The following is a 57,671-nucleotide window of genomic DNA, read 5'->3' as shown; positions in this document are numbered from 1 at the left end:
GAAGGATTAATGTTGGCTGGAAATTTGCTGTAAAGGATAAATGGTCACCAAGCAAAAAGGCCGCACAGACCGCAAAGGAAATATTAATGACTTTATCTTTAGGCGGCATTGTTCTGACCAATTTAAACATAGCCAGGATGTTCGCGATTGTGGCAACGATTCCTGCACTGCCTTCCTTGCTTAATCCCACCTTACGGCCAATAGCTTCCAGCGGGCCGCCGGCATATTTTTGAAGAAGATAAACCATCGGAAATGCACCGGCAAGCATGATCCCAATATAGCCGGCAGTCTCAAGCGCCCGGAACTGATCCTCCGAATCCGCCATAATTGGATGGAAGCCCCATCCACCAAAAACAGTTGAGAATAATCCAGTAAAAATTTCTACGATGGAAAAGACCAAAACCAGCTTAATTCCCGCATCTAAAATACGTCCAAACCACATGAACCCATTGATCATTAAATCCGGCAGGAAATACAATCCAAGCGCAATCAATACGACAAAGATTAAAAGCGGACTTAAATTCAATAAGATTTGTCCCAAACCGAGCGCGAACTGATATTTTGCTTCGCCGGATGTGGAAATGAAGTCCCTGAAACTTGAGCTGGAAACGGCAATAATTACACTTGAAATGAAAGCGCCGATTGGAATGGTCAGAACGCCTGACATCACGCCAAGAGCCATATATTTATGGTCTCTCTTATCAAGCATCGCGAGGCCCATCGGTATGGAGAAAACAATGGTTGCACCAGCCATAAAACCGACAATCATCGCCATGATCCAGCCTTCCTGTGTTTGCTTCAACACTTCAGCTAACTGGTAGCCGCCCATATCGGTTGCTAATATGGCTGTTGCAGCTATGGCAGGATCTGCCCCGATTGCAGCGAAAAATGGACCGCAGACCTTATCGATAAACCACGATAAATATGGAATGGAAGCCATAATTCCGGCAGCCGGAACAAAGATATGTCCGACAGCATGAAGCCCCTCCATAAACTGCTTTCCTAATCCCTCATCACTGTTGCGGATGGCAGCAAAGGCTCCAGCTACAGCACAAGCCATGATAATGTAGATAACAATTTTACCTACCAATTCCATCATAAATCCCTCCCTGAAACGTTTTTATATGTTAACGGAATCGTGCAGCTTCTTTACAAGAAAAATAGGATAAAATAGCAGCTTGATAGTATAAGAATAAGTAAAAAGACAAAAAGGTGCCGTACGTCAGCTTTTTGCAGACGCATGGCACCTTTGCCCGTTCTATCCACTTGTAAAAGATATTAAGCGTTATATTTTACTATGATACGCTTTGCTACATTTTCCAGTGTAACCTGTTTGTTCATGCTGATCTTCCGCATTTTCCTAAAGGCATCTTCTTCAGGCATGTTAAACTTTTGCATTAAAATGCCTTTTGCTTTTTCAACAATTTTTCTTTCATTTAACTTCTGATTCATGGATTCCACTTGTTCCCGGATTGCATTTGCATTCTCTGCCTGCCTTAGCGCAATCTCAACCGCAGGAATCAGGCTGGCTTCATTAACAGGCTTAACAAGGTAGCCGAGTATATTTGCCTGTTTGGCTTTATCAATATATTCCCGCTGACTGTATGCTGTAAGGATCAGGATGGGTGTATTGATTTTATTGGAAATAATTTCACTTGCTTTTAGTCCATTCAGATTGGGCATCTTGATATCCATCAGAATTAAATCAGGCTTTAATGAAAAAGCAAGCTCGACCGCCCTTTCACCATCCCCTGCCTCAGCAACTACTTCATAGCCAGCATCCTTTAGCATCAAGCTTAAGTCCATGCGGACAATTGATTCATCCTCCACAACCATAATTCTTTTCTTCACAGCTATTCCCCCTTCCTTTCAAAGGGAAATTGCACAGCTGCAACGGTCCCTTCTTCAGCCCGTTCGATTAAAAAATGACCGGATAAATCGTGCTCAATCATCATTTTCACAATATCCAAGCCTAGAGAAGGTTTTGCTTCCGGGGAATATCCTTCACCGTTATCAATGACTTCAACCTTAATTTCATCATTGGAATATTCGAAACAGACCTCGACTATCCCTTCATGCATATGTTTAAATGCGTGCTTTACACAATTCTGTATAAGTTCATTGATGACCAGAGACAGGGATACAGCTTTTTCAGAGTCGATTAAAAGCTTAGGTCCCCTGTACTGAATATGTATCTTTTTCTGCTCGTGTTTTGCTTCATGGACCAGCATATTGCCTATTTTCTCTATTAAGCTGTAAATATCCACTTCATCCACACTTGAGCTCGAAAGAATAATTTCATACACCGAAGCAATACTTGAGATGCGGTTCAGACTTTCCACGAAATGCACCTTGCTTTCTTCCGGCACACCCCTTCTCATCTGAAGCCTCAAAAGGCTGGCAACAGTCTGCAGGTTATTTTTAACACGGTGATGGATTTCCCGTATCGCCACAGATTTAACAGCAATCTCCCGTTCCTTTTCCCTGAGCTCTGTCAGATCTTTAAGGATGATGAAGGTTCCATCTGACTTCCCGGCAAGATCAAGACTTATTTTCTTAACACGGAATACCTTATTCATCATTTTCATTTCTTTTACAAGGAGCTCTTCCGGCTCGTTAAGAATTTCTTGAATACATGGAAAACAATCAATCAGCGGAACACCTGGCCTGCAATTTTCCTTGCCAATTTCGTGTATGAGATTAGTTGCTGAAGGATTGTTATAAACAACCTTATTTTCATGGTCAATAAAGAATAGTGATTCCTCGATTACCTCTGGGATGATCGGACGATTTTCTGCCATTCCAATGAGTATACCGCTCAAGGTTTCCGTCGCCTCTGATAACGCTTCCAATTTGAGCTGCCGCTGAAGCTTCTCACTGATGTCCTTTTCCATAATAAGTGCCCCGATGACACGGTCATCTAATCCTTTAATCGGCACCACGCTTTGTTCCACCGTCTTGCCTTCCTGTGTCAAGGCGCGATTGAGAAACATATTTTTACCTGTCCTCAGAGTATATAAAACAGCGGGTTCAAAAGCTTCATAGGCAAACTTGCCTGCGACCGGCTTCTGGTAAACAGATTTAGCAGTAGTTGGGGCAGCTTCAGCTACTACTATAGCATGTTTGCCTTCTTTAGTAGGGCAATCAACAAAAACGTTTGCCTGGTTCAGATCGGCGATTAATGAAAGATTGGCAGAGACCTCTTTAATCCTTTCAACATCCATTTTTGAAAGACTTGTATGCAGGGTGCATAACGCTTCGACTGAGAAGTTTGGCATAGGCTGAGATCTCCCAATAAGTTTTTAAAACTGTCAGAATATATAAAAATATTAAAGGGAATGCCGAAGAATGTCAACATCGTTTTCGATTGTTCAATAGGAAATTTGGTACAGATATGGAATTCCACTGGAGAATGGAAAAGGCAGCTGGAAAAAATGGAATCCTGCTGCCTTCCTATCCTATTTAAGCTGTGCTAATTTTACACCGCTGGCTTTATGCTTTAATATTGCCTCTATTAAATCAGCCAGATGGGCACCCGCCTCAACCGGGGGAACGCCTCCCTCATGAATATTGCTGATAACAGTGCGATCTGCTTCGACAGTATCCTCATTGGGCTGGTATATCAGATAGGCACTGATGCTTTTAGCGGTTGCCAATCCTGGCCTTTCTCCTATAAGTGAAATGGCGCAATCACAATTGACAATAGAAGCTACATCATCCTGAATCCAAACTCTGCTCCGCTTAATAAATACAGGATCTCCAATGGTAATCTTTTTCGATTTTAAACCTTGCACCAGCGCGGGCAGCAGATCCCTTATATTTGCCTCAACACCCGTTGAACTCAGGCCATCCGATACAATGATTTGAACCTGTTTATTTTTCGGAAGATTTTCTTCAGCCCATTTTCTGGATGTTTCATTGAGTCGCCTCCCGCTGTCGAGGTCCATTAAGTATTGGTCCATCGTTTCAGATTTGGAAAAGAGCACAGGCAGCTTTAATTCCTTCAGCAAATCCTCAGAAACGTCTTTAAACACTGCGTCCTGGGCTGCTGCGTGATCTATCCTGAATTCCAGGTAATTCTTTGTTTTCATTCGTGTTCCGGTATGTCCTATCCCAATTCTGGCTGGAGTAATCGATTGCACCTTTTCGATTTCTTCCCGATTGTCTGGCTGTTCTACACCCACTTGGTTAATCTTTTCGTAATTTATATTGCGGACCTTTGTTTCTGCAGGATCTTTTACAATAGGATTATTTTTTATTTGCCCTTCTTTTTGGAGCTCTTCCATTACCTGCTTTACGATTGACTGAATATCCATTTCTGATGCCCCCTTCCTACTTAAAAATAGATAGATCTCCTGCACGTTCGGTTAGTTTGCCATTTTCCATAATTCCCATTTTCTCAAGCCATTTTTCGAATTCACGAAGGGGACGGAGCCCAAGCATTTCTCTTAAGCTTGCATCATCATGATAGCTGGTATCCTGATAGCTTAGCATAACGTCGTCTCCGCCAGGCACGCCCATATAAAAATTCGCACCGGCAAGAGCAGTCAGCATGCCTGCGATTTCCTGATCATTTTGATCTGCCTGCATATGGTTGGTATATGTAGGGGCTATCCCCATCGGAAGTCCATGCATTTTCCCCATAAACAGGTCCTCGAGATCTGCACGAATTACCTGTTTGCCATCATAAATGGTCTCCGGCCCGATAAAGCCAGATACATTATTAACCATGAACGGCTTCCAATGCCGGGCGTATCCATAGGTACGCGCTTCGAGTGTCTGCATATCTATGCCAAGATGGGCATCCAGCGATACTTCCGAGCCCTGGCCAGTTTCGAAGTATAGCTGATTCGGCCCAGTAGATGTGCCCTGTGTAGCCATCAGCTGAAACGCTTCATCAAGAATTTCCTTTGAAACTCCAAAATCATCATTCGCCGCCTGTGTCCCCGCAAGGCTTTGGAACATAAGAGCTATAGGGGCTCCTTTTTTGAGGGCATGCATTTGAGTTGTAATATGGGCAAGAACACAGTTCTGCGTTGGGATTTCCCACTTTTGAATAAATTCATGAGTCATATGTAAAATTCTCGAGACCGATTCCACAGAGTCATTGTTGGGGTTCACACCTATGACGGCATCCCCAGATCCATAGGAAAGCCCCTCTTTCATAGATGCAAGAATGCCATTAGGGTTGTCAATGGGATGATTTGGCTGGCAGCGGAATGCCAGGCGTCCAGGCTCGCCAATCGTTGTGTTGCAATGGGCAGTTGGCCTGATTTTCTGTGAAGCCATGACAAGATCAATGCTAGACATCAGCTTTGCCGCAGCCGAAATCATTTCGCTCGTCAGACCCCTGCTGATTCTGAATAATTCCGAGGTACTGGTATGGTGGGACAAAATATAATTTCTTAATTCACCGACCGACCAGTTTGCAATCTCTTTGTAAATAAAGAGATTAAGATCATCATAGATTATGCGGGTTACTTCATCTGTTTCATATGCAATAACCGGATTCTCATAGATTTCCTTTAGTGTTATTTCACTTAACACCACTTTGGCTGCCATTCGTTCAAGAGAAGATCCAGCAGCAATGCCTGCCATTTTATCCCCAGATTTCTCCTCACTGGCTTTTGCCAAAACATCTGCAATTGAACGGAATTGATAGGTTTCATTTTTTAATGTACATGTAAACATAAATAGCCTCCCTTCGAGTATATGGAACGGTATGCGACAGCCCTGATTTTTACGTAAGCGGTTACATTAGCTCCATACAAAAAGGCGCCTTAACAGAATAAGCCATAAAACAGCTTACCTATTAAGGCGCCCTCACCTGGTATTTTCACTTATCGATAATTATATCAATTAATTAACTGAAAAGATAGACTTTTTTAAATACAAATAAATGTCTTATGAAAACATCCCCTCGACCACTCTTCCCTCCCGCCCTTTCGTCGTTACTCCCTGGGATAAGGAATTCAGAATTGCTTCCTCCGCGGCTTCTGCAGCACCCTGAAAAAGCTTGTTCATAAGCGGATGGTCGTCTCTGATAAAACAGGCATTTTCCATCATATTGATGCTATCGTGAGAAACTTTATTGGCTGTTGAAAAAGCAATGACGATATCCCCGCTGCCATTGCTGAAATGACTGCCTGTCCGGCCGAGGCCAATTCCACATCTTTTGGCAAGCCTTTTCAGCTGCCTGTCACTGACGGGTGTGTCCGTGGCCAGAATAATCATAATCGAGCCATCAGGCGTGTCCTTTGTTTCCTGCCGAATTTCTGAAAGGCCGTATTTGCTGAATGGGAATTCATCTTTATTGCCAAAATTGCTGACCACCAGGCACCCGATTATGTACTCTTTTGAACTGTGTTCTTCGCTTATAACTCGTGATGACGCCCCTACTCCGCCCTTATATCCGAAACACACCATGCCTTTCCCTGCGCCGACCGCGCCTTCCTCAGCTTTTTCCGGATTGGCATTTTCAATGGCTGCTATTGCATGTTCCGGTTTAACAGGAAGTGTCCGAATAGAATTTAGGAAACCATCATTGCATTCACCCACGACGATATTGACCGTTCCAGTTGTGTCTCCAATTTCAGGAGTGGTTCGCAGCATGTATTCCAGTGTTCCATGTGTAACCGCTGGAACTCCAAATGTGTTTGTCAGCATGATTGGAGATTCAATCAGGCCTAATTCTTCAACCTGTACCAGACCGGTCGTTTTTCCAAAGCCATTGATGACATAGCTCGCGGCCGTGACTTTTTCACGGAATAAATTTCCTTCATGGGGCATTACTGCGGTAACGCCAGTACAGACATATTGGTCATTATCATTGATAGGATAGTCCAAAGTAATATGGCCTACCATGACCCCTTCTACATCTGTAATGCAATTTTTTTCGCCAGTCTGGAGTTTCCCAATCATTACTCCTCTTTCTCTAATCTTCATTTTGCTCCTCCTTAAAGTGGCATTCATTAGAATTTCCATTTGTTTTCATTTATAATAGAAAAATATTTAGATTACCTAATCATTTTACATCGTTCTTGGGAGGATTTATATGGCTCATACTATAGCAAAAAAACAGCATGCAGGCTCTGAGAAGATTTGGTCCAGAGATTTTGTGCTCATATTGATGTCCAATTTTTTTATTTTTCTCGGATTTCAAATGACATTGCCCACGATCCCTCTTTTTGTAGAAAAATTGGGAGGGAATGACCAGCTGATCGGGATTGTAGTCGGCATCTTCACATTCTCTGCTCTGCTATTGCGTCCTTATGCAGGGCATACGCTTGAGACGAAGGGAAGGCGTTTTGTCTATTTAACGGGCCTTGCGATTTTCGTTCTTTCGGTTGGTTCATTTGGATTTGTTAATAGTTTAATTTTCTTATTTGTCTTAAGGATTGTCCAAGGATTTGGCTGGGGTTTTTCAACTACAGCCTCCGGAACGATTGCCACCGATTTGATACCTGCTAAGCGGCGAGGGGAAGGGATGGGCTACTTCGGTCTTTCCGGTAACATAGCCCTGGCTTTCGGCCCCACCCTGGGATTGGCGCTTGCCGGAATTATATCTTTCAAGCTCTTATTTTTAATTTGTGCCCTGCTTGGATTAGCCGCGCTTGTATTATCATCGAGAATCAGGTACAAGCAGGCTGAAAAACAAAGTGTTCCCTTGAAACGGTGGGATATCTATGAAAAAAGTGCCTTAAGGCCATCATTTCTTTTATTTTTCATTACCGTTACCTTCGGCGGCATCGCTTCGTTTCTCCCTATATACTCTGCACAAAAAGGCATAGGCGGAATACACTGGTATTTCCTGCTGTTTGCGATTGCCTTAATGCTATCCCGGACTTTTGCCGGCAGATTATATGATCAACGGGGACATCAGGCTGTGTTTTTACCTGGTGCGGTACTGATTTTAGCAGCCATGTTCCTGCTGGCATGGCTGCCGAACAGTATGATCATGTATATAGCGGCCATTCTTTATGGTCTGGGATTCGGATCAGTCCAGCCGGCCCTTCAGGCCTGGTCTGTAAAAGAAGCGCCTCCCAATCGACGGGGGATGGCTAATGCAACGTTCTTCTCCTTTTTTGATCTTGGAGTCGGGATAGGTGCAATGGTCTTTGGCCAAATCGCCCATTTGTTCGGATACAGCAGCATTTATATGACCGCGGCGGGTTCGGTAGGAATCTCCATACTATTATATATTTGGATCCTGATTACAAAACGGGGTTAACGAGAAAGACGATTTTCCTTGAGATGCGGAAAATCGTCTTTTTTATGGCAGCTTCTCGGAGATTGTCTGTTCAGCCAATTACAGGGCGTCAATTTATTAAATGGGAGCAAGTTTCGGACTGCTTCCTTAGATTTCTCCTGTTCCTGTCCGAATGAGCACCGGTTTCGGACTCTCTCAGACTGATTTCTCCTGTTCCTGTCCGAATGAGCACCGGTTTCGGACTCCTTCGCTTAGATTTCTCCTGTTCCTGTCCGAATGAGCACCGGGTTCAAACTCCTGCGCTTTGGTTTTTTTCCTTCCTGATCCGAATGAATACAGCCTGTTAACACCTATAAAGCTTTCACCATTCCGCCATCGACCAAAATGGAGCTTCCAGTCACATAGCTGCTGGCATCGGAAGCAAGGAAAGTCACGACATTTGCAAATTCTTCCGGTGTTCCATATCTGCGCAGCGGGATATTGCTTTTGGCTTTTTCTGCAACTTCTTCTTTGGAGATGTTTTGCCGGTCTGCGTTATGCTGATCCAGATAATCAACCCTGTCTGTCGCAATCCTTCCCGGAGCTACCGTGTTGATTAAGATATTATAAGCTGCCAATTCCTCTGAAAGTGTTTTAGTCATTCCGACAATGCCCAATCGGAATGTATTGGACAGCAGAAGTCCTGGTATCGGCTGCTTAATGCTAGAGGAAGCAATGTTAATAATCCTGCCGCCATTTTTCTTTAATTCGGGAAGAGCTTCCCGGATCAGTCTTACATGGCTTAATAGATTCAATTGAAACGCTTTTTCCCAGTCTTCATCTGTTAGGGATTCAAACGTTCCCCCGGGAGGCCCGCCGGCATTATTGATCAAAATATCGATTCCGCCAAGTGTTTCAGCTGTTTTATTGACTAACTTTTTTATATCTTCCGGAATGGTAACATCTGCACGGTAATACTCAACATCAACATTATATTGATCACGGAATTCTTTTTGAACAGCTTGCAGTTTTGCTTCATCCCTGCTTGTAATCATCACATTGGCGCCTTCCTGTGCAAGCTGTGCCGCAATTGCTTTTCCCAGCCCCTGGCTTGAAGCCACCACTAGCGCTTTTTTATTTTTCAGGTTTAAATCCATCACTATTTCCTCCTATTGTTTCACGCAAAGTGCCATCCATTCATCCACTTTAAAGGATTGCACCCTCCCGTCATGAATTTCGATTTGAAAGTAATCAGCTGCAGCCTGATCAGCCTGCAAAATATAATCTTCGACTGTCCTAATCTGTTCTTCACTTTCGGCTGTCCGCCTTACCCAGGACGGAAACTCAAACGTTTTCTTCCTGCTCTTCGAGTTCGTTTCAAGCAGCCTGGAAAAAGCAAATAGCTTTCTCCACTCTCCTGCCGACAAACACCGGCAATGACTGTCATCCCGCAATTTCTCAACAGTGTTTATAAAGCCAGCAAGCTCTTTTTCTTCAGGTGATACGTTATCAATCATCAGGAAATGGCCGCCTGGCTTTAATACCCTTCCAGCTTCCGCAATGAACTTTTCCGGATGGGGAAAATGATGGGGAGCGATCCGGCAGGTGACGGCATCAAAGTAATTATCCAGAAATGGCAAAGCTTCAGCATCCGCGAGGACATACCAGATATTTTTAAAGCTTTCCAGATGGCGTGCGGTATTGGCCAGCATTTCTTTTGTCAAATCAGCTGCGAAGACCTGGGAAACAAAAGGTGCCAGACTTTTGGCCACATGCCCGCCTCCTGTTGCGATATCCAGCACCACCCAATCTTTCTGCGGATTCAGAGTTTGAACGAGCCGGGTAAGTTCGGCCGCATCTCCATGAATTTTGCTTGTCACATATTTCTCTGCATTTTTACCGAATGTATTCTGTACCTTTTTCTTTACCTCTTCCTTTCCCACATAAATCACCCTCATCAAAAATAGGATCAGTACTACTATTTATGTTCTCTATAAATCCCTATATTCCTGTCAGTTTAATAGAAAAAGAGCCTGCCATTTGTTAAATGGCAGGCTTCCAATTATCTTGATGGTACAAGAATAAGCTTTCCTTTTGTTTGCCTCGACTGCATTCGCTCATGTACCTTTGCAGCATCCTCAAGAGGATGGATTTCCCCAATTGTCAGCTTCAGCTTTCCTTCAGCTGCATATGTCAATAAATCCTTCATACTCGGCTGCAGCAGTTCGGGTTTTCTCATGATCTGCGGAAGGAAAAATCCGATGACGGATTGGTTTCGTCCCATTAAGGATGAAGGATAATACCGGCTTTGCTCCCCACTAGCGACACCATAAATGACAAGGCGGCCAAAGGTGGCAAGGCATTTCAGAGTTTTATTAAAAATTTCCCCGCCTGCCATTTCGAGTGCTACATTGACACCTTTTCCGCCTGTTGCTTCCAGTACTTCATTTTCCCAGCCTTCATTTGTGTAGTTTACGAGAACATCCGCACCCATTTCACTCGCAAGCTGAAGTTTTTCATCAGTGCTGGCTGTGGCAATGACGGTCCCTGCACCGAATAATTTTGCGAGCTGAACAGCAAGTGTCCCCACCCCTCCTGCTGCTGCATGGACAAGTACGCTTTCTCCCGCTTCAAGCCTGCCCATTGTTTTCAAAATATGATAAGCGCTCAGACCTTGCAGGGGCAGGGCCGCAGCCAGCTTGAAATCCAATCCTTCCGGCAGCGGAATCAGCCCTCTTTCATCTGCTGTTACATACTCCGAGTAGCCGCCTGATTCTATTAGCGTAACCACTCTTGTGCCAACTGGAATTTTCGCATCTTCACCAGCTGCAGCGACAACACCCGCCACTTCCGCACCTGGAATGAACGGCAGAGGAGTCGGCACGACGTATTGCCCTTCTCTTCTTGCCGTATCTGCATAGTTCACCCCAATGGCATGAACCTCGATTAATACTTCACGTCCTGTAGGCTCAGGCCGTTCAAAGTCGATTAAGTTAAGGACTTCAGGTCCCCCATACTCTTTGAATTGGATGGCTTTCATTTTAAAACACTCCTTTTCTATATATCTAGCAGCAATACTCGCCTTTATCATATACAAGCTCAGCTATCCTTCTGTTTCTCGCACTTTCCTTCCCAAAGGAACTGAATCTGCCGCATTCACGGATGACTAATCCGATCAATTGATCTCTTTTGCTATCAGAAGCCAATTCTGACACTAGCTGACGCGATAGTTTTTCTGCATCCCATATCGCACCTTCGATAAACGTTCTTGTCAGAAGAATCTTCAATTCCTCTTTTTCTTCTCCAATTTCTTGGATAGCTTTATAAGTACGATAGACAGCCGATTCTGAAGCATAAAGGGCAATGGCCAGGTCGGCCAGTTTCATAAGTGCTTCCTGTTCATGAACAAGTGAACTGCCAAAAGCTTCGTAAGCGAGCCCGGAGTTTAACAGGAATAGGTTTCTCATCGTATCAATTGCCGCTCTTTCTTTCTCAAAGATGGCCTGGCCGATTGGTTCAGGTTTGCTCAACTGAACAACAGCCTCCTCCACTCTTGCAGCTAAATCGATTTCACCCTTCATTGCTTTCCGGAGAAGGTGTGTAGGTATTAAGAGTCTATTAATCTCATTTGTTCCCTCAAAAATACGGTTAATGCGGGAATCACGATACATTTGTTCCACTCCGTATTCCTTGATGAATCCTGCTCCGCCATGAAGCTGCAGTGCATCATCTGCCGTATAGTCGAGTGTTTCCGAGCCAAACACCTTGCAGATCGCACATTCTGTGGCATATTCGCTCATTCTTTTGCCGATAAGTTTTAAATCAGATGAATCATATAAGTCTCCTAATGATTCTTCCAGCAATTTGGCTGTACGATACTGCAGCGATTCAGCAGCGTAAATTCTCCCTGCCATTTTTGCGATTTTTTCCTTGGTAGCCGGAAAATCAGCGATGGATTTTCCAAATTGCTTTCTTTCCGCTGTGAATTGAAGAGCTTTCTTCAATCCGGTTTTGGATGCCCCCATGCAGGCAGAACCTAAATTGAAGCGGCCCAGATTCAGGACGTTAAGTGCAATAATATGGCCTTTGCCCACTTCTCCAAGCAGATTTTCGGCTGGCACAGGACAATCTTCAAAAATGACCGATCTTGTTGATGACCCTTTGATGCCCATCTTATTTTCTTCCGGGCCAAGGGAAAGCCCTGGTGTATCACACTCAACGATAAACGCGGTAAAATGCTTGCCATCCACTTTACCGTAAACAATAAACGTATCTGAAAATACAGCGTTAGTAATATAAATTTTGGTGCCATTTAAGATATAATGTGTTCCTTCTTCATTCAGAACAGCTGTTGTCTGGGATGAAAGGGCATCTGAACCTGCATTCGGTTCTGTCAGGCAGTAAGCCCCAATGTACTCCCCAGAAGCAAGCTTCGGCAAATATTTTTCTTTTTGCTCAGGTGTTCCGAAGTAAGTGATAGGCAGTGTTGCAATACAGGTATGGTTGGAGTGTGCCACCCCATAACCGCCTGTTGAGGCAATGTTTTCACCGACAATCCCCTTGCTGATTTTATCCAGGCCAAGACCGCCGTATTTCTCGGGGATGCTATGTGCAAGCAAGCCAAGATCTCCCGCCTTCCTCAGCAAATCTGTTACCAGCTCAAAGTCCTGGTTTTCAATCCGCTCCTTTTCAGGCTGTACCATTTTTTCAGCAAATTGTTTTGCCGTTCTGCCGATCAGGATATGCTCATCTGTAAAATCCTCTGGTGTAAAAAGTGTTTCAGGATTAAGCTTTGTGAACAAAAAACTGGCACCGCGGTTGGCTGTGTTTACTTTTTCCATTTACGGATTCACTCTCCTTTTAAAGCGGTCTGATGGATGACCGCCCTGCCATTTTTCAGAATGGGAACTATCGCTTTCATGTCAGTCTGTGAAGCGAACTCTAAGTCTTCTGCAAGGCCGTACCTGGCAAAAAGCCTGCCTACCCTGGATGATGACAGGATATCAAAAGCGCTTCCTGATGCACTCCGGTAAAAATGCAAAGCAGCTTTTGCAGAATCGGTCATATCCCATTGATCACAAGCGGTTAAGCAATCAATAAAATGCCCTGCACCGTAAAAGTCCTCCAAACTGAGTTCTCCCGAATTTCCTGAGCATACAACAATGACTGTCTCACTTTCTCCCTTTATTGACTCTGAAACAGCACGATTGTTTAATAGTGAACTGATATAGACTTTTGAGGCGCAGGCTGATTTTCTTAAAGCTACCGTTCCATTTGTTGTTGACAGGATCAGCGTCTTGCCCTTTACCATTTCACGGAGGCGGCTCGGAATGGGATAAACGAATCCATCAATCGGTTTACCGTGAGTCTCGCCTGCAAGAACAAAGGTTTCCGGCTCCAAGCCTGCAGCAGCATTCATTCCTTCCGCAACATCCAATACAGGGATGACTTCCGCAGCCCCTTCTGAAAGAGCTGAAGTAATTGTCGTGGTCGCGAGAAGAATATCCAAAACGACGGCTACTTTACTTCCTTCTCTTAATTTCTCTTCTGAAATATCCTCTTTCCTTAAAATCACATGTACTTTCTTCATCTCAGTTTTTCTCGTTTGCAGCCTGTACCGCATGTTTCAGGAGCACTTTAACGAATGTATGGAATTGTGAAAAACGGACATCGCCTGTTTGGCCATTCTTGTAGCGGTAATAGATTTGCTGGCAAATGACGGCGAGTTTGAAATAGGCAAAGGTCAAATAAAAATTCATGCTGCTGAGATCCCGGCCAGTTCTTTTAGCATATGCCTCCATAAATTCTCTGCGTGAGTAAAAGCCGTTTTGAACAGTTACTGGAGGTTTGCCTAAGCCAAACTTGAGCAGATCTGGATCATCTCCCTGAATCCAATAGCTCATCGCTGCACCAAGGTCTGCCAGCGGATCGCCAACAGTTGCCATCTCCCAGTCAAACAGACCAACCATTTCTGTCAAATTTTCATTGAACATCGCATTGTTCAGTTTGTAATCATAATGGATGATGGAAGGTTCCGGACTTATCGGGATATGATTGATCAGCCATTTTTTCAGTGTATCCGCTTCAGAAACTTCATCCGTCTTGGCCCGTTCATACCGTCCAATCCAGCCATGCACCTGTCTTTCCATAAATCCATCAGGATTGCTGATTTCAGCTAAACCTGTCCTTTTATAGTTAATGGAATGAAGTTCGGCAAGTTTATCGACCATAATTTGAGACAGCCTTCTGCAAACTCCTTCATCTGCATCCAATCCTTCAGGGAATGAGGTATCTAAAACAACTCCATGCCTCCTTTCCATAATGAAAAAAGCTGCACCGGCAATTTCTTTATTATCTGTGAAAAGGAGCGGCTTCGGGGCTGCATTTAAAAAGGGGTGGATCTCAGAAATCACCCTGAATTCCCTCTCCATGTCATGAGCTTTCGGTGCGACAGGTCCAAGCGGAGGCCTGCGGAGCACTGCTTCCCACTCTCCCATTTTCAGCTGATATGTCAGATTGGAGTGCCCTGCTGAAAACTGCAGAATCTCGAGTGGTTCATTTGGAAGATTCCCAATCTCGCTCCGCAGGAATTTTTCCAGTGCAGCGGTGTTCAATTGCTCCCCTTTTCTCACAGGAATGGTATCCTGGCTCATTTGCTGAGGCATGTGTCTCCTCCTTTTTATAAGAAAATTCCGTTTTTTAAATTTATGTTTCTATTAAATTTTGGGTAAGCCCTTCCCGGAGAAGATCAGGTATGACAGCACTTTCCTGTTTGCCGAAATTGAAATAGACAATGATGGCGCTCCCTTTGGCAATGAGATCACCTGACTGGGTACAGACAATTTCATGATCCAGCTGAAAGCTCTTGGAGCCAATCCTTGATACCCAGGTTTTAACGGTAAGGATTTGGTTAAAATACCCCTGGCTTAAAAAGTCGCACTTAGTGGAGGCCAGGATAAAGCTCCATTTCTTCACATCCATACTGTAGCCAAGCGTCTCGAAATATTTCACTCGTGCTTCTTCAAGGTAAATAAAATAACTTGTATTGTTGATATGGCCAAGTGCATCAGTTTCGCTAAACCTCACTGTTACCTGCATTTCATGCATGGCGCCACCCCTTAACTCTTAATCTTGTTTGAAGGATACTCGTACCATCCCCTGCCTGTTTTTCTGCCCAATTCACCCTTTTCCACCTTTTCAGCAACACAGGCAAACGGTTTATCGGCTGGATCTCCGGTCTCCCGATAACGCTGATCCATTACATAATAAGCGACATCCAGTCCGGACAAATCCATGAGCTCAAAAGGGCCAATTGGATGGTTCAATGCTTTCCTGCAGATAATATCGATATCTTTATAGTCTGCAATTCCCTGTTCATATAGAGCCACTGCCTCTTTTTGGAGAGCACCGAGAATGCGGTTTGCGATGAATCCGGAAATTTCCTTTTTCAGAAGGACGGCTGTCCTGTTGATTCTTTTACAGACATCCATAGCTATTTGTGCAGTTTCTTCAGACGTCTGTTCACTCATAACTACTTCCACACAATCCATTACGAGAGGCGGGAAGAAGAAATGCATATTGACGGCTTTTTCCGGCCGCTCCGTTTCACCAGCTATTAAACTATTCACGATGGTTGAACTATTGGTCGCAAAAATGGCATGTGGAGGAGCATGATGCTCCAGTTTCCTGAAGACCTCTTTTTTTACATCAAGCTTTTCGGTTACTGCTTCAATGATCAAGTCGGAGTTCCTTACACTTTCTTCAAGGCTGGCGGAAAAGCGCAGCCTATTAAATGCAGAAGCTTTAGCATCTTCAGCTAGTTTGCCCTTGGAGACCCATTTAGACATAATGGTTTGAAGCTTTGCTTCAGCATCCTGCAATGCGTTTTCGTTCAGATCCTGGATGATCGTTTCATAACCTCCCAGCGCACACAGCATTCCGATCTGGTGGCCCATCTGTCCGGCACCGATAACGGTAATTTGCTTAACATCATTTGCATTCATCTTTTGCCCTCCTTATACTGACCAGTTGGTATGTCTTAAAAATTATGTTTTAATAGATTGTTATACCTTATTTATACTGCCCGTTGATTTCCGCTGCAGTCACTTGCTTTCCGCGGGGAGGAACGGGAGCCTCCTCGGCTTCGCCTGTGGGGTCTCCCGCTCCCTCTCCTCCCGCAGGAGTCAAGTGTCTTCCGCTACAATCAACTCAGTATCTTAAAATATAGTTCCCGTCCTATGCTGTCACCTACTAAATAATAGAGACAAAGAAGAATCTTTATTTTCCCTACTTTAAAAGAATTTCGATTTACATCTCAATCCCCTTTAAGATCATTTCCGTAAATATCTCCGCCACTTCCCGGTCAGATATAGATCCATCCGAGTTGAACCACTGATAGCTCCAGTTGGTGACGCCCAGGATGCCAAAGGCAATAATCGGAGAGTTGAGATTCGCCCGGAACTCTCCTTTCTCCTTGCCTTCATCTATTAATTTTTCGATATTCAGTCTGAACTGATCTCTTTTAGGAATAATTTCCGATAAGCTTTCCTCACTGAGGTTGCGCATTTCCCTAAAAAAGACTTTCGCGCTGGCTCCCTGTGTTTTAATATTGCTGATCAGCATTTGAACAATCGCAAAGAGTTTGTCTTTGCTGGATTTTGAATCATCCCCGAGAATTTCGTGCTGAAAGGCCAGCATGTCATCAATGTAGCGAAGATGGATGTCCATCAGAAGCTCTTCTTTGCTGGAAAAATAGTAATAAAACGTCCCTTTCGTCACACCGAGGCTGTCGACTATATCCTGAATCGATGTCTCGCTGAATCCTTTCTGATCAAATAGCCGGATGCTCTTTTCAGTAATTTTTTCTTTCAATGTTAGTCCCCGCTTCTGTTAGTAAATATCGACAGAATTATAACATATAAATCAGTGGTTCCGAACCTCATCCCGCAAAGCCCGCCGAAGGATTTTCCCGACATTTGTCTTTGGGAGCTCCTGGCGGAATTCAACGGCCGATGGAATTTTATAGGCAGCCAGGTTCTGCTTGCAGTATGAAATGATATTTTCTTCGGTCGAAGTTTTGCCAGCTTTCAGGACGACGAAAGCTTTTACTGTTTCACCCCGGTAAGCATCCGGGATACCAATGACTACGGCCTCCTGAACTGCAGGATGCTCATAGAGCACTTCCTCAATATCGCGAGGATAAATATTATACCCGCTTGCAATAATCAGGTCTTTCTTACGGTCGACAATATATAAGAAACCGTCCTCATCCATTCTCGCAATATCACCGGTGTAGAGCCATCCATCACGTAATGTGACGGCCGTCTCCTCCGGCATATTCCAATATCCTTTCATGATCTGGGGTCCTTTAATGATGACTTCACCGAGTTCTCCATTCGGAACTTCTTCTGTTCCGGTGGCCAAATCGACTACCTTATAATCAGTTGAAGGAAAACCGATTCCGACGCTTCCGGGCTTTCGTTCTGAAAAAGGCGGATTGCAGTGGGTTACTGGGGAAGCTTCGGATAAGCCATAGCCTTCGAGTATTTTTGCTCCTGTCTTTCTTTCAAAATCGCGCAGCAGTTCGACAGGCATTGGCGCGCTTCCGCTATTGCACGTTTCAATGCTATCAATCCCATATCCCTCTGCGCGCGGATGATTGGTGATTGCCACATACATGGTCGGAACGCCCGGAAATACAGATGGCTGCTCATTTTTAATCGTATTAAGAACTTCCTCCAAATTAAAGCGTGGCAATAATATAGATTCATTGGCTGTATAAATGGCAAAGTTCATGCAGGCAGTCATACCAAAAACGTGGAACAGCGGAATGACGGTTAAGAATTTTTCCCCGCCTATTTTGGTTCTTTCTTTAAAAAATTCATAGGACTGAACTACATTTGCGAGAACATTGTAATGAGTCAGCATGGCCCCTTTAGATCGGCCCGTTGTACCGCCTGTATATTGAAGGACGGCTATATCCTGTTCAGGCTCAATGTTGACCGGGGTGAATTGCCCCTTGCCTTCATGTAAAAAATCTTCAAACGTTTTATCAGGAGAAAAATCTGCATCTGATTGCTGAAGGCTGACAACAATTATATTTCTTAATTTTGTTTTGCTCTGTACTCCCTTTACGCGTGGATATAAAGCATCAAAAACGACAAGGGTTTCAGCACCGGAATCATTCATGATATACTCAAGCTCGCGCTCAACCAGCATCGGGTTCACCTGAGTAACGATCGCGCCTGCTGCAAGGGTGCCATAATACGCAATCACATATTGCGGGCAATTGGGCAGCATGATGGCAACACGGCCGCCTTTTTGAACACCATTTTTCTGCAGGGATGCAGCAAATCCATAGACAGCTTTTTGAAGTTCCGCATAAAGCATTTTCCGGCCATAAAAAGATAAAGCTGTATTCTGCGGATACATCGCTGTCACTTCCTGCAGCATCTCAGGCATCGACTTGCTCGGAATGTTTACTTCGGATGCAATTGATTCAGGATAGCGGGCATGCCAGGTTTTCTTTTCACTCATTCTTAATCCCTCCAAAGTTTACCGTTTTTACATTGCATGCGTTCCGCCATCGACGATTAATACGTCTCCCGTCACATAATTTGACGCATTGGAAGCCAGGAACAAAGCGGCGCCTTTCAAATCATCATCAGAGCCAAAGCGCCTGAGAGGTGTTGCCTCCAGAATTGGGTTTTTCCCCTGCTCAATAATCGCCGCTGACATTTTTGTAGGGAAAAAACCTGGCGCAATGGCATTTACATTGATGCCATACCTGCCCCATTTTACAGCCAGATCCTTTGTCATCGTAATAACAGCGCCTTTACTTGTGTTATAGCCGATCGTATCCATCACCCGGGGGTCAGTGCCCCCAAGTCCGGCAACAGAGGCAATATTAATGATCTTTCCGGACCTTTGCTCAATCATGATCTTACCAGCAGCCTGGCTCATTAAAAACGTCCCTGTCACATTCACATTGATAACTTTTTGCCAGGCATCAAGCGGCATCTCCTCGGCAGGTGCTCCCCATGTGGCACCGCTGTTGTTGACAAGAATATCAATGCTTCCAAATTCCTTAACCGTTTCTTCGATCACTTTATGGACGTCCTCCGGTTTGCTTATGTCACAGGATAGAGCTAAAGTTTTCACTCCAAGTTTGGCGAGACGATCAGCTGTTTCCTGACATGCCTCCACCTTTCTTGAACAAAGAATGATATTTGCGCCTGCCTCGGCAAAGCCTTCCGCAATCTGGGCACCCAGCCCTCGACCTCCGCCAGTTATCAGTGCTGTTTTCCCGGTTAGGTCAAATAAATCCATCACGTTCATATGGCTCCCTGCTTTCTCCTATTGGTATTTTTTCAGCTCAAGCTTAGCAATCTGTGCCCGATGGACCTCATCTGGCCCGTCTGCCAGCCTCAGCGTCCTGGCATTTGCCCACAGGGCCGCAAGCGGAACATCCTCAGAGACTCCTGCGGCACCAAAAGACTGAATCGCACGGTCAATTACCTTAAGAGCCATGGATGGGGCCACAACTTTGATCATAGCAATCTCCGTTTTTGCCACTTTATTGCCGGCTGTATCCATCATATAGGCCGCTTTAAGCGTTAATAGTCTTGCCTGCTCAATTTCAATTCGGGAATCCGCAATCCATTCCCGGATGACTCCCTGACTGGAGAGCGGTTTTCCAAAAGCGATGCGATTTTGTACACGCTTACATAATTCATCAAGAGCGCGCTCTGCTGCTCCAATTAGCCTCATGCAATGATGGATGCGTCCCGGACCAAGCCTTCCCTGTGCAATGGCAAACCCTTTCCCTTCACCCCAAATCATATTTTCAGCAGGAACTCTGACATTGTCGTATGTAATTTCAGCATGGCCATGGGGAGCGTGATCATAGCCAAACACCGGAAGCATCCTCTCTATTTTTACTCCTGGCGTATCCAAAGGAACAAGAATCATAGATTGCTGTTCATGACGGCTGGCAGCAGGATCGGTTTTTCCCATAACGATCGCTATCCTGCATCTCGGATCTCCTGCACCTGAGGACCACCACTTCCGTCCATTTATGACATACTCTGTACCTTGCCTTTCAATCCGGGCTTCAATATTTGTGGCATCAGAAGAGGCAACATCCGGCTCTGTCATGGAAAAACATGATCGTATTTCTCCTTTTAGCAGCGGCTGCAGCCAATAACTCTTTTGCTGATCGGTGCCATACCTTGCGAGCACTTCCATGTTGCCGGTATCAGGTGCATTGCAATTGAAGATCTCCGGTGCAATCATCGAACGTCCCATGATTTCGCATAGCGGAGCATATTCCACGTTCGTGAGTCCTGCGCCATACTCGCTTTCCGGTAAAAATAAGTTCCATAACCCGGCATCCTTCGCCTTGCGTTTCAGCTCTTCCATAATGGGCGGAATAGCATTCCATCGGTTTTCCTGTTCTTTCAATTGCTGTTCATACAATGATTCGTTCGGATAAACGTTTTCATCCATAAACAAGTTTAATTTCCTTATAAGCTCCTGCACTTTTGATGAGTATGAAAAATCCACTTCCATCCCTCCTCCACTAACTGACCGGTCGGTATGTTACAAGTTTAGTATAAACAATCATGGAAAAAATTCAACTTATTTTCAGAAAATTTTTAAATTTAATAATTTCAACTCCTAACCAAAGCACTGTTTTTATTGAGACAGAATGTAGGGAATTTTTGCTAGTTAGAAACCATTCTATTTCGTTCCCCGAATTATATTAGAACTATGCACCTACATTTACTGCTTTTAAAACAATTTAACCTTTAAACTCCTCAATTTATACTATTCTAAATCTTTTGACACTTAAAACAGTCTTCATCTATTATTGATTTGAAATTAATAGAGGAGGAACTTAGCCGATGAAAAAATTAGTAAATAAACGCACTATTCCTGTACTCCTGTCTGCTGCTTTATTGGCTGCACCCGCAGTTCAGGCAGAAACTCCCTATTACGGGAAATCATACAGCCAGCCTGAACAAGTAAGACATCTCTTTCCTGACATCGAGGTAAAAGACAAGACTCCTGCCTTTTCAAGGGACGGTGATGCATTTACTTCTCAAGAAGAAATGATGTCTTACATAAACCAGCTCGAAGCTAAAAGTCCTTTCCTGACTGTTAAAACAATCGGAACATCCCAAGAAGGCCGTGAAATACCAGCCCTTTATTTCACAAAGGATAAACATATAAGATCAGGCTATTTATCAAAAAAGCCGATTGTGTGGGTTCAGAGCCAGATCCATGGCAATGAGCCTGCCAGCGGAGAATCAATCCTGGCCTTGGCCAACAGGCTTGCCGGGGAGTTAGGCAAGGAAATTTTGGACGATATCAATGTCATTGTCATACCAAGAGTCAATCCTGATGGATCCTATGCTTTTAAAAGACAGCTTGCCGACGGTCTTGACGGAAATCGCGATCATATAAAACTTGAATCTCCAGAGGTACAGGCCATTCATGCAGAATTTAATAAATATTCACCGGAAGTGGTGATCGATGCTCATGAATATTCCGTGTACAGCAGTGCTTTTAATCAAGTTGGTGAACAGGGCGCGTTGAAGTATCACGATATTCTGATCCAATCTGGCCGAAACCTCAATATCCCTGAAAAAATCCGTCAGGCATCTGACAGTTTATTCGTCGAACCTGCAATGGAAGAGCTTGAGAATAATGGCATCTCCGCAGAAATTTACTATACAGCAGGCCTTGATGACCAAGGTGAAATTGAAATAATCGAGGGCTCCACTGAACCAAGAATTGGCCGGAATTCATTCGGACTTCAGCCTGCATTCTCCTTCCTGGTAGAGAGCAGAGGCATTGGCATCGGCCGTGAAGATTTTGCGCGCCGGGTGAACGCCCAAATTGCGACCCATGAAAGCATTCTTAAGCAAACGGCCAGTCATGCAAGACAAATTAAAAATCTGGTAGCATTTGAAAGACTTAATCTTATTAAAAAAGGCCTAAAACCAAATGACAATGACCCAATAATTATTGATAGCGAAAATAAAGAGATTGAGAATGAGACTCTTGAAATGGTGGACATTGCAACAGGCACTGTTCAGGATATCCCTGTTAAATACTTAAGTGCTACCGACGCAGAACCCACATTGGTAAGAGATAGACCTACTGCCTATCTGATTAAACCAGGTCATGAGGAAATTGCGGAAAAATTAAAGGATCAAGGGTTAAAGGGCTTTAAACTTCCGAAAGATGTAAGCCTTCCAGCTGAAGCCTTTACAGTTACTTCTAAGGAAGGTGCAGGGAATTACGAAGGCAGGGATCTTGCAGAAGTTGAAACTGAGCTGACTAAGAAGAACATTAGCTTCCCGAAAGGCACTTATGTATTTCTGACAGCTCAGCCTCAAACAAATCTGCTTTCCCTCTCGCTGGAGCCTGAATCAGTAGACAGTTATACGACCTTCGGCTACGTCCCTTCTGAAGTTGGGAAGGAATTGCCGATTTACCGTTTTACCATTGATCCAAAGAAATCAAACATGAAACCATTTATGAAATAAATAAAAAGGAGGCTGGCGCATATGTCAGCCTCTCTGGGTTGTTTCAGCTTTCCTTCAAAGACAGCAGTATAGCCATTGGCTTCTTTTTTAATGGCTCTATTAAATTTAAATGTTGATTTTTAAGTAATAAATTAGGGGAACCATCATTAGTCGAGGTTCCCCTTTTTTTTCAGCTAATGCCCCCGTTTGTCCAACAAGGAAACAGAACGGCTGTCTATAAAAAGACAGCCGTACAGTCTGAAATTTCAGCGTGTTAAGATAAGAGATATTGTTTCTCTATATATGCCAGCATATCGTCTGTTTATTTAATTTTCTCCGCCAACTCTAAAATAATTCCCTCTGGACCACGAATGTAGCATAACTTATAACTTTCTTCATATTGCTGTATCTCGCTAAAGATTTCCGTGCCCTTCTTTTTCAATTTTGCAACAATAGCTTCGATATCTTCAACAGCAAAGCAAATATGCCGGATACCCAGCGTATTTGCAAAAGGTTGCTGAATATCTCTTTTATCTGACGGCGTATAAAATTTGACTAACTCTATCCATGCCTGACCATCCGGCATCCCTAATCCAACACATGCCGTTTTAACATCATTAAGCCCAACTATTCTGTCCAACTGTTCTCCATCCAATTCCCATTCCGCTTGTACTTCAAGTCCTAAATCAAGAAAAAACGCTTTAGCCTCTGAAAGATCATTTACGTTTATACTCACATGATCAATTCTATTGATCTTCATATCTAATACCTCCTCCGAGATCATGTGCTCTTCACAGAATTATTCAACAAACTATTTGCAGATTCCTACCATGATAGTTAAATAAGCACTATACAGCGAATGTTGATATAAACTATCAGTATCTGTCACAATTTGCCCTCTAAATATTATCCTTTAGCTAATTGGCGTCCTTTTTCCTTTATTAACCCTGCGCCCATCAGTCCAATCAATGAAAAGATGACCGGAATAATAAATCCATACTGGTATCCTGCTTCAAATGTATCCAAAACTTTTCCGAAAATAAATGGCAGCAAAACTGCGCTCAGAAAGCCTCCAGTGTTGGCGAAACCTGAAACGACACCCACATCCCGGATGTCAAATGATTTTCTGACAATCGCGAACGTCAGCGTACTTGCCCCATTCCCATAACCCATGATCAGGAAAAGGACAATCACGAGCGGATATGGAGGTTTGCCCTGGAATAAAAGAAATACTGCCCAACCCAGTACGACAATTATGTGGGCAAAAAGATAAGGGCGTTTGATGCTTCCCATCCGTCCTGATATGAAGCTCATTAACGGAGCACCGATGATTGCCCCAATCAGTCCAATCATAACTAGCTGACTGGATTCAGAACGGGTCAGATCATACATTTCCATTCCATATGGCACTGCCCATGAACCGATGAAGCCAACATAAGTGCCAACCACGCCAAAATGACACAAAAACGTGGCCCATGCCTGACGGTCAGAAAAAATTCTCTTTAATATGTTGGCTGTTTTCTCTGCTGGCTCCTTCTTACCTTTTGATTTCTTAGGTTCGATTCCCATCCGGGAAGGCTGCAAAATTAAAATGAAATACAGCAATATGGCGAGGATTGTCAAAATAATGCCCACCGCCAAAAACGGAATGCGCCAGCCCCAAATGGAAATCCAAATGGAAAATGGCACAGTCGCGAGCAAAAATCCAAAGCTCCCGGACATGCCCGCAAAACCAAGTAATTTTACAAATTCATTTACCTTAAACCATCTGCCTAAAATGATGACAACATTAATCCAGATCGTCGCATCACCTATTCCGACTAGCATTCTTGCCGCGAAAAGGATGTATTCATTTGCAGCAAAGCTGAATAATAAAGTGCCGATTCCGTTTAGAAGGGTTCCGGCGATTAAAAATACATTAGGGCCAAAACGGTCGGATAATATTCCAATGGGAACCTGCAGGCTGGCATAGGCGAAAAATTGGATGCTCGTCAGGAGCCCAATGGCCGCAGCTGTCACACCGAATTCCTTCATTAATTGATCAGTAATTAAGCCAGGAGCTGTTCTTTGGCTCACGATTAAGAAGTATGTAAATAAGACCGCGCCAAAGACAAGCCACCTGTATTTGCTGTTATGTTTCTCCACTGCCCTCTGCTCCTATTTTCTAAAGAATACCCTCCATTATACGCTAAAAAAAGGCACCTGTCCTCCACTGCGTTAAAGCAGTGGAATACAGGTGCCTATGACTTTGTTATTCTTTTACAAGATCCTTTGTGCTTCTTACTGTATCGATCGGGCGGACATAGCTTTCAATTTGCTCCCTTTTTGGCTCCAGGAATGGCGGGAGTGAGAGTTTTTCCCCAAGTGTTTCATAAGGCTCGTCACCCATGAATCCAGGACCATCCGTCGCGAATTCAAATAAAATCTGCGGAGCAACCCGGGAATATAAAGAACCGAAGAAGAAGCGATCTACAAATCCTGATGTCTGGAAACCAAAGCCTCTCAAATGCTGATCCCATTCTTCGAGAACAGACTTATCTTCTACGCGGAATGCTGCGTGATGGACTGTTCCATACCCCTGGCGTGCCTGAGGAAGCGACGGGTTATATTCCACTACCACCTGTGCTCCATTTCCTCCTTCACCCACTTCGAATAAATGGAAATCTCCTTCGTTAGCAATTTCCTTAAAGTGCAGCACCTTTTCCATCATTTCCTTAAAATAATCAAATTGAGCTACCCTTACAAAAAGCGGCCCGAGACCAGTGATCGCGTATTCAAGCGGAATGGGCCCTTTCTGCCAGGGTGTGCCTGATGGTATTCCCCTATTGGTTTCATCCGAGATCAATTGGTATTTTTGATCATCGAAATCTGAGAATGACAGTGTTTTCTTGCCGAACTGCTCCTTGATCCCGGTATGTGGAACCTCTAAACGGTCAAACCGCTTTACCCAATAATCGAGTGCTTCATCTGTCGGAACCCGGAATGACGTTTTCGAAATTTCATCCGTACCGTGAGATCCCTGCGGAATACCGGGAAAATCAAAAAATGTCATATCTGTTCCCGGACTTCCTTTGTCATCTGCAAAAAATAAGTGATACGTTTGAATGTCATCCTGATTTACCGTCTTCTTTACTAAACGCATGCCTAATGTATAAGTGAAAAACTCATAATTTTTCTCAGCACTGCTTGTAATAGCTGTAACATGGTGAATACCTTTTAGTTGATTCAATTGTACTTCCTCCCCGTTTTAATTTATCTTAAAATAAAATATCTTTAATTCGAGATAATTTTATTTTAGCACGTCTTACTGATGGTGTCAAAATATACCGGGGTTTTAGAAAAAGGATTTAATGATGTCTTCTTCATGATTGCATTCCTTGCAGATGTATTCAATCTCCAGTGCATCCTCCCTGGCGATGTGGACAGTTTCTTTTCCGCAGACTTCGCAGTATCTCATTTCCGTAATCTCTTTCATTATTACATCTCCTGTTAATGTGTCGTTTATCTTGGTTTAACCAGAATTTTGATTTCTAAACGCAAAAAAACCAGCTCCTCCTGGGAACTGGTTTAATTTACGTATGTACAGCCGCCATTGCCGTAAATAAGGATAAGAAAGTTTTAAACCACCACTCCTCAAAGTGGGTGTTCGCAGAAACATTCCTGCCTGTCCTCCTTGTCATATAGACGGAGGCCTGTCATTCCCGTTTCAATGTAAAACTCCCTGTTACAGCTTAAAGGTTAAAACTTTATTATGATTACGAACAATGCAGCTTGTATTTATATATTAACGGATGCTGGCGTATTTTTCAATGGGCATGCTCAGTCTTTTTATTGTACGAAAAACAAATTTTAAAAAAGGGGTTGAATAATTATTGTTGAATATATTTTACACCAGCCAACCAATCGGAGGATTATTAATGAAACAAAATCCTATTATTTTATCTATTATTACCATCTCACTTTTAATCGGATGTTCAAAAGATGCAGCATATGAATTTGACCTGAATCAGCTGACTAGAGTTGACATCTCAGAAGAAAATAGTGAAAAAGAGTTGATTATAACTGATAAAGAAAAGATTAAATCCTTAAGAAACATAATCTCAAGAATTGAATGGGAGGCAGACATAAAGCCCCAAATGGCTGAAAAAGAAGATGTGATAGCCACTTTATTCTTTACTTATGACAGAGATATTCCAGAGAGATTGACTGAGTACTCCATATGGTTCAGCAAGAAAGATGGATCTGCAGAGATTTTTCACAGAGAAAAAAATGCATTAGGAACCTTAGACAAAGAAAATGCCCAAGCCCTGAAAGAACTAATGATTAATAGCTAAAAAATGAAAATCTCACTGTTTTAGTTTTGTTCTGCTTTGGGCTTCATGACTCCTTTATGGCGACCGTTTTCTCCGCATCCTCTTGATTTTGGGCTTCATGCCCCCTCTATGGCGACCGTTTTCTCCTCGCCTCTCCATTTTTGGGCTTCATGACTCCTCTATGAAGACCATTTTCTCCTCTCTTCTCCATTTTTGGGCTCCATAATCCACCTATGACTTGAATCCATAGCACCCACTTTCGTCCTGAGCATTCCCCTGCCAATTCCGGCCATTTTGTAATACATTTCCCACTTTTAACAAATACTTTTTAAATAGTACGAATGAATAGGTGGTGCAGAATGGACGGAGAAAAATTTACTTTTTACCTGGATGAAAAGGAAATCGAAGCAAAATCGGGTCAGTCGATTTTTGAAGCGGCGCGGGAACACAACCATTTTCTCCCGGGGATTTGTTCTTCCCAGCCTAATCTGGGTGTTGGCGTCATTCAGACGTGCGATACCTGCTACGTAGAGATTGATGGCGAGCTGAAGCGGTCTTGTGCGACAAAGGCTGAGACGAATATGAAGGTAAGTTCTGTGTCAGAGCTGGCCAAGGAAGCCCAGCTTGAGGGAATGTCCCGCATCTTGAAAAATCATGAGCTATACTGTACGGTTTGCGATAACAATAACGGAAATTGTGTAGTGCATAATACAGCGGAACATTTTAAGATTGAGCACCAGAAGTATGAATTTAAACCAAAGCCCTACCCTCAGGATACTTCGAATCCCTTTTACCGGTATGAGCCGGATCAGTGCATTCTTTGCGGGCTGTGTGTGGAGGCGTGCCAGGATCTGCAGGTGAGCGAGGTTCTAAGCATCGCCTGGGACCGGGAGCAGCCGCGCGTGATTTGGGATAATGATGTGCCGATAAATGAATCCTCCTGCGTATCCTGCGGGCATTGTGTGACAGTGTGCCCCTGCAATGCATTAATGGAGAAATCGATGCTCGGCAAAGCCGGCTATCTCACGAATATTCCAAAGCCTCTTCTTGAGCCGATGATTGATTTAACGAAAGAAGTTGAGCCTGGGTATAAAGAGATATTTGCTATTTCCAATGTAGAGGCAGCGATGCGGGAAGCCCGTATTAAGCGGACAAAAACGGTCTGTACGTATTGCGGGGTCGGCTGCAGCTTCGAGGTTTGGACGAAAGACAGGGAAATTCTCAAAATCCAGCCGTCGCTTGAAGCTCCTGTTAATGGAATTTCGACATGTGTGAAAGGAAAATTCGGCTGGAGCTTTGTGAACAGCAAAGAACGCCTCACCAAACCTCTAATCAGAAAAGGGGAAAAATTCTTTGAAGCCACATGGGATGAGGCCCTATCTCTTATTGCGGAGAAATTCACTGACATCAAAGAAGAGAATGGACCGGATGCCCTCGGTTTTATCGCATCTTCCAAGTGTTCCAACGAGGAAAACTATCTGTTCCAAAAGCTTGCCAGAGCCATTTTTAAAACGAACAATATTGATAATTGTTCAAGATACTGTCAGACACCTGCCTCCATGGGTCTTATCCGCACAGTCGGCATCGGCGGTGACTCCGGTACGATGAAGGATATCGCAAGCTCGGATTTAATCATTGTTGTCGGTGCGAACCCGGCAGAATCACATCCTGTTCTCGCAACCCGAATCAAACGGGCGCATAAATTGGCGGATCAGAAGCTGATTGTAGCTGACCTTCGAAAAAATGATTTGGCAGAGCGGGCTGATTTGCATATCCACCCGAAGCCGGGGACCGATCTGGTATGGCTTTCCGCTGTCACAAAATACTTTATCGACCAGGGCTGGGAAGACAGCGAATTTCTTTACTCTCGTGTAAATCATGTGCATGAATATAAAAAGTCCCTTGAAAAATTTACACTCGAATATGCTGAAGAAGTTACCGGGATTTCAAAGGAAACTTTAATCAAAATTGCTGAAATGATTCATAATGCAAACGGTACTTGCATTTTATGGGCCATGGGTGTTACGCAGCACTTAGGAGGCACGGATACAAGCACCGCGATCAGCAACCTGCTTTTAGTTACAGGCAATTTTGGCAAGCCTGGTGCGGGAGCTTACCCGCTGCGCGGCCACAATAACGTCCAGGGTGCGAGTGATTTTGGCACCATGCCTACCTGGCTTCCAGGTTATCAGCCAATAGAAAATGATGAAATCCGCACCCGCTTTGAACAAGCCTGGGGCACCGAACTCCCTAAAAACCCTGGTCTCAACAACCATCAGATTGTAGAGGCCATCCAGGCTGGAAAAGTAAAGGGCATGTATCTTTTTGGGGAAGAAATGGGCCTTGTGGATTCGAATATCAATTATGTTCACGAAGCCTTTGAAAAACTGGATTTCTTTGTCGTGCAGGATATTTTCTTTTCCAAGACAGCCCAATTTGCGGATGTGATTCTGCCGGCAGCGCCAAGCCTTGAAAAAGACGGAACCTTCACGAATACAGAGCGGCGTATCCAGCGATTTAATAAAGTTTTCGAGCCGCTCGGTGACAGCAAACCGGATTGGCTCATCTTTCAGGAGCTTGCCAACAAGCTTGGCGCAAAGTGGAATTATAAAGACCCAGGTGAAATCATGGATGAAGCCGCTAAGCTTTCGCCTGTGTTTGCCGGTGTCAGCTACAAGCGCCTTGAAAACTGGGAAAGCCTTGTTTGGCCTGTTGCCCTGGATGGAACGGATACACCTTTACTTTACAAGGAAAAGTTTCATTTTCCGGATGGAAAAGCCCGCTTAATTACCGTGGATTGGACTCCTCCTTTTGAAGCCGGAGAGGAATATGACCTTCATTTGAACAACGGAAGAATTCTGGAGCATTTCCATGAAGGCAACATGACCTATCAATCCGAAGGCATTTCATATAAGGTGCCGGAGCTATGGCTGGAGGTTTCTCCTGAGCTGGCAGACGAACGGAATATCAAAACCGGCAGTCTTGTGCGCCTCACCTCCCCTTATGGCCATGTCAAAGTAAAAGTGTGGGTGACAGATCAGGTCAAGGGAAAAGAACTGTATTTGCCGATGCATACTACTGAAGGAATGGGAGCAGTCAATAAGCTGACCAGCAGCTATCATGACAAAATTACACATACGCCCAACTACAAGGAAATGCAGGTAAAAATGGAAGTGCTTGAACGGGACGGCGATTCACCGCTTCCTCACCACAACTTCCGGTTTGGCAGCCCGCAGCCGCATATTGGCGTAGAAACAGAGAAAAAATGGAGCCAGGACGACTTCATCTCCATTCCGGAAATGCTGAAAAAGGAGGGTATCTACGATGGCGAAAGCGATCAAGCAAATTGAACTGGTTAAGCCTTCGGCCCAGGAAGAACAAGCGCAGGATATAGCTGGTCTTTTAACGCAGCTTAGCCAGAACCGGGAGGCCATCTCAAGTGCCATCGATATTATCGGACAGCTGCAAAAGTCTGGAATTCTTGATATTTTTCAAGGATTTCTGCATTCGAAAGAAAAAGTGGCTGCCATTGCGATTGACCAGGTTAACCAGCCCAACATGCACAATATCATCCGCAACGGTTTTAATACCGTCGATTTTCTTGGCTCCCTCGATCCCCAGCAGATGAATATCATGATGAGTGCTGTCACTAAGGGTCTTGATGAATCTGCAGAAGTGATGAAAAGGAATGAAAAGACCGGTGTGCTCGGGCTTATGAAAGCCTTGCGCGATCCTGATATTAATCTGGCCATCAATTCTATGCTTGGTTTTCTCAAAGGAATGGGCAGGGAAATGGGCAAAGAGCACAGTCATTATAAAACAGGAGAGTGATTTGAAATGATTACTCGAACAATCTCTATCGAAAACATGGATCAGGCGGATGAAGAAAAACTAAGCAAGGCTCTGAATGATATCTGGGGTGTCCGGAAGATTAAGCTGAATTCCATGAGTGGTGAAGCAGTCATCTCATTTGATGAAGATGCTGCCTCCTTCATGGATTTTGAACAGGCGATCAAAGACTGCGGATATAACATTCTATCAAGTGATGAATAAGGGGGTGTTATTTTGGCAAAGGTCTGTGAAATCTGCGGGCATAGGGAGGAAACAGAGGAAGAGGAATATAGCTTTGATATGCTGATCATTTGCCCGGATTGCTCCAATGATCGTGTTCATCCATTTTCCTTTGAAAATTAATAAAGAACTCCTGCCAGATATTCCGGCAGGAGTTTTACTCATTATTCCGTGACAAGCTGTCCGCTTGCTCTTTTTTGTTTCTTCGCAGTTCTGATTTTCTTGATGTCTCGCTTCATCAGCAATGAAACGATGAAGCCGATGGCCAGCATGGTGCCAAATACATAGAACGTAATCGTATAGCTTTGCGTATTTTCATATAAGCTGGATACAAGCATAGGGCCGACCACTCCGGCGATGGACCACGAGGTAAGCAAATAACCATGAATCGCGCCAAGCTGTTTGGTTCCAAACAGGTCCCCGATAAAAGCCGGAAGCGATGCAAACCCGCCCCCATAGCATGAAACAATGATATAGAGGAAAACAGAAAAGATAAACGAGTTTGTGATGAATGGAAGAATGAAGAATGCAGCCACCTGGATCAGGAAGAAGGTCATATATGTATTTCCTCTTCCAAGATAATCGGATGCAGACGCCCAGCCAATTCTTCCGCCTCCATTAAAGAGGCCCATAATGCCGACGATGCTTGCAGCCGTGATGGCGCTTGCCCCAGTGATTTCCTGGGCCATTGGAGCGGCAACTGAGAGAATCATGATGCCTGCAGAAATATTGATGAACATCATAATCCAAAGAAGCCAGAAACGCTTGGTCTTAATCGCTTCATTGGCAGTCATTTGTGCCAGGTCTGTCTTTGCCGGCCGCTCTTCCCTGCTCTCTTCCATTCCTTCAGGTTCCCATCCTTCAGGCGGCTTTGCGATATAAAGCGAACCCAATATCATCAGAATAAAATAACTGATTCCCAGGACATAGAAGGTTGTCGGAATTGAAGTTGCGATCATTAATCTGCTTGCAATAGGGCTTGTGATCAGGGCCCCTGCACCAAAGCCCATAACGGCCATTCCGGTTGCAAGCCCCCTTCTATCAGGAAACCACTTAACCAATGTGGAGACAGGTGCAATATAGCCGAATCCGAGACCCAATCCCCCAATGACACCGAAGAAAATCAGGAATAGGATATAATTCTCCAATTGAATGGCGAAGCCTGACCCAATAATCCCTATTCCAAAGAATACTGCGGCAATCATGGCTGAAACTCTCGGTCCCCGCTTTTCCACAAACCGGCCAAAAAAAGCTGCCGCAATCCCAAGAATAAAAATGGCAATGGTAAAAGCCAGTGAGACATCTGTTTTTTCCCAGCCGAGCGCTTCTTTCAAGGGATTTTGATAAACACTGTACGCATATACTGAACCGATTGATAAATGAATGGCGACTGCTGAAAGGGCAATCAGCCATCTATTCTTGTTCGCCATAAAGAACCCCTTTCCTGATGATTGTTTTATTTATTCCCCTAATGGGAAATAAGCTCCATGCTATTTTTTACCTTCCCAAAAAAGCCTGTCTCTAATCCTATTAGAGACAGGCTTTCCGAAAATCATTTTGATGCGAACCCTTTTTTCAGTAAATAGATTTCTGTTCTGTAATTATGAACAGCCTCGTCGAATGTCAGCTCCCCCGCAAATTTTTTTACGATATTATGAAATGTGACAGAAGAAATAATCTGCATCATATGAAAAAGCTCGTGTTCGTCCTGAATATTAAGCCGTTCCTTATTAATCAGATTGCTGATTTTCCTGAAATCCTCATTCAGGTCATTTTCACCGAAGCTTCTTGCCATAACATGTTCAATTCGATGCGTCATATTGAGAAACAAATTCCTCAAAAACTGCAGATTTTCTTTTTCCTCTGTAATGATGGCTGTATAAAAATCGACCATCGCATCAAAAATATCGCCATTATTTTTGCGGAGCGCTTCCAGAAAGAGAAGTTTATATGAAGAAACATGGCTATTCAATAAGTAGAAAAACGCATCTTCTTTGTCGTCAAAATATTGATAAAAGCTGCCGCGCGGGATTTTGGCATCTTTTATGATATTGGATATGGATGCCTGATAAAGCGGGACGCGGGCAAATTCCTTTTTGGCCGCCTGGACTAAGCTGCCCCGTTTGTCTTCAGGCAAATTGAAAAAAGTAATTTTGGGCAAATTCGGTTCCTCCTTACTGCCAGTCTCTTTTTTCCTCCTTTAAAAAATGGATAAAATAAGGGACTGCCTTTCTGGGATTCTCATTTATCAGTGCCTGATATCTTGTTTTAATGGGATCAGAAGCCCATTGGCTTTTAGTGATCCGTTCTTTAATGTACTGAGAGCTCAGTTTCTGAATTTCCAGCTGCTGATGTCTCCCTTCCTTAGACAGCGCGAAACCAAGCGCGCCGATAATGGCGTAAATCAGGATGGCTGCCGGCGATGTTTTCTCATCCTGAACGGTGAAAAATAGGGTCATGAGATTGATTAATGACAGAATAATTAAGGGTGTTGACCAAAAAATATATCTGGATGCTTTTTTCATAATGGGAGTTATCTTTTCTTCAAGCTGCTCCAATTCTCTTTTTACGAAATTCGGTATATCTGTCCACACTTGCATCTATTTCGTCTCCTTTAAGTTTTTATCCCTTTCCCGGCCAGCAGTAATTGAAGGCTTTCAGGGGAAAAAATCATGTCTTCATCATCTTCCAGCTGTTTTAGACCAATCATTTCCTCTTGGATATTCTCCATTTTCCGATCGAGGCGTGAAGCCGTGTCAGCTGCCTCTTTCAGTTCATTCACTATTCTTTGCGGAATTTCTTTATTGTACTTGTAGTAAATCTTGTGCTCCAGGCTCGCCCAGAAGTCCATGGCGATCGTCCTGATTTGAATCTCAACTGGAACCAGCTCTTCCCTGTCAGACATAAAAATGGGAATCTGGACAATCAGATGCAGGCTCTGATAGCCATTTGGCTTTGGGTTCTGAATATAATCCTTGCATTCGAGCACGGTTATATCCTTCTGGCTTTCAAGCATCGCTTTGATTTTATAAATATCTGATACAAACGAACATGTAATGCGGACGCCAGCAATATCCCGAATATTTTGCTGAATGGATTCTAAGGAAATCTCCAATTTTTTTCTTTGCAGCTTTTTAAACATACTTTCTGGTGATTTAATTCGTGATTTTACATGCTCAATCGGATTATAGTCATGCACATACTGAAATTCTTCTTTCAGGATATTTATTTTGGTGTTTATTTCTTCCAATGCGAACTTGTAGGACATCATAAAACGCACTAAATCTGTCCTTAGTTCTTTAAGTGACATTTGCTCAGGCATATTGGTGACCATATGGGCTCCTTTGAATTTTCGCCTTATTTTTGAGAGGCTTAATATTGGATGGCTTTTTGCAGATTGCTGCATTTACTCCCTGTTTCTGCAATTCAGCAATGAGCAATTGAATTTTGGACAATGCTTTCACCTCGATGTGACACTGTGTCATCCTTACAATTGAATTGTATATGACATCGTGTCACACGTCAACCAGTTATGACACAATGTCATACATTTGCCTTCTTTTGAATTAATGGATAGCTCTTTTAGAAACAAAGCTCAGCCTATTTACATGTCACCACTTTGAGCTGTATAATAAATAATTAGTTACTCTTGATAACTATTACTTAAGGTAACCAAATTGGAGGTTTTTAGAATCGAAACATTTCAGCGTTTTTTTCATCAGCTTGTGCTATTGTATCGCCCATTTGAGAATAGGCTGAACAATGAATTAAGCAGGCATCATTTATACAGGGCTCAATGGTCCATCATGTATTACTTGAATAATGATGGCTCCGGCACACTGGTGGAGCTTTCACATTATCTTGGCGTTGAAAAACCAACGGTGACAAGGACGATTGCAAAATTGGAGGAGATGGGCTATTTAGAACCTGTTCCGACTAAAGACAAACGGGAAAAAAGAATGCAGCTGACCGATACTGGCAGGAGGGTTTATCAGGAGGTCCGGGTTACTATTGATGAATTCGAACAGGACATTCTAAGAGGAATTTCAGAGGAGGAACAGCTGGAAGGGATTCGCCTGATGAGCGAAATCCGCAAAAATTTAATGCAGGGAGAGTTATAAATTGAATCAGCCTAATCCGAAGCTTTGGACAAAGGATTTTATTATTGTTTCATCCGTTAATTTTTTCTTAACATTGATTTTCTATTTACTGATGGTGACCATTGCTGTCTTTGCAGTGGATTACTATAGTGCCACAACCAGCCAGGCCGGGCTTGTTACGGGCATCTTTATTATTGGAACGCTCATTGGCAGGCTTTATATCGGGCGGGCCATTGATAACATCGGGCGTAAGAAAACACTTTTTATCGGTTTGATCTTTTTTACGCTGACAACACTTTTATATTTTGTGAACGCCGGAATTGCTTTCCTGCTGACTACCAGGTTTATACACGGCATTGCTTTAGGTGTAGCAAGTACGGCGACAGGGACCATCGCTGCACAAATTATTCCTGCAGCACGCAAAGGGGAAGGAATTGGCTACTTCAGCATGAGCACAACGCTGGCGACAGCTGTTGGGCCATTTATTGGCTTATTGATGATGCAAAAGGTTTCTTTCCAACTGATTTTTGCTTTTTGTCTGGCCATCGGCATCATTGCCCTGATTACATCCTTCTTTTTATATGTTCCTGCAACAGAAACCACTGGTGTGAAAAAGCAGGGCTTCCAAATTTCCAGCTTTATCGAGCCAAAAGCAGTCCCTATTGCATTCATCACACTGGCAATCGCATTCGGTTATTCCGGGGTCCTCTCTTTTATCAACTTTTATGCTATAGAAGTTGATTTAGTAAAGGCTGCGAGCTTTTTCTTTCTCATCTACTCGGCAGCTGTCCTGGTTTCACGTCCATTTACCGGACGGCTGATGGATCTTAAAGGAGCAAATTATGTAATGTACCCCGCTTTTATCTTATTTGCGGCAGGCATGTTTGTCCTTAGCACAGCTAACAGCAGTTTCACGTTGCTTTTGGCTGGTGCGCTAATTGGGCTGGGCTTTGGGAACATGCAGTCCTGCACCCAGGCAGTGGCCGTCAAGCTGACACCCGCTCATCGGATGGGATTGGCGACGTCAACGTTCTTTATCTTTCTTGATGCAGGCTTGGGATTTGGCCCCTATTTGCTGGGATTCATTATTCCGATTACAGGCTATGGCAGTCTATATGGTATAATGGCAATCTTTGTTTTATTATCAGCCATTTTATATTATTTCCTTCATGGGAAGAAGGAATCTGCAGCCCTAAAAAAATTGAACACATCTGTTTCAGCTTGAACCTAAGGCATTGCAAAATAGGAAAAAGCCATGGACCTTTTTACCGTCCATGGCTTTTGATCGTTTTAGTTCTGAAATACTGTAACCGTTTTAGGGCTCGTGGTCACTTTAAAGCCCTGCTTGTTTGATACATCTGCACTAATGGTGTAAGTCCCATTCGGAAGACCTGCGTCTGGAGTCCACTTCAAGTGAATTTCATGTTCATTTTCCACATTGATTGTGTCAACGGTTTTTCCGGCTTCATCTTTAATGTTCACTGTCCAGTTAACGCGGTTGTTTGCAAATGCATTAATCCCGGCAGGCGTGTTTGCATTCACATTTTTATTAGGATAAACACTGAAGTAGCTCACTAGCATCCCCTCATCTATATAGGAAGGATCCCCCCATACAGCATAGCTCTGGTTCAATGCATGGTCGACACCCAATACGACAACGCTCTTCGGTTCTTCTTTTACAAGGGCTGACGTTTTTCCAGGTTCGAGCGGCATATACTTCCCGTTATACCAGATGATGGCACCATTATAGCCGCTTCCCCCTTCGTTATCTTCTGACTTGAAGGAAATTTCATATTGCCCGTCCTTTGGCTGTACCTGAATATCCGAGACGATTGGTGCAACAGAATCTACGTGAACCGGAAGCCTTACTTCCTGAGGCTTGGCATCCTTGTAATCAAGTGTTGTTTTGATTACATACTGATAGGTTCCATCCTCAACGAATTGCCCATGTTGATTCTTAACATCCCATAAATATCCGTTAATCATATAGTCACGGAAAGCCATGATATTTTTGCGGAACTTCCAAGGCTTGCCTGTAAATTCACTGAAGTCGCCTAAATAGTTGACCATTTCCCCTTTATCATTCTCCACGTACATTTCTGTCTTTTGTAAATTGCGGAAAGCTGTAAAAGTTGGGAAAACACCTGGTAAAACAGCATTAGGAGAAATCACAATGCGGTCCATATTAAAGGTTCCGGTATACGGATCATATCCCATCGGGAACTGTGCTCCTTCATCGTTCCATAGGACTGTATATCCTAAGAAGGCATCTTTTTCCCATGCAGCCGGGTCGAGGTTTTGCGGCTTGTCCCATTGACCAAAGTAGCCCATATATGGAATTGTCAGCGGCACACCGGCATCACTGTTTTTACCTGTTGGCACAAGACGGACATACCCTTCGACAAATGAGCCCTTCTTAAAGCTATCCGGCAATTGAATCTGTACATCCAGACTCTTGTTTTGTCCTGGCTTAATTTTAAGCGTTTTTCCTTTTTCATCGGTCACTTTTTCACCATTGACGATGGCAGAAGCTCCTGAAATCCGCTTGCTGGTCATTGTTAAATATTCCTTGGCATCTAAATGACCGTCATTGTCCAGGTCAAACTCTTTTGTTTCTGTTTCGTCTGTTAAAACATCAACGTACACTTTATATTCGAAATCTTTCACGTCAGCATTTCGTAGTGCTTCGACATTCAGTTTGAAGTGTGCTTTCTCATTAATTTCCTTTAGAGCAATCGCTCCTGCCTGTTCCAAAGGAGCGTTTTTATTTGTCACAAGCACAGGAGTTTTGATGGCATTTTGTATTTGCATTAATCCGGATCCCTGAACGCGTGGTGAGTATGGGACCTGGCTATTTGCCCGCGGATCCTGAATGATTTTTGATGTATTCATTAAGGCGATTTTCGCTTTTAATGCCGTATCTTTGGATTGTGGCAATCCTTTTTCATATAAAGCCTGAAGCAGCAAAGCTGATCCGCCTGCGACATGAGGCGCTGCCATGGACGTACCGCTCATTATTTCATATTCATTGCCGGGAACAGTGGAATAAATCCCTCCGCCTGGTGCTGATAGCTCAGGCTTGAAGTCAAGCGTGTGCGGCGTTCCAAAAGATGAAAAGTCTGACATGTTATCTTTATCAGCATTATCAACCCAAACACCTTTGCTCATCTGCATTTTCACTGTTTGTCCCTTGGACAGCTGTGAAATTAAAGCATTCCCATCCTCCTTGCTGGTAGTTGCTGCAGGGGTTAAGTACTGACTAAAGTACAAGAAAGGAAAATCAGCTTCATCATGAGGCGGTACAAGGATAACCGCCTTGGCACCATTTTTCCTGGCTTCAGATTGAACATATGAATATAAACCATATTTTTGATTTGGTTTTGCCACGACTATTTTGCCGGCGACATCTTTTCCGGCAAAATCAGCTGTCTTTCCTTCCCCTACATATACCATTTCATAGCTTTCTCCTGATGTTAACACCTTTGAAAGTTTGAAGTTTACATGGGTCTGATCCTGGTATGGAAGCTGCAAGCCGTTTTCATCAGTAAGTGAATTCATATGCAATTTGGTATTTTCATAGGATGCTACTGATAACGCAAACGGGCTAACAGATGGTTCTCCAACAGTGCCGATATCCGGATTTTCCGCATATGGCTTGGCAGAAGCCTCCAAAATATTATTTTTAGTACTGTAAGATGAATTGCCTCCAGCAACTACTACCAGGGTACCCTGCTCAGTTGCTTCCCGGATTGACTTTTGGATAGGATCATTTTCCTCTCCAACAAAGCCGGCATCTGACCCAAGACTCATATTAATGACGTCGGCCCCCATTGCCACAGCGTGTTCAATTCCAGCAATAATATCATCTTCATAAGCTCCACCGCCATTATCAGAAAAAACTTTTTCAGCTAATAACTGTACACCCGGAGCAATACCCTTGACCCCATCATTTTCCTCGTTGCCATTAGCACCAACTGTACCAGCTACGTGCATGCCATGCGGACTTCCATATTGTCCGCGGGGAATGACATCCGTATCTTCATCTGCCCAGTCATAGCCTGTCGGCACTTTGTCGCTATACCAGACGTCATGAATAGCCGTATCAGCGAGTTTTGCCTGGATTCCTTCCTCGGACCATTTCTGTTTGTCTTTCCCTTCATCCGTCAATGTCATATCCTGGTGTGTATAGTCCAAACCGGAGTCAACTACAGCAAGAAGCAGCCCTTCCCCTTCATAGCCATGCTGCTCCCAGACCTTTTGTGCCTGGACCAGCTCCTTGCTGGCACCCATGGATGGCTGGTATGTTCTCGCAATATGTACGTTAGTGACACCAGGAATTGCCTGTATTTCTTTTACATTATGAAACTCGGTTTCCAGGCTGAAACCATTAAATCCCTCATAAAAGCGATGCTTCACTTTCTTGAAAGATTTCTTCTTGGAAAGCGCTGAAATAACCTCGTCTTGTTTTGCCTTCATTTTACTTTTTTTGCTTTGTTTCGCTTTTTCAGCAGCTGCCGGCTGTTCGACCTCAACAATTACTCGTAAAATTTCATTTGGCTCATATGGTTTCGTTAACCCTTTTTCTTTCAGATCTTTATATCCCAGCTTGTCCACTGCATTTGTTTCAGTCTGATATTGCTGATCCAAAAATATTTTATGCCCCTGCTTGACAATGTCTTCAACACTTGGAGCCTTGATCTCATCATCCTGAGCTCCTTGTGCCGATACTGTTCCCCCAAAAAGCATTGCTGCTGCCAATGCAGAAGCCAGCACCTTATAGGGTACCCCTTTTTTCACTTTCATTTCACTCCCGCCCTTTCCCATTGAAAAATCTATATTTTTTAACTTTTCATAAAATTAATTGTAGGGCCGGGTCTGAGAGAAGTAAATTGGGGGAATCTGAAAGGAGGGATCCGTTAAATTTCAGAACTTTATATCCAAATCGAAGGATTTCTTCCTATTTTATTAGTGTAAAAGACACATTTCCTTATCTATTTTCTATTAACTTTTTCACTTTCTGGTAAAAAAGGCTTTTTCGAATTACCCCAAATTGAAACCTTTAAAATCCTCATAGGAATAATATCCAAATAGCCTTTGGGAAAAACAGACATCTGACATTTCCTGGCTATCTGTTTCCAGCTGACAAGGTATGCTACGATAATATTCAGAACCACAGGGGGGATGCTGTTTTGAAGGAAGGCTTAATTATAAAATATTACCGGGAACGGGCTGGATTGACCCAAACACAGCTGGGCGAAGGGATTTGTTCTGTGACTCATATCAGTAAAATAGAGCGGGGACATACACAATATTCGTCTGAAATCACAAATCTGATCTGTAAACGGCTGAAAATAGATCTTATAAAAGAGCTTGAAAAGTATGATATGCTGGAGACTAAACTTCATGAATGGCTGGATGCCATGGTTAAACAGCAAAAAGAAGATATAGAATTAATTAAAGAGGAATTAGCCCAAAATCCTTACCTGCATTTTTCGGAAACAAAATATTTTCATTCAATCCTTTTGGCTCGCTACCACCTCATGCAAGGAGAGTACGATAAGAGCAAAGCGCTTTTAGACAGCTGCCAGAAAGCTTGGAACACACTTGATCGTTTTGAACGGAGTCTTCTCGAACATCTATGGGGCATTTATTTTCTTAACTTACAGAATTGCAAAGAAGCCATCGCCCATTTAAGGAATATAAATCCTAAAGATTATAATAACCATGAATTTTATTTTCACCTCGCAACCTCTTCCTATTTGATGAATGATAAAGTAAAAGCCTATCACTATGGCACCCTTGCACTGTCCCATTTCCGGGAAACGAATAATTTTAAAAGAATTCTTGATACAGAAACCGTCTTGCTGATACAAATGGGTACAAACGACCTTTGCCAATTTGAAGAAACCGTCAAGCAGTATCATACATTAATCAAATCCTGCCGTGCTCATAAAGAAGAAGCGAGGGAAATGAACCTTTGGCATAATCTTGCCGTTGAATACTTTGCAAAAGGCTTTTATTCAGAAGCGGGTGAAGTTTACAAAAAGCTATTGGATCAGTGCGAGGTTAATCCAAACCCGCCTTTAAAATTAAGCGCTATACGAGGCTATGTCCATAGCTGCCTTAATCTGGATTTTTATAATAAACAAAATCTCAGATCCTTGCTGGACGATGGCCGCTGGCTGGCTGAACAAATTCAAAATAAAACCTACCAATATGTTTTTTATATGCTCGATATCCTTTTAGAAGATAAAGACATAGAGGATTATTATCTCTTTTTAGAAATCACATTCCTTCCCCACCTGCATGAATTAGGGAATAACACATTAATCAGCCTTTATGAAAAAGAATTATTTCAATATTACAGGAACTCTTCACAGTACGAAAAAGCATGCAGGCTTGCTGCCAAATACTTCGAGCCTCTAATCCATTAAACAGTAGAAAAATCTCTTATATTTCATAGGAGATTTTTCTTTTTGCCCTCTTTTCTGCTTCTTAAATTTGAGTCTTTTGTCATCATTTCAGATTTACCCCTCCCAAAGGATCTATGTCTTCTGTCTCTAAAAATTCCCCCAAAAAGGAAAATATTAGATAAAAGTTAATTAAGTATTTAAGAGACATCTGCATGAAATATTCACCTTCAATAAATAGATAAGGAGATGATCGCATGCTGGAAGGGGAAATTATCAAATTCTACCGGGAAAAATCAGGACTTACACAAGCCATGTTAGGCGAAGGGATTTGCACTCCTACCCATGTAAGCAAAATCGAAAGAGGAAAAACTGCATATTCACCTGAAATTATTTCACTTTTCTCTGCCGTTTTAAATTTAGACATTCAAAAGGAAATTGAATACTTTCGGGATCTGGACAAGCGCCTGCAGGAATGGCATAAAGCCATCATCATGTATAGATTAGCCAGGGCTGAGGAAATCAAAAATGAACTGGAAAGCTCACCCTTTATTTATTCTTCTAAATATGCAGCCCACTATCTTCTTTTAAAGGCAAGATATCATTTCCTGCATCAGGAATTAGAGGAAACATCCCGGATCATTAAGAAAATAGGCAATGAGTTTCCTAACCTCTCCCCTTTTGAGAGAAATTTATTTTACCATGTTCAAGGGATGTATTATATTAACCAAGCAATAAAACCTGATAGCCCCGATCAGCAAAAGGCACTTCAGGTATTAAAAAACATCGATATTAATGAATATGGCAATGAAGAATACTTTTATCACCTGGCAATTGCCTATCATTATATCGATTCAAAGATTATGGCTTACATGTTTGCGGAAAAATCATTGCAGCATTTCAAAAACACGAACAACTACACGATGGCAATAAAAGCGGAATCTATTATCCTCCTGCAGATCAGCAGTGATATCTTAACCGACATGGATAAACTGGCAGAACGATATAATCAACTAATTTGGGACTGTGAACGAATTGGATTTCAAGACTACAAAGGCCTGCTATACAATAATTTAGGATTTGAGTATTTTAATAGGGAACAATATGCTGAGGCAAAGGATTGCTACAAACAGGCCCTGCGTTTAGCTGACAGGAATACAATCATTTATCTTCAGCGGTTATACTCTTATCTTAATTCCTGTATAGAAGGCAAATTATCAGGCAAAACAGCCCTTCTTAAAAAAGCATGCGAAGGGATTCAGGTGTCAAAGGAGCTTAAAAGCACTTTATACTTATCGTTATTTAAACTTTCTAAATACCAGCTTAATCATCAGCGCGAGAAATATTTTACGTATCTGGAAGAAAAGGCTTTCCCTGAATTTGTTAAGATTAAGCATATGATTCTTATGCGCAGGTATGGCAAAAAGCTTTATGAATATTACATCGAGACAGGAAATCATGAAAAAGCCATTCATCTGAACAGGCAGCTTGAAGGCAAAAAATTAATTAATGTGTAGAAAAATCCCTTGAATCTTCCTTCAAGGGATTTTCCGTCCTTTTCTATTTTACTGTTCCTTCAGCCTGTTCTGCATTGAATTTCCATTCCACCTGCAGTGCATCTCCCTGGAATTCGTTTTGGTCCTCTTCGTTATCCACAAATTCGAATAGCACTATAATTTTATCGGTTTCCCCAGGGGCCAGGCCATCCGGCACTGTTCCCCCGCCTACAAAGTTATCAATGGCTGTTAAATCCGGAGTTTGTGTCTGCAGTTCATGTAAAGTAGTTTCTGCAACCTGTACGGTTGCGTTAGCCTGATTGTATAAGATTGTGACTTTAATATGCTTGCCGAAATCATCTGCATTTGCAGCCCCATTTAATTTTGCATCCTCCACCTGATAGTTTGTATGCAGCAAGATCTTGGAAATATCAAGAGTACCGCTATTTGTGAGGGTAAATTCACGTGAAACCTCATCACCTGGTTTTAAATCGCCAATATTGACGATTGTTTCAGGGTTTACCGCCAAATCGAGGGTACCTGCTGCAAACGTGTTATTCGTAACCTCTGTATCGCTGAAATAAGCGTATGTACCCCCACCCATTAATGAAAAACCTAAAGCAGCTGTCAACAGACCTTTACTTACCTTTTTTGCAAATCCCATGTTTTACTTCCTCCTTTGGATATTATAAATTTATTTAACTCTCATTTGCCTGTGGCAGATAAGAGGCATTACCGATGTATTAAGCATTTTTAGTTTCATATTCTTTAAGAGCCAGAAAAATAGTCCTCGCAGCAGATAGGAGCAGGAGCAGTCCCGGTATAAACAGCAGGAGTGCGGAACCTTCCTTGGATGCTGCAAACTCAGCAGCATAGCCTGCATATGGAAGGGTGAAACCGGTATATTTACCGGTTATATTTTCAGGCTGCACATATTCCATATCCGGTGCGTCATTATTGTCGCCTTTCGTTTGATATAAAACCCCGGATTTCGTTTTCTTTACTTCGACAATTCTATGGGTAATTAATTTATCTCCTGATTTAAAGGTAATAATATCTTCTGTTTTTAGATGTTCTTTACTATCCGGCTGTTTCACTATAATGATGGATCCTGTCATGAAAGTCGGTTCCATGGATCCCGATAAAACAGCTTTTGCCTGATACCCTGCAAGGGACGGTTCTCCTCCGGATGCTTTTGAGGATATTATCCAAACAGCAAGGATGCAGAGGAGCATCAAACCTGCTGCACTGATACATTTACTCAGTATTTTTAGGGTTTTCTTCATTGACTGTTTCCTCCTCTTCAACCTTCTGCGTTTTGTCCTTGCTGACAGTCTGTTCTTCCGCTGGATTCACTTGTTCTTCCGCTGGATTCACTTGTTCTTCCGCTGGATTCGCTTGTTCTTTCTCTGGATTGGCTTTTTCCTCCACTGGCTGTTTGTGTTCAATTTTCTGTTTTTCCAACTCGCTGATAGGAATTTCTATTTTTTCATCCTCATCCATTTTGTTTGTTTTATTGCCCTCTTTTTGCTGCTCTTTTTTCAGCTCCTGCCATTTTTGGTTAAAAAGCTGTTCCAGCTCCTGAAGATAAAGAGAATCATTCATTCTCAGAAGGAGCTTGTCTACTTTTAGAAAACCTTCACTTACAAACTCAAATCCTTCCTTTTTTTCTGCTTGCCGTTCCAGTTTTTCCAGTTCAGCTCTTATTCTATGAAGTTCCTCCAAGCTGGCTGTTATCTGTTCTTTTTTTCTCAAAAATTCAGCGGGCGGATCTATTGTCCCATTTAACATCCCGTTCTTCACAAATGCTTCTAAATCGGCATGCTCTTTGAGTATTTGTTCACTGTTTATCCTGGCTTTCTCTTCAAGCCCGTGAATATATGATGGGAACACAAAGGCAGTTGAGATTAAAATAGGCTTTGTCTCTGCCTGGCTTGTAAAGGCAGCTTCTGTTTTCCCGACAAGCTGAGTGCCAGTATAAAAACTCAGGCAGCATAGACACGGCAAAATGAATTTATTCAATCCCTTCTTCATCCCCTGCTCTCCTCTCGAAAAGGTGTCTGTGGAACAAGCATACGAGAGGCCATGTGCAAAGTAAATTGGGTTATTTTGCGGTATTCCAATGCAAAATACAGGCTATTTTGATTTCCGAATTCAAGAAAGACAGGCATATCGCTGATCCCTATAACCCAATTGACCATTTGTGGAATTTTCAGAATAATGGACCTTGAAATACCAATCCAAACTAAGAGGTGATCAGTTTGAAAAGAAATCAGTTGAAAATGAAAGTCCTCCCTGCAGTTCTGGCAGCATCGTTTGCCATCTCGGGACTGTCACTGCCCGCCAAAAATGTGCTGGCAAATGAAGAAATCGTTAAGTATCATCAGGAATTAAAGACGCCTTCCTACATAATCGGGAACTGGCAAGCTCCTGAAGGACTGAGCAAGGAAGAAGCTGTATATGCATTCCTTCAATCAAAGGCGAACTTATTTAAAAATGCGGGCTACGAGGCCAAGGACCAATTCAAAATCATTGATCAATTTAATGATAAGCAAACAAACACACACCATTTCAGAACAATAGAGCAATACAACGGAATACCTGTATACGGATCACAGCAGACCATTGCTTTGGACGACAGTAACAATGTGACAGCCTTCTTCGGTAAAGTTACACCAAATCTGGCACGTTCCATTATTCCTACAGAGGCGAAACTGGGCAAAGATGAAGCACTGGATAAGGTAAAGGAAAGCATTGAAGATAAAATCGGAGAAGTGAAGAGCTATGATGGGATTGAAGGAGAACTTGTTATTTATCCGCATAACGGGCAAAAGCATTTGGCTTATTATGTAACAGCTTCCACCTCAGCCCCGGTCCCGGGGTATTGGCATTATTTTGTAGATGCTGCAACTGGAAACATCATTCATAGCTATAATGCCATCTCGGAACTGACACCATCTTCACCTGAACAGCCTGAGGCACAGCAGACTGCTTCTTCCCAGCCTGCGCCGAAAGCACTTCCGGCTGTGTCAGAACCTGTTCAGGCAAGAGGAATGGATATTTTCGGGACACTTCAATCATTCCAGGCAGTTAAAGACCCGGAAACAGGAACGCACTATTTATTCGATGAGACAAGATCTGAAGGTGTCCATACCTTCAAAGCAAACCGCATGCCTGAAAACGCGTTTATAATCCTTTCAGCTCTTCTTGGAATGACCGGATTCGAGGTGGAAAGCAGAAACAACTTCTTTTATGATCCTTCTGCGGTATCTGCCCATGTGAACGCAGGAAAAGTTTATGACTATTATAAAAAGATACATGGACGGGATTCCCTTGATAGCGATGGGATGAAATTAGTTTCAACTGTCCATATCGGTTCAAAGTGGAATAATGCTGCATGGAATGGGAAGCAGATGCTGTACGGTGATGGTGACGGGACTCGCATGATTTCACTCTCTGGCGGTCTTGATGTGATCGGACATGAAATGACACATGGCGTGATCACCAATACAGCCGATTTAATTTATGAAAATGAATCCGGTGCGATCAATGAATCCATTGCGGATATTTTAGGGGCTTTCGCTGAAAATAAAACAGGCGAAGATCTTTGGTTATTAGGTGAAGATATTTGGACGCCAAATACACCAGGTGACGGTCTTCGTTCGATGAGTGACCCGGGTTCTGTCTATATTGGCGGCTATACAGAATCAGGCTACTATCCTGACCACTACAGCAAACGTTATATAGGAGACCTTGATAAAGGCGGTGTGCATATCAACAGCAGCATCAACAACAAAGCTGCCCACCTGATTACAGATGGAGGCACTCATTACGGTGTTACGGTTACAGGCATAGGAAAAACAAAAGCCGAAAAGATTTTCTACAGAGCACTTACCCATTACCTGGCAGCAAGCTCCGACTTCAGCCAAATGCGCCAGGCAGCCATCCAGGCAGCAAGGGACCTGCATCCGGATCGAAATGGACAGCCTTCAGCTGAGGTAAAGGCCGTTATGGCAGCATATGATGCCGTTGGTGTTCAATAAAATGACCTTCTAAAATAAAGAGAACCTCGCCGCATGTTTGCTGTGGCGAGGTTTTAATGTGTCTGTATCCTCCTCATAGCTGACAGGATACCAAATATTACGATAATGAAATGGGATAAGAAAAATGTATATACATTAAAGTAAAGACTATTTGTGTATTGATTGAACCACCCAAAACGGTAAATTCTTGATTCCGGGTTATCAGGTGTTCCTCCAAGAGCAGTGATCAGCTCACTTGTGTAATCGATAATTACAATCATCAGCAACACACATCCGGCAAGTGCAAAAAGCAGAATTCCTATTGTGGTTTTACCCTCTTTCACCATCTTTGCTTTTGCCAGCTTAAAAGTATAGATCCAACTGGAAATAAAGACAGGTGTAAAAAGAAAAATCACGAGGATGCCTAAATTTCCATTGCCGGAAACCACATGCGGGCTTACCGTAAAAAGATGCTCTATAAGGTAAAAACCAAAGAATGAAAACAGGAAGCACAGGATCCAAGAGATCATATTTTTACTCAAGAGCAGACACCCTTTTCGTGATTTGCTTCATACTAATCAGCACTATTTATTAGCCCCGCCTTTTTTCATGCTCGCTTCCTACCTCACACTCTCAACCAGCAGGTAAACCCCAGTGAAAATCAATATAATGTATGTAAAAACCTTGAAAAAACGGTGATTGATTTTAACAAATAAAATTTGACCCAGGTATAGACCCAGCAGGACCAGCGGCAAAGCATACAAGCTTGAAAGCCAAATCGTCTTATTGGTCCCTGCAAAGATTATCTGAAATACCAGACTGGCCGAGTAGATAAACAAGTAAAAAGCCAAGGTAGTTCCTCTAAGCCGCTCTTTTTCGGTATCTGTCCCTGAAAAGTACAACAGGAGCGGCGGGCCGGGCATGCCAATGCTTGTTGTCATTATTCCTGACAATCCGCCCACTGAATAATCCCTGCGGCTTGTTTCTTTCACACGGACATTTGCCATCAAAAGGAGCGTTAAAATCAAAATAATGAAACTGACCGTTAACTTCAGCCGGGAAATGTCCAAAAATAAAAAAATGGCAATGCCAACAGGCAGCCCGGCTGCGCTTCCAATTGCGAACCTTTTCAAAACTCCAAAGTCTGTATCCTTCTTGATTTTTGAAAATAAGGCAGCAGAAATGATTAAAGATAAAATCAGATTGATTTGAATGGCTTCTCTAGGTTCAAAAAGAAGCAGCAAGAACGGTGTGGCCAGGATCGAGAAACCAAATCCCGTGCTTGTCTGCAGAATGGATGCAATTAAAATAATAAGGATAAAGGAATAGATTTCCATGTACAAAACCTGCTTTTTACCCTATTTTACCACAGCTCGGAAACAATCTGGCACACCTTTAGCTTTTCCTATACAATAATGGAAGGAATATGCAAAAGTGTGGTGAGTTGATTGTTTAAAGTGCTTTTAATTGAGGATGATGCCTCCCTTTTTACTGAAATCAAAGACCGTCTCTCCCAGTGGTCTTACGAAGTCCATGGTATTCAGGACTTCAGTGGAGTCATGAAGGAGTTTGCCGGCATTCAGCCTGATTTGGTCATTATCGATATCCAGCTTCCGAAGTTCGACGGGTTTCATTGGTGCCGGATGATTCGTTCACATTCGAATGTGCCGATTATTTTCCTGTCATCCCGGGATCACCCAACAGATATGGTCATGTCGATGCAGCTTGGCGCTGATGATTTTGTCCAAAAGCCCTTCCACTTCGAAGTCCTGATTGCCAAAATACAGGCAATACTCAGACGTGTCTATAACTATAGTGCCGTTCAGAATAACCTCAGGACCTGGTGCGGTGCAGCGGTTGATTTTGAAAAGAATACCGTTACAAATGAGAGCGGCTGCATAGAATTAACGAAAAATGAAATTTATATATTAAAGCTGCTAATAGAAAGAAAAAATCAAATTGTCAGCAGGGATGATATCATTAACAGCCTATGGGATGACAAACGATTCATTAGTGACAATACTCTTACGGTCAATATTAATAGACTCAGGAAGAAGCTTGATGAAATCGGGCTTGGCGCCGGGATCGAAACAAAGGTCGGCCAGGGATACATGGCAATTGAAGAGGATGCCCCGCATGTTTAGGAAATATATCAGGGAAAGGGTAAGCTGGATACTGCTTTTCGGTTTCCTTCAGCTGCTTGCTGCCTTTGTAGTATATATGGACTCGGCCATATCCCTTAAGCCCTTCCTATATTACACCTTTTTATCTGCCATCATTTTCACTGGGTTCATCTTTCTCCGTTATCAAAAAGAAACTCGATTTTACAGAGAAGTAGCCGAACGGGAAGATAATTTAGATCTTTCGAGCATACCGGAGTCTGAAAGCCCATTTGAAAAAATAGTGGAGTCGGGCCTGGTCAGCCAAACCGAACGGTTTAAACAGGAGTTTACCCGGAACTGGACACTTCTCGAGCAGGAAAAAGATGAACTGCTGTCCTGGATTCATGAAGTAAAAACACCCTTGACTGCCATGCATCTCATGATTGACCGGATTGGGGATCAGGATCTTAAATCGTCCCTGACGTATGAATGGCTTCGCATCCACCTTCTTCTTGATCAGCAGCTGCATCAAAAGCGGATTCCTTCTATGGAAAATGACTTGTATATTGAGATGATTCATCTCGAAGACATTCTATTCAGTGAAATCAAATCTCTGCAGTCCTGGTGCATGCAAAAAGGCATTGGCTTTGAAATGGAATTGGAAGAAACAGAAGCTCTGAGCGACGCGAAATGGCTCAGCTTTATCATTCGCCAGCTTTTAACCAACGCTGTAAAGTATAGTGAGAAATCAGACATTTCGATTTCGAGTTCCCAGCATGACGGTAAAATATCCTTGAGGATTCAGGATTTTGGCAGAGGCATCGATCAGAGGGATTTGCCGCGAATCTTTGAGAAGGGGTTCACATCTACTGCAAATCACCATGAGAACGCAGCAACAGGCATGGGGTTATATTTAGCCAAAAAAGCCGCAGACCAGCTAAAAATTAAAATCCATGCGGAGTCTTATATAGGCAAAGGCACCATCATGACACTTGTCTTCCCAACCCGCAATGATTTCGTCAGCATAACAGGCATGTGACAAAAATGTCACATGCTTTTGCTGTTTGTTCGTTCAATCGAAGGAATTACATAGACGTAACCTTCTATACTTAAGCTATCAAAGAAAGGATGGTTACACATGTTTGTACTTGAAGCCAAAAAAATTCATAAAAGCTACGGCAATAAATTTAATAGGCAGGAAGTATTAAAAGGAATTGATTTAAAAATTGAAACGGGTGAATTTGTAAGCATTATGGGCTCTTCCGGTTCAGGGAAGACCACGCTCCTCAATGTACTCTCGTCTATTGACAGTGTTAGCGGCGGAGAAATCAAGATTGAAGAAAAGGAAATGACGAGACTGAAGGAAAAGCAGCTCGCCCAGTTCCGCAAGAAGCATCTCGGATTTATTTTTCAGGAATATAATCTCCTGGATACATTGACAGTGAAGGAAAATATCCTTCTCCCCCTTTCCATCAGCAATACACCCAAAAAAGAAGCTGATGAAAAGTTTGCAGAGGTTGCGGGTGAGCTCGGAATATTCGAGTTAAAGGATAAATACCCTAATGAAATTTCCGGCGGGCAAAAGCAGCGAACTTCCGCAGCACGTGCTTTCATTCATGAACCAAGCATCATTTTCGCGGATGAGCCGACAGGTGCGCTGGATTCGAAATCAGCATCAGACTTATTAAATAAGTTAAGTGACTTAAATCAGAAAAGGAAAGCAACGATCATCATGGTCACTCATGACCCTGTGGCGGCAAGCTTCTGCAGCCGGGTTATTTTCATCAAGGATGGCCAAATTTATACTCAGCTGAATAAGGGTGATCAATCAAGACAGGCATTTTTCAAAGATATTATGAAAACACAAGGCGTATTGGGCGGTGTGCAGCATGACCATTAATACGATCATCCTCCGTAATCTGAAAAAGAATCTGAAAAATTATTATCTCTATGTGTTTGCACTCATTTTCAGTGTCGCACTCTATTTCGCCTTTGTCACCCTCCAATATGATCCATCGATGTCTGAAGCAAAGGGCTCGATTAAGGGTGCAGCAGCAATCAAAACAGCCTCTATCCTGCTCGTGGCGATTGTTTCCATCTTTCTTCTGTACGCCAACACTATTTTTATCAAAAGGCGCAGCAAAGAAATCGGGCTTTTTCAGCTGATCGGAATGACAAAAAATGAAATTTTCAGGCTGCTTAGCCTGGAAAATCTCCTGCTGTATTTTGGTTCCTTGATCATTGGGATCTTTATCGGTTTTTCGGTATCGAAATTAATACTGATGGTCCTTTTTAAATTGACAGGTGTTGAAGGAATTGCATCATTGCACTTTTCAAGTGAGGCGCTTTTGCAGACTGTTATCGTCTTTACGGTTATTTATATTTTCATCATGCTGATGAACTTTGTTTTTATCAAAAGGCAAACCATTCTATCTTTATTCAGGGTGGTTTCGATTGCAGAAGGTAAAGTCAAAAAGCTGTCCATTTTGGAAATGATCCTGGGAGTGCTTGGTTTAGCCCTGATCATAACCGGCTATTATATCTCTTCCCTTTTATTTGGCGGGGATTTCACATCTATGAACGAACTGTTCCTCGCGATGGTTGTCATTCTTGCTTCCGTTATCATTGGAACCTACCTTTTCTATAAAGGATCGGTAAGCTTTATCGCCAGCCTGATCCGCAAAAGGAAAGATGGATACCTGAATGTTAACGAAGTGCTTTCATTGTCCTCCATCATGTTCCGCATGAAATCGAGTGCACTGCTTTTAACGATTATTACAACTGTGTCCGCCCTAGCGATCGGGCTGCTGTCATTAAGCTATATTTCTTACTACTCAGCGGAAAAATCTGCCCGGGATAGCCTCCCCTCCCACTTTTCATTCACTGACAAGGAAGATGCAGGGAAGTTTACCGGGAGCCTTCAAAAAGAGGGATTAGAATATAAGGAAAAAAGTATTGAGTTATTTCATGTGGATGCTAATATGGAGGACATTCTTGATGTCAATCTGGAAGAAATGAATTTTGATTCACCAAATATGATCCTGCCGGTTGTAAGCGAAACATCCATAGCTGGCATTAAGCTTTCTCCAAAGGAAACCGTACTTACAGGATATAATGATGCACTGCAGAAGTTCATGACGCTCAAAGACTCAGGAGAACTTGAGTTCCTGGGAAAAACAAACACGATTAAACAAAACTATTTAGGGTTAAAAAAAGATTTTGTTCTTCCGTTTTATTTTACATCAGGCGGGCTGCCGGTTGCTATTGTGGATGAGAAGGTATATGAAGAGCTGAAGGCTGACCTTAATCCTGAAATCCAGGATGAAGATTCGATTTTCATCGGAGTGGATATGAAAAATGAAAGCGATAAGGGAAAAGCCAATACACTCTTCAAAGAGATGGAATTCAGCGGCAGAGCCGATTCCCAGGAAGAGATGAGCACAAGGCAAAAAATGAACATGGGACTTATCATGTTTATTGTCGGTTTTCTCGGCTTAACCTTCCTGGTCACTTCAGGCTGCATTCTATATTTCAAACAAATGGATCAGAGTGAGGATGAAAAACCAAACTATACAATCCTGAGGAAACTTGGCTTTACACAGGGAGACCTGCTGCGCGGGATTCGTTCCAAAATGGCATTCAACTTTGGAATTCCGCTTATCGTCGGCCTTTTGCACAGCTACTTTGCCGTACAATCCGGGTGGTTCTTCTTCGGAAGCGAGCTTTGGATGCCGATGATCCTGGTTATGGCGCTTTACACGGTGCTTTATTCGATTTTCGGAATTTTGTCTGTGATTTATTCGAAAAAAGTGATAAAAGATGCACTTTAGAACGGAAAAACCGTTCAGGTATGCTTGCCTGAACGGTTTTTGATTTTAGTTATGTTTTATTTGCAGATTTCCAGAGCTTCTTTGCAAGTTTCCAATGTTTGTTTGCAAATTTTCTAAGTTTATTTGCTAATTACCGGATTTGTTTGCAATTTCTTTGGATTTATTTGCAAATTGCCTCATTTTATAACTTTCATTAGCTGTGATTCAACAATTAACTTATCCAGTTCCCGGCTTAATTTTAAGGTCTCTTCATCCGTTAGCCCCCTTGAATGTATGCATTCAATCATAGCCTGCCTGGTTTGTTCAATTGCCTTCAGTAAGTCCACTTTCTTATCCTTCCAGCAGCGGAATTCGGGATTTATACCTATTTACCAGCTCGCGGTTATGCTGTTCTGCTCCGTCTACATTGCCGCTTTTAAAGATAGGCGGTTCAAACCCGTTTTCAATCATCACTTCCACTGCTTCAGCCATCAGGCTGTTTACAATCGCAAAGCCAATAATAGATGAGGCGGAGCCAAACCGGATCCCCAAAGCTGAATGCTCCATCAATGCGTCCCCTGGTTCTATATGATTGTCGATCGCCAAATCCACAGATGAATATAGGTATTTTCCGTTTTTGTGCCGGGAGGATTGTGAATTTGCATAACGAGGGGATGTAATCCCAATGACGAATGCTCCACTCTCTTTTGAAATTTCAGCTACATCGATCGGGACTGGATTCCGTCCTGATGTGGATGCTACAATGACAACATCACCAGGCCGGATATCAGCACTCTCCATGAAGCTTCCCGCAAGATCATTTTGTTTTTCCATTAAAGAGGAACGGACCGCTCCTTTATGAAGCATTAAATCCTCTGCAAAAATAGGCTTAATCGGGGCCAGGCCTCCTGCCCGGTAAAAAAGCTCTTCCCCAAGCATATGAGAGTGTCCGCATCCAAATACATGAATAATTCCATTGCTTTGAATACACTCAGCCAAAGCATGGGCGGCATTTTTCATTTTTTGACTTTCTTCTTTTTCTAAAATGGTCAATAATTCTTTTATTTCATTCAGATATTTTGCAATCATTGCTACTATACCCCATTTATACCGAGACTTTTGATGCACTTAAAGCCGCTTCGTCAGCAATCACTTTCACGTTCGGATGATTTCTTAAGATGGATGCCGGGAATTGTTCATGAACACCATTTCCAAGAAGCTTTTGAATGGCATCTGCTTTTGCTTCGCCTGAAGCGAGAAGAAGGATCTCCCTGCTTTGCATGATTGTTGAGATGCCCATTGTAATGGCTTGAGTAGGCACCTCTTCGATTGTACTAAAAAACCTGGCATTGGCTTTAATAGTAGAATCTGCTAAATCAACAATATGAGTTTTAGATGAAAAAGGCGTTCCAGGCTCATTGAAGCCAATATGTCCATTATTGCCGATCCCTAAAATTTGCAGATCAATGCCTCCATGGTTCTTCAGCTTACTTTCATAATTACGGCATTCTTCTTCCAAATCCTCATGTGTACCGTTGGGGACAAAGGTATTTTCCTTCTGGATGTCCAGATGATTAAACAGTACCGAATCCATAAAATAACGGTAGCTTTGCGGATTTTCCCCAGAAAGACCAATATATTCATCCAGATTAAAAGTTGTCACATCTTTATATGATGTTTTGCTGCTCTGGTGATCTTCAATCAGCCTTTTATAGGTTCCGACAGGAGTGCTTCCGGTTGCCAATCCCAGTGTGGCTTCAGGATGCTTTCGGACCTTCCTGATGATATAATCTGCTGCAGCTTTACTCATTTCTTCATAACTGGTTACTTTAATAATCTCCATTATGAGTTCCTCCTTGCTTAAAAAGCTGAATAAGAATATATTTGCACGTTTAAATGCAAAATATAGTAATTAAATAAACCCATTTATATTAAATATCGTATCACCGTAAAGTATAGTTGTCTATACCAATTATATTGTTAGAAAAGTCTTAACATAATAATGAAAATCCTTCTCTTTAGAATTTTTTCTTTCAAAATGGTATAGACAACTATATTTATATTTTGGTATGATTACGACAGTTTAGTAAAACGCTTTCTTATTCATTATTTTTTATTAAGGAGAGATCAATATGTTAGGATTCTTACAAAGAATTGGTAAAGCATTAATGCTTCCGATTGCCGTCCTGCCTGCCGCCGGTCTTCTGCTCCGCTTTGGACAAGATGATTTATTGGGCATTCCTTTTATCGCAAATGCCGGCAATGCCATTTTCGCCAACCTGGCACTTATTTTTGCCATCGGGGTTGCGATGGGATTCGCGAAGGACAATAATGGAGCAGCTGCCCTTTCAGGCGCCATCGGTTTTCTTGTATTAACCGAAGGGGCAATTGCCATCGATGAAAATATAAATATGGGAGTACTGGGCGGGATTATTGCCGGTATTATCGCTGGATTATTATATAACCGCTTCCATGATATTAAACTGCCGGATTGGCTCGGATTCTTCAGCGGCCGCCGCTTCGTTCCGATTATTACTTCCGTAACGATGATTCTTCTGGCTGCCATCGCAGGTTTTGCCTGGCCTCCAATCCAGGGTGCAATCGATTCACTGGGCAACTGGATTATTGGTCTCGGCGCATTGGGATCAGGTCTATTTGGATTCTTAAACCGCCTGCTTATTCCATTGGGTCTTCATCACGTATTAAACAGTTTATTCTGGTTCCAGTTCGGCGAATTTGAAGGAGTAAATGGAGATATTGCCCGCTTCTTCGCCGGAGACCCGTCAGCAGGCGCTTACATGACTGGATTCTTCCCTGTTATGATGTTCGGTCTTCCAGCTGCAGCATTTGCAATCATTGCAACAGCCAAGCCTGAAAAAAGAAAAGCTGTATCAGGAATGTTCATCGGTCTTGCGCTGACTTCATTCCTGACTGGTATTACAGAGCCAATCGAGTTCTCATTTATGTTTATTGCACCGCTTCTATATGGAGTGCACGCCATCTTAACCGGGGTTTCCATGTGGGTTACCTCTCTATTGGGCATCCGCGATGGTTTCACATTCTCAGCTGGCGCACTCGATTTTGCCCTGAACTTTAATATCGCTGAAAAGCCGCTGCTGCTTTTGGGAATTGGCGTCATCTACGCTGTTCTTTACTTCGTTATCTTCTACGCGTTAATAAAAGCGTTAGACCTGAAAACGCCTGGCCGTGAAGAGGACGAAGAAATCGTGGAAGATGAAGATGAACCTGTATCATCCGGCAGCAATAAGTACGAAGTCATGGCCAGCCACTTTATCAAAGATATTGGCGGTGCTGACAACATCACTTCCATTGATAACTGTGCGACACGCCTTCGTTTAAATATTGCTGATATGGAAAAAGTTAAGGAAAGTGCACTGAAGGCACATGGTGCTAAAGGAATCATGAAATTAAGCAAGACTAACCTTCAGATCATTGTGGGAACAGATGTAGAGTTTGTAGCAGATGAAATGAAGAAAATAAAGAAGTAATGATTAAAAAAACAGTGTCCCCTTCCGGACACTGTTTTTCTTATAGCAGCTTAATATCAAGAGGAAGCTTTGCAGAGCAGAGTATTTCCAGCTCCTTTATGCGCATTAAATTGTAAGAAGATCCCTCCATAAGCAATTGATCCGCAAATGCCGGATGGCACATGACTTCCACTGTTTCCCCGTCTTCTGCCTTATCCGCCAGCCTGCTGAAAAAGTCTTCCTGAATGCCATCTCCGAAAAAATCGAATAAGCATCTGTGAGAATAGCTTTTGACCCCTTCAATCACTTGCACGCCATTTACTCTGAAAGGGAGATCGTATTTTTTGGACAGGTATTGAACCACTGGGAGAAACTCTTCGCGTGTATGAACGTGGTGATGGCTATCCAAATGGGAAGGCGGAAGGCCAGCCCCGATAAAACGGTCAATTTGTGCAGACCACTCAAGCTCGAGCTCTTCTGCTGATATTCCGTCCAAATCTGCCTGAGATCTGAAGTATCCATCTTTATTCGTTAAAGTTTTTAAATCGGATAATAGCGGCTTCCCACATGTGAGGACTAAATGGACGCCAGTTCGTAAACCCGGGTATTGCCTGGCCATTGCCAGGGCCTGCTCTGTTCCGGGCATGTTCATCATCATGGTGGCGGAATTAACAATTCCAAATAGATGGCTGTGCAAAATTCCATAGTTAACTCCGGGACTGTAGCCGAAATCATCAGCATTGACGATGAGTTTGATCATGGTAATTTTCCTCCGCTAGCATAGCTGCAAGGCAGCACTAAACGATCTGCTGCCCTGCCAATTTTTACTTTAATTGCTCTGTTCGCTTTTTTATTGCGCTTTATTTACTTCATTTGCGTCTTCCGCTTGCTTTTTTTGCGCTTACGGGACCTGGCTGCGTCTTGATTTATTGAAATTGCGGCAAATAGGCACGATGGGCTTCGAGCATTTCATCAAGGATCTTTTTAGCTGTTTTATCGGAACCCACCAGCGGATTGATTGTCAGTGCCAGTAAAGCAGTATTGTAATCACCACTCAGGGCCGCTTCTATGGTCACCCTCTCAAAGGATTTAATAGATTGAACCAGCCCTCTGACTGCAACCGGGAGTTCACCGACCG

At 42.9% G+C, this 57,671-nt stretch carries 54 protein-coding genes and 1 other RNA gene (2 of these 55 cut by a window edge); 17 read left to right on the top strand and 38 right to left on the bottom strand.

Annotation, left to right across the window (positions count from 1 at the left end):
- The 6 genes from eutH to JI665_RS11545 form a co-directional block, all read right to left on the bottom strand.
- Positions 1-1,096, bottom strand: partial view of an ethanolamine utilization protein EutH gene (gene eutH / locus JI665_RS11570; RefSeq protein WP_206839912.1) — the 5' portion only. Its footprint begins 164 nt before the window's first position; 1,096 of the gene's 1,260 nt are visible here — the first part of the coding sequence; it begins with the start codon at positions 1,094-1,096; its stop codon lies beyond the left edge, outside the window.
- Between the two features lie 182 nt (positions 1,097-1,278).
- Positions 1,279-1,851, bottom strand: coding sequence for an ANTAR domain-containing response regulator (locus JI665_RS11565; protein ID WP_206839513.1), 573 nt, complete (start codon positions 1,849-1,851; stop codon positions 1,279-1,281).
- A gap of 2 nt (positions 1,852-1,853) precedes the next feature.
- Positions 1,854-3,278 carry a sensor histidine kinase gene (locus JI665_RS11560; protein WP_206839512.1) on the bottom strand — a complete coding sequence of 475 codons (1,425 nt, stop codon included), beginning with the start codon at positions 3,276-3,278 and terminating at the stop codon, positions 1,854-1,856.
- Positions 3,279-3,458: 180 nt separating this feature from the next.
- The gene (gene eutC / locus JI665_RS11555) at positions 3,459-4,316 is read right to left on the bottom strand and encodes an ethanolamine ammonia-lyase subunit EutC (protein ID WP_206839511.1); all 858 of its coding nucleotides are present in this window, start codon (positions 4,314-4,316) and stop codon (positions 3,459-3,461) included.
- Between the two features lie 16 nt (positions 4,317-4,332).
- The gene (locus JI665_RS11550; protein WP_206839510.1) at positions 4,333-5,691 is read right to left on the bottom strand and encodes an ethanolamine ammonia-lyase subunit EutB; all 1,359 of its coding nucleotides are present in this window, start codon (positions 5,689-5,691) and stop codon (positions 4,333-4,335) included.
- Positions 5,692-5,904: 213 nt separating this feature from the next.
- A complete protein-coding gene (locus JI665_RS11545) occupies positions 5,905-6,945 on the bottom strand; it encodes a P1 family peptidase (protein ID WP_206839509.1) in 1,041 nt (346 codons plus the stop codon).
- 109 nt (positions 6,946-7,054) lie between these two features.
- On the opposite strand from JI665_RS11545, the gene JI665_RS11540 reads away from it, so the two are divergent.
- The gene (locus JI665_RS11540; RefSeq protein ID WP_206839508.1) at positions 7,055-8,230 is read left to right on the top strand and encodes an MFS transporter; all 1,176 of its coding nucleotides are present in this window, start codon (positions 7,055-7,057) and stop codon (positions 8,228-8,230) included.
- 329 nt (positions 8,231-8,559) lie between these two features.
- On the opposite strand, the gene JI665_RS11535 is transcribed toward JI665_RS11540, so the two are convergent.
- The 12 genes from JI665_RS11535 to JI665_RS11480 form a co-directional block, all read right to left on the bottom strand.
- Complete coding sequence (locus JI665_RS11535; RefSeq protein WP_206839507.1) at positions 8,560-9,345, bottom strand: SDR family oxidoreductase; 786 nt, start codon at positions 9,343-9,345, stop codon at positions 8,560-8,562.
- 12 nt (positions 9,346-9,357) lie between these two features.
- Positions 9,358-10,131 carry a class I SAM-dependent methyltransferase gene (locus JI665_RS11530; RefSeq protein ID WP_206839505.1) on the bottom strand — a complete coding sequence of 258 codons (774 nt, stop codon included), beginning with the start codon at positions 10,129-10,131 and terminating at the stop codon, positions 9,358-9,360.
- A gap of 119 nt (positions 10,132-10,250) precedes the next feature.
- Positions 10,251-11,228, bottom strand: a complete 978-nt coding sequence (locus tag JI665_RS11525) for a quinone oxidoreductase family protein (protein ID WP_206839504.1) — start codon at positions 11,226-11,228, stop codon at positions 10,251-10,253.
- A gap of 25 nt (positions 11,229-11,253) precedes the next feature.
- Positions 11,254-13,029, bottom strand: a complete 1,776-nt coding sequence (locus tag JI665_RS11520; protein WP_206839503.1) for an acyl-CoA dehydrogenase family protein — start codon at positions 13,027-13,029, stop codon at positions 11,254-11,256.
- Positions 13,030-13,037: 8 nt separating this feature from the next.
- Positions 13,038-13,778 (bottom strand): 2-phosphosulfolactate phosphatase, encoded by a 741-nt coding sequence (locus JI665_RS11515; protein ID WP_206839502.1) that lies wholly within the window; start codon positions 13,776-13,778, stop codon positions 13,038-13,040.
- A 1-nt stretch (position 13,779) separates the two neighbouring features.
- Positions 13,780-14,853 carry a phosphotransferase family protein gene (locus JI665_RS11510; RefSeq protein WP_206839501.1) on the bottom strand — a complete coding sequence of 358 codons (1,074 nt, stop codon included), beginning with the start codon at positions 14,851-14,853 and terminating at the stop codon, positions 13,780-13,782.
- Positions 14,854-14,893: 40 nt separating this feature from the next.
- A complete protein-coding gene (locus tag JI665_RS11505; protein ID WP_206839500.1) occupies positions 14,894-15,295 on the bottom strand; it encodes an acyl-CoA thioesterase in 402 nt (133 codons plus the stop codon).
- Between the two features lie 11 nt (positions 15,296-15,306).
- Complete coding sequence (locus tag JI665_RS11500) at positions 15,307-16,191, bottom strand: 3-hydroxyacyl-CoA dehydrogenase family protein (protein WP_206839499.1); 885 nt, start codon at positions 16,189-16,191, stop codon at positions 15,307-15,309.
- A 304-nt stretch (positions 16,192-16,495) separates the two neighbouring features.
- Positions 16,496-17,059 (bottom strand): TetR/AcrR family transcriptional regulator, encoded by a 564-nt coding sequence (locus tag JI665_RS11495; RefSeq protein ID WP_206839498.1) that lies wholly within the window; start codon positions 17,057-17,059, stop codon positions 16,496-16,498.
- Positions 17,060-17,110: 51 nt separating this feature from the next.
- Positions 17,111-18,724: a long-chain-fatty-acid--CoA ligase gene (locus JI665_RS11490; RefSeq protein ID WP_206839497.1), complete on the bottom strand. Its 1,614-nt coding sequence runs from the start codon at positions 18,722-18,724 to the stop codon at positions 17,111-17,113.
- Between the two features lie 27 nt (positions 18,725-18,751).
- Positions 18,752-19,525, bottom strand: a complete 774-nt coding sequence (locus JI665_RS11485; protein ID WP_206839496.1) for an SDR family oxidoreductase — start codon at positions 19,523-19,525, stop codon at positions 18,752-18,754.
- 18 nt (positions 19,526-19,543) lie between these two features.
- Positions 19,544-20,752 carry an acyl-CoA dehydrogenase gene (locus JI665_RS11480; RefSeq protein ID WP_206839495.1) on the bottom strand — a complete coding sequence of 403 codons (1,209 nt, stop codon included), beginning with the start codon at positions 20,750-20,752 and terminating at the stop codon, positions 19,544-19,546.
- A 341-nt stretch (positions 20,753-21,093) separates the two neighbouring features.
- Between JI665_RS11480 and JI665_RS11475 the strand changes: the two genes are divergently transcribed.
- Positions 21,094-22,743 (top strand): M14 family metallopeptidase, encoded by a 1,650-nt coding sequence (locus tag JI665_RS11475; RefSeq protein WP_206839494.1) that lies wholly within the window; start codon positions 21,094-21,096, stop codon positions 22,741-22,743.
- A 301-nt stretch (positions 22,744-23,044) separates the two neighbouring features.
- Here the strand turns inward: JI665_RS11475 and JI665_RS11470 are convergent, their stop codons facing one another.
- The 5 genes from JI665_RS11470 to ssrS all read right to left on the bottom strand — a co-directional run bounded on the left by JI665_RS11470 (position 23,045) and on the right by ssrS (position 26,498).
- Positions 23,045-23,482 carry a VOC family protein gene (locus JI665_RS11470; RefSeq protein WP_206839493.1) on the bottom strand — a complete coding sequence of 146 codons (438 nt, stop codon included), beginning with the start codon at positions 23,480-23,482 and terminating at the stop codon, positions 23,045-23,047.
- Between the two features lie 146 nt (positions 23,483-23,628).
- The gene (locus tag JI665_RS11465) at positions 23,629-24,867 is read right to left on the bottom strand and encodes an MFS transporter (RefSeq protein WP_206839492.1); all 1,239 of its coding nucleotides are present in this window, start codon (positions 24,865-24,867) and stop codon (positions 23,629-23,631) included.
- A 106-nt stretch (positions 24,868-24,973) separates the two neighbouring features.
- Complete coding sequence (locus JI665_RS11460) at positions 24,974-25,951, bottom strand: ring-cleaving dioxygenase (RefSeq protein WP_206839491.1); 978 nt, start codon at positions 25,949-25,951, stop codon at positions 24,974-24,976.
- A gap of 105 nt (positions 25,952-26,056) precedes the next feature.
- Positions 26,057-26,197, bottom strand: a complete 141-nt coding sequence (locus JI665_RS11455; RefSeq protein WP_206839489.1) for a hypothetical protein — start codon at positions 26,195-26,197, stop codon at positions 26,057-26,059.
- Positions 26,198-26,301: 104 nt separating this feature from the next.
- Positions 26,302-26,498, bottom strand: a non-coding RNA gene (gene ssrS, locus JI665_RS11450) — 6S RNA.
- 141 nt (positions 26,499-26,639) lie between these two features.
- Between ssrS and JI665_RS11445 the strand changes: the two genes are divergently transcribed.
- The 5 genes from JI665_RS11445 to JI665_RS28935 all read left to right on the top strand — a co-directional run bounded on the left by JI665_RS11445 (position 26,640) and on the right by JI665_RS28935 (position 31,229).
- Complete coding sequence (locus JI665_RS11445) at positions 26,640-27,056, top strand: hypothetical protein (protein ID WP_206839487.1); 417 nt, start codon at positions 26,640-26,642, stop codon at positions 27,054-27,056.
- A 338-nt stretch (positions 27,057-27,394) separates the two neighbouring features.
- The gene (fdhF, locus tag JI665_RS11440; protein ID WP_206839486.1) at positions 27,395-30,385 is read left to right on the top strand and encodes a formate dehydrogenase subunit alpha; all 2,991 of its coding nucleotides are present in this window, start codon (positions 27,395-27,397) and stop codon (positions 30,383-30,385) included.
- Complete coding sequence (locus JI665_RS11435; RefSeq protein ID WP_206839485.1) at positions 30,360-30,866, top strand: DUF1641 domain-containing protein; 507 nt, start codon at positions 30,360-30,362, stop codon at positions 30,864-30,866. The genes fdhF and JI665_RS11435 overlap by 26 nt, the downstream gene beginning before the upstream one ends.
- Positions 30,867-30,872: 6 nt before the next feature.
- Entirely contained in the window at positions 30,873-31,088 is a 216-nt protein-coding gene (locus JI665_RS11430) for a heavy-metal-associated domain-containing protein (RefSeq protein ID WP_206839484.1), read from the top strand.
- A gap of 12 nt (positions 31,089-31,100) precedes the next feature.
- Complete coding sequence (locus JI665_RS28935) at positions 31,101-31,229, top strand: hypothetical protein (RefSeq protein WP_258759952.1); 129 nt, start codon at positions 31,101-31,103, stop codon at positions 31,227-31,229.
- Positions 31,230-31,270: 41 nt separating this feature from the next.
- Here JI665_RS28935 and JI665_RS11425 read toward each other — a convergent pair whose 3' ends face one another.
- The 4 genes from JI665_RS11425 to JI665_RS11410 all read right to left on the bottom strand — a co-directional run bounded on the left by JI665_RS11425 (position 31,271) and on the right by JI665_RS11410 (position 34,440).
- A complete protein-coding gene (locus JI665_RS11425; protein WP_206839483.1) occupies positions 31,271-32,536 on the bottom strand; it encodes an L-lactate MFS transporter in 1,266 nt (421 codons plus the stop codon).
- 122 nt (positions 32,537-32,658) lie between these two features.
- Positions 32,659-33,267 (bottom strand): TetR/AcrR family transcriptional regulator, encoded by a 609-nt coding sequence (locus tag JI665_RS11420; RefSeq protein ID WP_206839482.1) that lies wholly within the window; start codon positions 33,265-33,267, stop codon positions 32,659-32,661.
- 13 nt (positions 33,268-33,280) lie between these two features.
- Positions 33,281-33,706 carry a DUF5392 family protein gene (locus JI665_RS11415; RefSeq protein ID WP_206839481.1) on the bottom strand — a complete coding sequence of 142 codons (426 nt, stop codon included), beginning with the start codon at positions 33,704-33,706 and terminating at the stop codon, positions 33,281-33,283.
- Positions 33,707-33,720: 14 nt separating this feature from the next.
- The gene (locus tag JI665_RS11410; RefSeq protein WP_206839480.1) at positions 33,721-34,440 is read right to left on the bottom strand and encodes a GTP pyrophosphokinase; all 720 of its coding nucleotides are present in this window, start codon (positions 34,438-34,440) and stop codon (positions 33,721-33,723) included.
- 343 nt (positions 34,441-34,783) lie between these two features.
- Between JI665_RS11410 and JI665_RS11405 the strand changes: the two genes are divergently transcribed.
- On the top strand, positions 34,784-35,227 hold the full coding sequence (locus JI665_RS11405; RefSeq protein ID WP_211202537.1) for a MarR family winged helix-turn-helix transcriptional regulator: 444 nt from the start codon (positions 34,784-34,786) through the stop codon (positions 35,225-35,227).
- Position 35,228: 1 nt separating this feature from the next.
- Positions 35,229-36,431, top strand: coding sequence for an MFS transporter (locus tag JI665_RS11400; protein ID WP_206839479.1), 1,203 nt, complete (start codon positions 35,229-35,231; stop codon positions 36,429-36,431).
- Positions 36,432-36,496: 65 nt separating this feature from the next.
- Here the strand turns inward: JI665_RS11400 and JI665_RS11395 are convergent, their stop codons facing one another.
- Positions 36,497-40,009 (bottom strand): S8 family serine peptidase, encoded by a 3,513-nt coding sequence (locus JI665_RS11395; RefSeq protein ID WP_206839478.1) that lies wholly within the window; start codon positions 40,007-40,009, stop codon positions 36,497-36,499.
- A gap of 386 nt (positions 40,010-40,395) precedes the next feature.
- On the opposite strand from JI665_RS11395, the gene JI665_RS11390 reads away from it, so the two are divergent.
- Positions 40,396-41,640: a helix-turn-helix domain-containing protein gene (locus JI665_RS11390; protein ID WP_206839477.1), complete on the top strand. Its 1,245-nt coding sequence runs from the start codon at positions 40,396-40,398 to the stop codon at positions 41,638-41,640.
- Positions 41,641-41,873: 233 nt separating this feature from the next.
- Positions 41,874-43,133, top strand: a complete 1,260-nt coding sequence (locus tag JI665_RS11385; RefSeq protein ID WP_206839476.1) for a helix-turn-helix domain-containing protein — start codon at positions 41,874-41,876, stop codon at positions 43,131-43,133.
- Positions 43,134-43,176: 43 nt separating this feature from the next.
- Here the strand turns inward: JI665_RS11385 and JI665_RS11380 are convergent, their stop codons facing one another.
- The 3 genes from JI665_RS11380 to JI665_RS11370 all read right to left on the bottom strand — a co-directional run bounded on the left by JI665_RS11380 (position 43,177) and on the right by JI665_RS11370 (position 45,146).
- Positions 43,177-43,776, bottom strand: a complete 600-nt coding sequence (locus JI665_RS11380) for a TasA family protein (RefSeq protein WP_206839475.1) — start codon at positions 43,774-43,776, stop codon at positions 43,177-43,179.
- 79 nt (positions 43,777-43,855) lie between these two features.
- A complete protein-coding gene (gene sipW / locus JI665_RS11375; RefSeq protein WP_206839474.1) occupies positions 43,856-44,398 on the bottom strand; it encodes a signal peptidase I SipW in 543 nt (180 codons plus the stop codon).
- A complete protein-coding gene (locus JI665_RS11370; RefSeq protein WP_206839471.1) occupies positions 44,370-45,146 on the bottom strand; it encodes a DUF4047 domain-containing protein in 777 nt (258 codons plus the stop codon). The genes sipW and JI665_RS11370 overlap by 29 nt, the downstream gene beginning before the upstream one ends.
- A gap of 242 nt (positions 45,147-45,388) precedes the next feature.
- Here JI665_RS11370 and JI665_RS11365 point away from each other — a divergent pair, with 242 nt between their 5' ends.
- Positions 45,389-47,155: a M4 family metallopeptidase gene (locus JI665_RS11365; protein ID WP_414635270.1), complete on the top strand. Its 1,767-nt coding sequence runs from the start codon at positions 45,389-45,391 to the stop codon at positions 47,153-47,155.
- A gap of 53 nt (positions 47,156-47,208) precedes the next feature.
- Here JI665_RS11365 and JI665_RS11360 read toward each other — a convergent pair whose 3' ends face one another.
- Together JI665_RS11360 and JI665_RS11355 are read right to left on the bottom strand one after the other, a co-directional pair.
- Positions 47,209-47,676 carry a hypothetical protein gene (locus JI665_RS11360; RefSeq protein WP_206839469.1) on the bottom strand — a complete coding sequence of 156 codons (468 nt, stop codon included), beginning with the start codon at positions 47,674-47,676 and terminating at the stop codon, positions 47,209-47,211.
- Between the two features lie 78 nt (positions 47,677-47,754).
- Positions 47,755-48,471, bottom strand: a complete 717-nt coding sequence (locus JI665_RS11355) for a sulfite exporter TauE/SafE family protein (RefSeq protein ID WP_206839468.1) — start codon at positions 48,469-48,471, stop codon at positions 47,755-47,757.
- A 111-nt stretch (positions 48,472-48,582) separates the two neighbouring features.
- Here JI665_RS11355 and JI665_RS11350 point away from each other — a divergent pair, with 111 nt between their 5' ends.
- From JI665_RS11350 to JI665_RS11335, 4 genes are all read left to right on the top strand, one after another.
- Positions 48,583-49,278 (top strand): response regulator transcription factor, encoded by a 696-nt coding sequence (locus tag JI665_RS11350; protein WP_206839467.1) that lies wholly within the window; start codon positions 48,583-48,585, stop codon positions 49,276-49,278.
- The gene (locus JI665_RS11345) at positions 49,271-50,275 is read left to right on the top strand and encodes a sensor histidine kinase (RefSeq protein ID WP_206839466.1); all 1,005 of its coding nucleotides are present in this window, start codon (positions 49,271-49,273) and stop codon (positions 50,273-50,275) included. The genes JI665_RS11350 and JI665_RS11345 overlap by 8 nt, the downstream gene beginning before the upstream one ends.
- Positions 50,276-50,374: 99 nt before the next feature.
- Positions 50,375-51,136, top strand: a complete 762-nt coding sequence (locus JI665_RS11340; RefSeq protein WP_206839464.1) for an ABC transporter ATP-binding protein — start codon at positions 50,375-50,377, stop codon at positions 51,134-51,136.
- A complete protein-coding gene (locus JI665_RS11335; RefSeq protein ID WP_206839462.1) occupies positions 51,126-53,066 on the top strand; it encodes an ABC transporter permease in 1,941 nt (646 codons plus the stop codon). The genes JI665_RS11340 and JI665_RS11335 overlap by 11 nt, the downstream gene beginning before the upstream one ends.
- Positions 53,067-53,242: 176 nt before the next feature.
- Here JI665_RS11335 and JI665_RS11330 read toward each other — a convergent pair whose 3' ends face one another.
- From JI665_RS11330 to nagB, 3 genes are read right to left on the bottom strand one after another with little or no spacing between them, the layout of a single operon-like run.
- Entirely contained in the window at positions 53,243-53,392 is a 150-nt protein-coding gene (locus tag JI665_RS11330) for an aspartyl-phosphate phosphatase Spo0E family protein (RefSeq protein ID WP_312886177.1), read from the bottom strand.
- Between the two features lie 4 nt (positions 53,393-53,396).
- Positions 53,397-54,134, bottom strand: a complete 738-nt coding sequence (locus tag JI665_RS11325; protein ID WP_206839461.1) for an SIS domain-containing protein — start codon at positions 54,132-54,134, stop codon at positions 53,397-53,399.
- A gap of 16 nt (positions 54,135-54,150) precedes the next feature.
- Positions 54,151-54,888, bottom strand: coding sequence for a glucosamine-6-phosphate deaminase (gene nagB / locus JI665_RS11320; RefSeq protein ID WP_206839460.1), 738 nt, complete (start codon positions 54,886-54,888; stop codon positions 54,151-54,153).
- A gap of 289 nt (positions 54,889-55,177) precedes the next feature.
- Here nagB and nagE point away from each other — a divergent pair, with 289 nt between their 5' ends.
- On the top strand, positions 55,178-56,554 hold the full coding sequence (gene nagE / locus JI665_RS11315) for an N-acetylglucosamine-specific PTS transporter subunit IIBC (protein ID WP_206839459.1): 1,377 nt from the start codon (positions 55,178-55,180) through the stop codon (positions 56,552-56,554).
- A gap of 40 nt (positions 56,555-56,594) precedes the next feature.
- Here the strand turns inward: nagE and chbG are convergent, their stop codons facing one another.
- Complete coding sequence (gene chbG, locus JI665_RS11310; RefSeq protein ID WP_206839458.1) at positions 56,595-57,293, bottom strand: chitin disaccharide deacetylase; 699 nt, start codon at positions 57,291-57,293, stop codon at positions 56,595-56,597.
- 166 nt (positions 57,294-57,459) lie between these two features.
- On the bottom strand, positions 57,460-57,671 hold the 3' end of the coding sequence (locus JI665_RS11305; protein ID WP_206839457.1) for a 6-phospho-beta-glucosidase. It continues 1,111 nt past the right edge of the window; only the last 212 of its 1,323 coding nucleotides appear in the window; the start codon falls outside the window, past its right edge — the gene reads right to left on this strand; the stop codon is at positions 57,460-57,462.

The sequence above is a fragment of the Bacillus sp. NTK034 genome, assembly GCF_017303275.1.
In the GTDB taxonomy this organism is placed as follows: domain Bacteria; phylum Bacillota; class Bacilli; order Bacillales; family Cytobacillaceae; genus Cytobacillus.
This window is presented reverse-complemented; position numbering and strand designations above follow the sequence as displayed.

Coding starts and splice junctions, on each gene's coding strand:
- JI665_RS11560 (WP_206839512.1), bottom strand. CDS start 3,278: ATGCCAAACTTCTCAGTCGAAGCGTTATGCACCCTGCATACAAGTCTT.
- eutC (WP_206839511.1), bottom strand. CDS start 4,316: ATGGATATTCAGTCAATCGTAAAGCAGGTAATGGAAGAGCTCCAAAAA.
- JI665_RS11550 (WP_206839510.1), bottom strand. CDS start 5,691: ATGTTTACATGTACATTAAAAAATGAAACCTATCAATTCCGTTCAATT.
- JI665_RS11545 (WP_206839509.1), bottom strand. CDS start 6,945: ATGAAGATTAGAGAAAGAGGAGTAATGATTGGGAAACTCCAGACTGGC.
- JI665_RS11540 (WP_206839508.1), top strand. CDS start 7,055: ATGGCTCATACTATAGCAAAAAAACAGCATGCAGGCTCTGAGAAGATT.
- JI665_RS11535 (WP_206839507.1), bottom strand. CDS start 9,345: ATGGATTTAAACCTGAAAAATAAAAAAGCGCTAGTGGTGGCTTCAAGC.
- JI665_RS11525 (WP_206839504.1), bottom strand. CDS start 11,228: ATGAAAGCCATCCAATTCAAAGAGTATGGGGGACCTGAAGTCCTTAAC.
- JI665_RS11520 (WP_206839503.1), bottom strand. CDS start 13,029: ATGGAAAAAGTAAACACAGCCAACCGCGGTGCCAGTTTTTTGTTCACA.
- JI665_RS11515 (WP_206839502.1), bottom strand. CDS start 13,778: ATGAAGAAAGTACATGTGATTTTAAGGAAAGAGGATATTTCAGAAGAG.
- JI665_RS11510 (WP_206839501.1), bottom strand. CDS start 14,853: ATGCCTCAGCAAATGAGCCAGGATACCATTCCTGTGAGAAAAGGGGAG.
- JI665_RS11505 (WP_206839500.1), bottom strand. CDS start 15,295: ATGCATGAAATGCAGGTAACAGTGAGGTTTAGCGAAACTGATGCACTT.
- JI665_RS11500 (WP_206839499.1), bottom strand. CDS start 16,191: ATGAATGCAAATGATGTTAAGCAAATTACCGTTATCGGTGCCGGACAG.
- JI665_RS11490 (WP_206839497.1), bottom strand. CDS start 18,724: ATGAGTGAAAAGAAAACCTGGCATGCCCGCTATCCTGAATCAATTGCA.
- JI665_RS11485 (WP_206839496.1), bottom strand. CDS start 19,525: ATGAACGTGATGGATTTATTTGACCTAACCGGGAAAACAGCACTGATA.
- JI665_RS11475 (WP_206839494.1), top strand. CDS start 21,094: ATGAAAAAATTAGTAAATAAACGCACTATTCCTGTACTCCTGTCTGCT.
- JI665_RS11470 (WP_206839493.1), bottom strand. CDS start 23,482: ATGAAGATCAATAGAATTGATCATGTGAGTATAAACGTAAATGATCTT.
- JI665_RS11455 (WP_206839489.1), bottom strand. CDS start 26,197: ATGAAAGAGATTACGGAAATGAGATACTGCGAAGTCTGCGGAAAAGAA.
- JI665_RS11445 (WP_206839487.1), top strand. CDS start 26,640: ATGAAACAAAATCCTATTATTTTATCTATTATTACCATCTCACTTTTA.
- fdhF (WP_206839486.1), top strand. CDS start 27,395: ATGGACGGAGAAAAATTTACTTTTTACCTGGATGAAAAGGAAATCGAA.
- JI665_RS11435 (WP_206839485.1), top strand. CDS start 30,360: ATGGCGAAAGCGATCAAGCAAATTGAACTGGTTAAGCCTTCGGCCCAG.
- JI665_RS11430 (WP_206839484.1), top strand. CDS start 30,873: ATGATTACTCGAACAATCTCTATCGAAAACATGGATCAGGCGGATGAA.
- JI665_RS11425 (WP_206839483.1), bottom strand. CDS start 32,536: ATGGCGAACAAGAATAGATGGCTGATTGCCCTTTCAGCAGTCGCCATT.
- JI665_RS11415 (WP_206839481.1), bottom strand. CDS start 33,706: ATGCAAGTGTGGACAGATATACCGAATTTCGTAAAAAGAGAATTGGAG.
- JI665_RS11410 (WP_206839480.1), bottom strand. CDS start 34,440: ATGGTCACCAATATGCCTGAGCAAATGTCACTTAAAGAACTAAGGACA.
- JI665_RS11395 (WP_206839478.1), bottom strand. CDS start 40,009: ATGAAAGTGAAAAAAGGGGTACCCTATAAGGTGCTGGCTTCTGCATTG.
- JI665_RS11385 (WP_206839476.1), top strand. CDS start 41,874: ATGCTGGAAGGGGAAATTATCAAATTCTACCGGGAAAAATCAGGACTT.
- JI665_RS11380 (WP_206839475.1), bottom strand. CDS start 43,776: ATGGGATTTGCAAAAAAGGTAAGTAAAGGTCTGTTGACAGCTGCTTTA.
- sipW (WP_206839474.1), bottom strand. CDS start 44,398: ATGAAGAAAACCCTAAAAATACTGAGTAAATGTATCAGTGCAGCAGGT.
- JI665_RS11370 (WP_206839471.1), bottom strand. CDS start 45,146: ATGAAGAAGGGATTGAATAAATTCATTTTGCCGTGTCTATGCTGCCTG.
- JI665_RS11355 (WP_206839468.1), bottom strand. CDS start 48,471: ATGGAAATCTATTCCTTTATCCTTATTATTTTAATTGCATCCATTCTG.
- JI665_RS11345 (WP_206839466.1), top strand. CDS start 49,271: ATGTTTAGGAAATATATCAGGGAAAGGGTAAGCTGGATACTGCTTTTC.
- JI665_RS11340 (WP_206839464.1), top strand. CDS start 50,375: ATGTTTGTACTTGAAGCCAAAAAAATTCATAAAAGCTACGGCAATAAA.
- JI665_RS11335 (WP_206839462.1), top strand. CDS start 51,126: ATGACCATTAATACGATCATCCTCCGTAATCTGAAAAAGAATCTGAAA.
- JI665_RS11325 (WP_206839461.1), bottom strand. CDS start 54,134: ATGATTGCAAAATATCTGAATGAAATAAAAGAATTATTGACCATTTTA.
- nagB (WP_206839460.1), bottom strand. CDS start 54,888: ATGGAGATTATTAAAGTAACCAGTTATGAAGAAATGAGTAAAGCTGCA.
- nagE (WP_206839459.1), top strand. CDS start 55,178: ATGTTAGGATTCTTACAAAGAATTGGTAAAGCATTAATGCTTCCGATT.
- chbG (WP_206839458.1), bottom strand. CDS start 57,293: ATGATCAAACTCATCGTCAATGCTGATGATTTCGGCTACAGTCCCGGA.